Annotated in this window: 38 protein-coding genes and 1 tRNA gene; 24 read left to right on the top strand and 15 right to left on the bottom strand. The window is 54.6% G+C overall.

What is annotated here, in order from left to right; genetic code table 11:
* Positions 1-444: 444 nt before the first annotated feature.
* From KXR87_RS20580 to KXR87_RS20590, 3 genes are all read right to left on the bottom strand, one after another.
* Positions 445-521 (bottom strand) — tRNA-Pro (locus tag KXR87_RS20580).
* Between the two features lie 89 nt (positions 522-610).
* Entirely contained in the window at positions 611-2,293 is a 1,683-nt protein-coding gene (gene eptB / locus KXR87_RS20585; RefSeq protein ID WP_437434076.1) for a kdo(2)-lipid A phosphoethanolamine 7''-transferase, read from the bottom strand.
* 368 nt (positions 2,294-2,661) lie between these two features.
* On the bottom strand, positions 2,662-3,864 hold the full coding sequence (locus tag KXR87_RS20590; RefSeq protein ID WP_437434077.1) for an L-lactate MFS transporter: 1,203 nt from the start codon (positions 3,862-3,864) through the stop codon (positions 2,662-2,664).
* Here KXR87_RS20590 and KXR87_RS20595 point away from each other — a divergent pair.
* Positions 3,863-4,021 (top strand): hypothetical protein, encoded by a 159-nt coding sequence (locus KXR87_RS20595; protein ID WP_437434078.1) that lies wholly within the window; start codon positions 3,863-3,865, stop codon positions 4,019-4,021. The genes KXR87_RS20590 and KXR87_RS20595 overlap by 2 nt on opposite strands.
* Before the next feature lie 82 nt (positions 4,022-4,103).
* Here KXR87_RS20595 and KXR87_RS20600 read toward each other — a convergent pair whose 3' ends face one another.
* Positions 4,104-4,793 carry an autotransporter domain-containing protein gene (locus tag KXR87_RS20600; protein WP_437434079.1) on the bottom strand — a complete coding sequence of 230 codons (690 nt, stop codon included), beginning with the start codon at positions 4,791-4,793 and terminating at the stop codon, positions 4,104-4,106.
* Between the two features lie 158 nt (positions 4,794-4,951).
* Here KXR87_RS20600 and tag point away from each other — a divergent pair, with 158 nt between their 5' ends.
* Both tag and KXR87_RS20610 read left to right on the top strand, forming a co-directional pair.
* The gene (gene tag / locus KXR87_RS20605) at positions 4,952-5,533 is read left to right on the top strand and encodes a DNA-3-methyladenine glycosylase I (protein ID WP_437434080.1); all 582 of its coding nucleotides are present in this window, start codon (positions 4,952-4,954) and stop codon (positions 5,531-5,533) included.
* Complete coding sequence (locus KXR87_RS20610; RefSeq protein WP_437434081.1) at positions 5,511-5,957, top strand: N-acetyltransferase; 447 nt, start codon at positions 5,511-5,513, stop codon at positions 5,955-5,957. Before tag ends, KXR87_RS20610 begins: the two co-directional genes overlap by 23 nt.
* Here the strand turns inward: KXR87_RS20610 and KXR87_RS20615 are convergent.
* Entirely contained in the window at positions 5,920-8,268 is a 2,349-nt protein-coding gene (locus KXR87_RS20615) for a molybdopterin guanine dinucleotide-containing S/N-oxide reductase (RefSeq protein WP_437434082.1), read from the bottom strand. The two genes, KXR87_RS20610 and KXR87_RS20615, sit on opposite strands and share 38 nt — an antisense overlap.
* A gap of 195 nt (positions 8,269-8,463) precedes the next feature.
* On the opposite strand from KXR87_RS20615, the gene KXR87_RS20620 reads away from it, so the two are divergent.
* The 5 genes from KXR87_RS20620 (at position 8,464) to ghrB (ending at position 13,731) form a co-directional block, all read left to right on the top strand.
* Complete coding sequence (locus KXR87_RS20620) at positions 8,464-9,480, top strand: LacI family DNA-binding transcriptional regulator (RefSeq protein WP_437434083.1); 1,017 nt, start codon at positions 8,464-8,466, stop codon at positions 9,478-9,480.
* Between the two features lie 110 nt (positions 9,481-9,590).
* On the top strand, positions 9,591-10,340 hold the full coding sequence (locus KXR87_RS20625; protein ID WP_437434084.1) for a sugar phosphate isomerase/epimerase family protein: 750 nt from the start codon (positions 9,591-9,593) through the stop codon (positions 10,338-10,340).
* A gap of 4 nt (positions 10,341-10,344) precedes the next feature.
* The gene (locus KXR87_RS20630) at positions 10,345-11,283 is read left to right on the top strand and encodes a sugar kinase (RefSeq protein WP_437434085.1); all 939 of its coding nucleotides are present in this window, start codon (positions 10,345-10,347) and stop codon (positions 11,281-11,283) included.
* Between the two features lie 166 nt (positions 11,284-11,449).
* On the top strand, positions 11,450-12,736 hold the full coding sequence (locus tag KXR87_RS20635; protein WP_437434086.1) for an MFS transporter: 1,287 nt from the start codon (positions 11,450-11,452) through the stop codon (positions 12,734-12,736).
* Positions 12,737-12,756: 20 nt separating this feature from the next.
* Positions 12,757-13,731, top strand: a complete 975-nt coding sequence (gene ghrB, locus KXR87_RS20640; RefSeq protein ID WP_437434087.1) for a glyoxylate/hydroxypyruvate reductase GhrB — start codon at positions 12,757-12,759, stop codon at positions 13,729-13,731.
* A 57-nt stretch (positions 13,732-13,788) separates the two neighbouring features.
* Here ghrB and KXR87_RS20645 read toward each other — a convergent pair whose 3' ends face one another.
* Positions 13,789-14,499, bottom strand: coding sequence for a DUF3053 domain-containing protein (locus tag KXR87_RS20645; RefSeq protein WP_437434088.1), 711 nt, complete (start codon positions 14,497-14,499; stop codon positions 13,789-13,791).
* Positions 14,500-14,876: 377 nt separating this feature from the next.
* On the opposite strand from KXR87_RS20645, the gene KXR87_RS20650 reads away from it, so the two are divergent.
* On the top strand, positions 14,877-15,170 hold the full coding sequence (locus KXR87_RS20650; protein WP_437434089.1) for an HTH-type transcriptional regulator: 294 nt from the start codon (positions 14,877-14,879) through the stop codon (positions 15,168-15,170).
* Positions 15,171-15,213: 43 nt separating this feature from the next.
* Here the strand turns inward: KXR87_RS20650 and KXR87_RS20655 are convergent, their stop codons facing one another.
* The 4 genes from KXR87_RS20655 to KXR87_RS20670 all read right to left on the bottom strand — a co-directional run bounded on the left by KXR87_RS20655 (position 15,214) and on the right by KXR87_RS20670 (position 20,490).
* Positions 15,214-16,836, bottom strand: a complete 1,623-nt coding sequence (locus KXR87_RS20655) for an ABC-F family ATP-binding cassette domain-containing protein (protein ID WP_437434090.1) — start codon at positions 16,834-16,836, stop codon at positions 15,214-15,216.
* 256 nt (positions 16,837-17,092) lie between these two features.
* Complete coding sequence (gene glyS, locus KXR87_RS20660; RefSeq protein ID WP_437434091.1) at positions 17,093-19,162, bottom strand: glycine--tRNA ligase subunit beta; 2,070 nt, start codon at positions 19,160-19,162, stop codon at positions 17,093-17,095.
* Positions 19,163-19,171: 9 nt separating this feature from the next.
* Complete coding sequence (gene glyQ / locus KXR87_RS20665; RefSeq protein ID WP_004126458.1) at positions 19,172-20,083, bottom strand: glycine--tRNA ligase subunit alpha; 912 nt, start codon at positions 20,081-20,083, stop codon at positions 19,172-19,174.
* A 104-nt stretch (positions 20,084-20,187) separates the two neighbouring features.
* Positions 20,188-20,490 (bottom strand): YsaB family lipoprotein, encoded by a 303-nt coding sequence (locus tag KXR87_RS20670; RefSeq protein ID WP_437434092.1) that lies wholly within the window; start codon positions 20,488-20,490, stop codon positions 20,188-20,190.
* A gap of 175 nt (positions 20,491-20,665) precedes the next feature.
* On the opposite strand from KXR87_RS20670, the gene KXR87_RS20675 reads away from it, so the two are divergent.
* Positions 20,666-21,661: an acyltransferase gene (locus KXR87_RS20675; protein ID WP_437434093.1), complete on the top strand. Its 996-nt coding sequence runs from the start codon at positions 20,666-20,668 to the stop codon at positions 21,659-21,661.
* A gap of 243 nt (positions 21,662-21,904) precedes the next feature.
* Here the strand turns inward: KXR87_RS20675 and xylB are convergent, their stop codons facing one another.
* Together xylB and xylA are read right to left on the bottom strand one after the other, a co-directional pair.
* Positions 21,905-23,359 (bottom strand): xylulokinase, encoded by a 1,455-nt coding sequence (xylB, locus tag KXR87_RS20680; RefSeq protein WP_437434094.1) that lies wholly within the window; start codon positions 23,357-23,359, stop codon positions 21,905-21,907.
* Between the two features lie 62 nt (positions 23,360-23,421).
* Positions 23,422-24,744, bottom strand: a complete 1,323-nt coding sequence (gene xylA, locus KXR87_RS20685) for a xylose isomerase (protein ID WP_437434095.1) — start codon at positions 24,742-24,744, stop codon at positions 23,422-23,424.
* A 362-nt stretch (positions 24,745-25,106) separates the two neighbouring features.
* Between xylA and xylF the strand changes: the two genes are divergently transcribed.
* The 4 genes from xylF (at position 25,107) to xylR (ending at position 30,158) form a co-directional block, all read left to right on the top strand.
* Entirely contained in the window at positions 25,107-26,099 is a 993-nt protein-coding gene (gene xylF, locus KXR87_RS20690) for a D-xylose ABC transporter substrate-binding protein (RefSeq protein WP_437434096.1), read from the top strand.
* Positions 26,100-26,182: 83 nt separating this feature from the next.
* On the top strand, positions 26,183-27,724 hold the full coding sequence (locus KXR87_RS20695) for a xylose ABC transporter ATP-binding protein (RefSeq protein ID WP_437434097.1): 1,542 nt from the start codon (positions 26,183-26,185) through the stop codon (positions 27,722-27,724).
* Positions 27,702-28,883 (top strand): xylose ABC transporter permease XylH, encoded by a 1,182-nt coding sequence (xylH, locus tag KXR87_RS20700; RefSeq protein ID WP_437434098.1) that lies wholly within the window; start codon positions 27,702-27,704, stop codon positions 28,881-28,883. The genes KXR87_RS20695 and xylH overlap by 23 nt, the downstream gene beginning before the upstream one ends.
* Before the next feature lie 93 nt (positions 28,884-28,976).
* On the top strand, positions 28,977-30,158 hold the full coding sequence (gene xylR, locus KXR87_RS20705; protein ID WP_437434099.1) for a D-xylose utilization transcriptional activator XylR: 1,182 nt from the start codon (positions 28,977-28,979) through the stop codon (positions 30,156-30,158).
* 56 nt (positions 30,159-30,214) lie between these two features.
* Here the strand turns inward: xylR and KXR87_RS20710 are convergent, their stop codons facing one another.
* The gene (locus tag KXR87_RS20710; RefSeq protein WP_437434100.1) at positions 30,215-31,042 is read right to left on the bottom strand and encodes a protein bax; all 828 of its coding nucleotides are present in this window, start codon (positions 31,040-31,042) and stop codon (positions 30,215-30,217) included.
* A gap of 317 nt (positions 31,043-31,359) precedes the next feature.
* Between KXR87_RS20710 and KXR87_RS20715 the strand changes: the two genes are divergently transcribed.
* Together KXR87_RS20715 and avtA are read left to right on the top strand one after the other, a co-directional pair.
* Entirely contained in the window at positions 31,360-33,390 is a 2,031-nt protein-coding gene (locus tag KXR87_RS20715; protein WP_437434101.1) for an alpha-amylase, read from the top strand.
* Between the two features lie 178 nt (positions 33,391-33,568).
* On the top strand, positions 33,569-34,822 hold the full coding sequence (avtA, locus tag KXR87_RS20720) for a valine--pyruvate transaminase (RefSeq protein ID WP_437434102.1): 1,254 nt from the start codon (positions 33,569-33,571) through the stop codon (positions 34,820-34,822).
* 638 nt (positions 34,823-35,460) lie between these two features.
* On the opposite strand, the gene KXR87_RS20725 is transcribed toward avtA, so the two are convergent.
* A complete protein-coding gene (locus KXR87_RS20725) occupies positions 35,461-35,934 on the bottom strand; it encodes a 4Fe-4S dicluster domain-containing protein (RefSeq protein ID WP_437434103.1) in 474 nt (157 codons plus the stop codon).
* Positions 35,935-36,054: 120 nt separating this feature from the next.
* The gene (yiaJ, locus tag KXR87_RS20730) at positions 36,055-36,870 is read right to left on the bottom strand and encodes an IclR family transcriptional regulator YiaJ (RefSeq protein WP_437434104.1); all 816 of its coding nucleotides are present in this window, start codon (positions 36,868-36,870) and stop codon (positions 36,055-36,057) included.
* 368 nt (positions 36,871-37,238) lie between these two features.
* On the opposite strand from yiaJ, the gene yiaK reads away from it, so the two are divergent.
* The 8 genes from yiaK (at position 37,239) to araD (ending at position 44,934) form a co-directional block, all read left to right on the top strand.
* Positions 37,239-38,237, top strand: a complete 999-nt coding sequence (yiaK, locus tag KXR87_RS20735; RefSeq protein WP_437434105.1) for a 3-dehydro-L-gulonate 2-dehydrogenase — start codon at positions 37,239-37,241, stop codon at positions 38,235-38,237.
* Positions 38,238-38,248: 11 nt separating this feature from the next.
* Complete coding sequence (locus tag KXR87_RS20740; RefSeq protein WP_437434106.1) at positions 38,249-38,716, top strand: YhcH/YjgK/YiaL family protein; 468 nt, start codon at positions 38,249-38,251, stop codon at positions 38,714-38,716.
* Between the two features lie 34 nt (positions 38,717-38,750).
* A complete protein-coding gene (locus KXR87_RS20745; protein WP_437434107.1) occupies positions 38,751-39,686 on the top strand; it encodes a DUF4862 family protein in 936 nt (311 codons plus the stop codon).
* A gap of 53 nt (positions 39,687-39,739) precedes the next feature.
* Positions 39,740-41,059: an MFS transporter gene (locus KXR87_RS20750; RefSeq protein WP_437434108.1), complete on the top strand. Its 1,320-nt coding sequence runs from the start codon at positions 39,740-39,742 to the stop codon at positions 41,057-41,059.
* Between the two features lie 167 nt (positions 41,060-41,226).
* On the top strand, positions 41,227-42,732 hold the full coding sequence (locus tag KXR87_RS20755; RefSeq protein ID WP_437434109.1) for an FGGY-family carbohydrate kinase: 1,506 nt from the start codon (positions 41,227-41,229) through the stop codon (positions 42,730-42,732).
* Positions 42,729-43,382 carry a 3-keto-L-gulonate-6-phosphate decarboxylase UlaD gene (ulaD, locus tag KXR87_RS20760; protein ID WP_437434110.1) on the top strand — a complete coding sequence of 218 codons (654 nt, stop codon included), beginning with the start codon at positions 42,729-42,731 and terminating at the stop codon, positions 43,380-43,382. Before KXR87_RS20755 ends, ulaD begins: the two co-directional genes overlap by 4 nt.
* Before the next feature lie 2 nt (positions 43,383-43,384).
* Entirely contained in the window at positions 43,385-44,245 is an 861-nt protein-coding gene (locus KXR87_RS20765; protein ID WP_437434111.1) for an L-ribulose-5-phosphate 3-epimerase, read from the top strand.
* On the top strand, positions 44,239-44,934 hold the full coding sequence (araD, locus tag KXR87_RS20770; protein WP_437434112.1) for an L-ribulose-5-phosphate 4-epimerase: 696 nt from the start codon (positions 44,239-44,241) through the stop codon (positions 44,932-44,934). The genes KXR87_RS20765 and araD overlap by 7 nt, the downstream gene beginning before the upstream one ends.
* Positions 44,935-45,304: the final 370 nt, after the last annotated feature.

Consider the following 45,304-nt stretch of genomic DNA (forward strand, 5'->3'; position numbering starts at 1 on the left):
CGGAGGGGATAGCCTGCAGGGATGCAGGCTGGTCCCCGACCCGACAGCACGGCGGCATAAGACGAACGGACCGCGCTGCGGCGATTTTCCTCGCCGGGAGCCCGGGTTGCAAGGGAGGCGGCGGCGAGCCTCCCTTGCACGTTCACGGGGGAGGTGGCTTCAGAGAAAAATGAACTTACGGTGAACGGAACCATTCCACGTAGCCTGCATGGGCTGTTCCACTATCCGCAACAGTCTCTCCTTGAGCAATCGTGCGGAATGTTCCCCTCACCCTGACCCTCTTCCTCAGGGAGAGGAATACTTTGTGACCGCGCACAATTCTCCCTCAGCTCGACCCTCTCCCGCAGGGAGAGAAACAATAAACGTAAGGAGAGAACAAGCCGCCGGACCGCCACCAGGCCCCAGAACGCAAAAAGCCTGCTCAAAGAGCAGGCTTTTTTAATTTGGTCGGTGATAGAGGATTCGAACCTCCGACCCCTTCGTCCCGAACGAAGTGCGCTACCAGGCTGCGCCAATCACCGAATGCGGGGCGCATCTTACTGCCCCGCCCCGCGATCGTCAATCACTTAATGTAAAAAAGCCCGCTGACTGGTGAGAAAGCCATCAGACCCTATTTTGCTGTTTCTGAAGGCAAACGACACCAGTTGTTATTCTCATTAATACCGCCATCTGGCGAGGTATATCCGAGACAACCCATAATGGTATCGTACAGCTCAACATGCCGACGCGGCACCTTCATATCCGCTTCCTGTTTCAGGTGCGCGAACATTTTGGCTTTATCCGGGTCTTCAAGATACTTGTCAGACATCCAGACCATCATCGGTACACGGAACTGCTCAGGCGGAGCCATTTTACGCGGCGTACCATGCAAATGCTCCTTCTCGTTGATGGACTCACCGTGATCAGCCGCATAGAAAACAATCGCTTTTTTGTCGCGGACTTTATCAATTACGCTGTCGATAAAGTGGTCAACATAGGTCACGGAGTTATCAAAGGAGTTAATAAGCTCCTCTTTACTGCACTTATCATCAACGCTGACACACTCCGGCTTCCACTGCGCGAAGCTGCGTGGGTAACGCTGAGTGTAATTAAAGTGCGACCCTTTAGTGTGCATAATAATCAAATGCTTGCCGCCGATATTGTTATCAAGCGAGCGCTGCATTTCATTAATCAGCAGCATGTCATCCACGTTTTTGCCACGGTTACGCGGCTCGGCGCCAATCTGTTCGCGGTAGGCAATGTTGTCCGCCATGGTGTTGCTGTAGAACCACATTTCACTTTGCATCGCATACAGATCAGAAGAGAAACCCAGCTGCTTAAGCACGGCAAATATGTTCTGCTCTTTTAACGTGCGTTGAGGGTTGTCATCTGCCCCGCCCTCGCGCACAAACATACACCGCAGTGACAGCTTGGTGGCGGTGTCACAGGAGTAACCGCGGAAAGCGACCAGGTTTTTCTCCTGCGACAGCTTCGGCGTAGTATTACGCGAATAGCCGAGCATCCCCATATGATCCCAGCGCGTTGTCTCGCCAATCACGAACACCACGAAGGTATCATCAAGCCCTTTTGGGGCGACATAGGTGTATTTTTTAGCAGGGTTAATCAACGATTTATAATCTGAAGATTCATCCACCTGCGCCCAGGCGTACAGTCCAAGCGCTGAAAGCCAGTTGGACGGCAGGTATGAGTTTGCAACCACGCCACCATAACTTGGCATATCCACGCCCGATGTCCGCTCCTCGTGCTTTTGTTGCAAATCCAGCAGGCGAATAGGCCCCCAGACCATCAGTGCCGCAACCATGACCAGCGACAGGCTTCTGACCCGTTGACCCGGCGTGCGGAGCTGGCGCAGCAGCGTGTAGCGTGATTTATTGTTCCAGATAGAGAGCAGCGGTAAGACGCTGACGATGACCACCCACGCAATAAGCTGCCATCCCACCACTTCTTTAGACAGATCGATATCGGTCGTCATCACCGATGCGATAATGCCGTAGCCAATAACCACATTCAAAAACGTCATGTAGTAGCTGGCTGCCGCCGAAAAGATCACTACCAGCGACGCCAGTACGCGCCAGATGCGACGCCCAAATAATGAGAGCATCCGTAATAAAAAGAAGGTCACTAAAACAGTGCCAACCAGTTCAACTACTGCAGAGAGTCCTTTCCAGACAGTAAACGCTTGCGCATAACCGTCAAACCGACGGAAAAAAACTGCGCTATTCATAAATAGGCCGATATACAACGCCAGCAGAAAACTAAGCCTCTGCTGAGTCATTGATTTTATATAACTCATGCAAGCAACCCTGGAAAAAGGGGGGAATAACACCGCCGTGCTTACGCTACTTTTGACGTTCGCAGACAGATACAACGCGGGAAGTTAATTGAGGAACTTCTTATGCGTGGCTAAGTAGACCACAAGGGCGGTAAAAAGTGTCTATCGGTAATGCGATCAGGTCATTTATTTACAAAAATATATGACCGACAGCAGATTATTCGCCATTTAAATCTTTAACAGCATCTCCTCGCTGACTTTTCTTCTCTTCATCGCTTCCCACGGGGCGGTTGCTTGCAGCGAAAATAGTGTCCAAAGCAAGTGCCTGACGCCGCGGCAGGCATAAAAAAGCCGCCAGCAGGAGCGGCGGCTTTTTTGCGGTTCAGCGATTATGCATGTGCATGTTTGTAGACGGTGCGCTGCGGCTGACGAATGGTGGTAGAAAGCGCCAGCGAGAGGATCAGCAGGATGAATATCACGCAGAAGGTCACATAAAAGCCACCGAACAGGGAAGCGATAATGGAGCCGCAAATACTGCCAATCCCGAAGCCCAGATAGATCACGCCATAGTTTTTCGCCAGATTGTTCAGGCCGAAAAATTCGCTGACCAGGGACGGGAACACGGTGATGGTGCCGCCAAAATTAAAGGCTACACAGGCAATCGCGGCAAAAAAGGTTGCAGCATTAAGTGGTGCGAAGAGCAGCGCTGCCATCCCGACCAGGGAAATGACCTGCCCGATAGTGATAACGCGGATACGCGCGATTTTGTCAGACAGGATACCCAGCACCAGACGCCCCGTCAGGTTAGCAATAGAGATCACGGTAACCGCGTTCGCCGCCGTTGCCGCATCAAGACGGACCATGCCCTGCGCGATATCTTTCGCCACGCCAATCACGTAAAGGCCACTCATACAGGCGGTCAGGAACATCACCGCCAGCATCCAGTACTGCGGTTTACGCATGGATTGCGCCAGGGTGAAGTCGTTTTCTACGACACCGTTGACCGACCCCACTTTCTGCTGGGGTGCATCGGTCATCAGCGTTGCGCCGAAAACAATCATGACCAGTACCATCATGCCCCAGATCATAAAGGTTTTTTCCAGGCCGACGGTTGCCAGCAGGTGGCTGTCGATAAATTTGAACCCCAGACTGCCCAGACCATATGAGCCAATAGAGAAGGCGGAAATCAGGCCCTTACGTTCCGGGAACCACTTCACGCAGTTAGAGAGGGTAAGCAAATAACCTGCGCCATCTGCCAGCCCGACCAGGATGCCCGCGCTCAGCCAGAGCATCATCAGATTACTGGAGTGAGCCGTCAGGAAAAAACCGATGCCCAGTAACACGCCGGAAGCCATCGTCACGCGTTTAACCCCAAAACGCTCCTGTAATTTACCCGCAACGGAGGATGAAATCGCAAGGCCAAGACTTAACAAGCCAAAGGAAAACGCCACCTGGCTGACCGGCTCGTCGAGCTTCTCCGCCAGCGCGCTATTGAACAGGCTCCAGGTGTAAACCGATCCCAATGCAAATTGCGTAATGATGGTGCCGACAAGGGTTAGCCAGCGAGTACGGTGAGAAGAAGGTGTTTTCATGGCAGTTGTCCTGCAGAAGAAAGTAAAGGAATTCACTGCCAACAACGATAACGAAGCGCACGCCATGCCAGGGCTAAAAAGGCATGAAATGCGGCGGAGAAGGAATGAAATGCATCTGAGAGGGAATGAATGGCACGACGAATTATCATTGCCATGAATTTATAATGTAAGTTAGCACGCACTATCAGCCTGAGGGGCGGCAGCATTGTTTAATATTTGTAAAACTGCGCGCTAAAGGATTAAAAGCGTGCGCTGACGCCCATGCTGTAAAGGTAATTTTGCCCGAGCATCCAGTTTTCTGATTGAGACATCGAGGCATAAGCCGCCAGATGCTGATTAAGCAGCATATCTGCCCCTAATGTAACATCCATCCAGTTACCATACTGGTTGGCGGCGGAGAGACGATTCAGGCCGGACTGAATTTTCCAGACATTTTCCCCAAACTGCTGGTTATAGCTGATTTGTGCCCAGGGACGTAGATCGCCAATTTGCGTATCGACACGCCACCCCAGAGAGCTGACGCTGGCATGCCAGAGCGGATCGCTGTAGTGGTTATTCACTACGCTGTCGCCAAACTCATTGTACGTTGAGGTAGCAGAACCGTCGTAATGCCAGGTCGCGACCGGTCCTGTGACCACCCCTTTCATCAGAGGAATATTCCAGCCCACGCTCAGGGTGCTGGTCGCATCCATAGGGGTGCTGTCCGGTAAATTGAACGTCATACCGGGGCTGTTTTGGGAGGAGCGAATTCGCTCTTCGAGGATATCGTCGTAACGTGGCTGGTGATCGCTGTCCCAGGTATAACGTTCCGCCATATTATTGTGCAGGTCAGGGGCGATATATTCTTGCTGCCAGGCAAATACCGAATGGCTAAAAAGCAGGCAAGCAGGTGCCACTGCCAGGAAACGGCCACTGTACTTTCTTTTCATTAACGCGACTCCAGAAGAGAGCCGAATTCGGCATAGTTGTTATCGTTTTATGAATAGTGTGGACGGGTAAAATCCCTTAATTAACTATTGTCTTTTTAACAGGTACGTCAAGGTTCACACTCATATTAGTTTGATCAAAATCAGCAACGGAGAAGGATATGCAACGCTGCGGCTGGGTAACTCAGGATCCCCTTTATCTCGCTTACCACGACACCGAGTGGGGGGTGCCACAACGGGACGGGCAAAAACTCTTTGAGATGATCTGCCTGGAAGGGCAGCAGGCGGGATTATCATGGATAACGGTGCTCAAAAAACGTGAAAACTACCGCAAATGCTTCTATCAGTTTGACCCGCACCGTGTTGCGGCAATGGGAGCTGATGATGTGGAACGGCTGATGCTGGACGCGGGGATCATCCGCCATCGCGGAAAAATCGAGGCCATCATAGGTAACGCACGCGCCTACCTTACGATGGAGCAAAACGGTGAGCCTTTTCGCGAATTTGTCTGGTCATTTGTTAACAATGAGCCTCAATTGACCACCGCCACCTCGCTCAGTGAATTACCGACCTCCACCTCAATGTCGGATGCTCTCTCCAAAGCGTTAAAAAAACGCGGCTTTAAGTTTGTCGGCACCACTATTTGTTACTCCTTTATGCAGGCCTGCGGTCTGGTGAACGACCATATTGCAGGCTGTATCTGCCACCCCGGAGGAAAGCATGATCCGCAAATGGCAAAATAGCGATCTCACCCCTCTTCTCACGCTGTGGCTGGAGAGCACCACCTTTGCACATCCTTTTATTGCCGAAACGTACTGGCTGGATAGCGTAAAGCTGGTACGCGAGGTCTATCTGCCGGGCGCGCAGACGTGGGTCTGGGAGGAGGATAGCAGGCCTGAAGGGTTTATCAGCATCATGGAGACGCAGTTTGTCGGTGCGCTTTTCGTCCGACCGTCGGCGCTCAGGCGCGGCATTGGAAAAGCGCTGCTTGAACATGTCAAACAGCGCTTTAGTGCCTTAAGCCTTGAGGTCTATCAGAAAAACGAAAGGGCGGTGAATTTCTATCATGCCCAGGGCTTTCGCATAGAAGACAGCGCCTGGCAGGATGATACCCAGTCCCCGACGTGGATCATGAACTGGCAGGCGGATCAAACGCCGTCAGCGTAAGCACAGGCCCGGTGTACTTCTCTAACCAGGCCAGGGCTGTATTTCCCGCGCAGCCATTCCCCAGCTTCGAGCTGGGGAGATCTTTCGTCAGTACGTTAACCGCACCGTTTTTACAAATTCCACCTTCGGCACGATCAAGGTCTGGCCATGCCCCCTGGTGAATACAGATAACACCAGGTTTAATGCCTTCACTTACCACCGCCCCCGCCAGCACCTGCCCACGCCGGTTCCAGACACGCACCAGATCGCCATCGGCAATTCCGCGCGCCTTCGCATCGCTGGGGTGTAACGTCACCGGCTCACGCCCCGCCACGGCATACTGCTCACGCAAAGAGGAGTAGTTCAGCTGGCTGTGCAGGCGGTGTGCCGGGTGGGCCGAGAGCACCTGGAGTTGTCCATCCTCGGCGTTGCCATGCCACTCATCTGGCTCAAGCCACATCGGATGTGGCGGGCAGTCAGCGTAGCCAAACCCGGCGATGCGCGCGGAGTAAATTTCAATTTTCCCACTGTCGGTTTTCAGTGGATGTGCCTGCGGGTCGCGGCGGAAATCAGCAAAACGGACAAAGGTCGCGTTCTGCGCGTTCTCAGGCATTTCAATAATGGCATTGTCTTCCCAGAACTGCGCAAAGGGTGGCAAGGTCACGCCCTGCGCCGCGCCGCGCTGCTCCGCTATCTTGTAGAAGGTTTCAAGCCACTGCAGATCCGTTTTCCCTTCGGTGAAGCGTTCGCGTCCGCCCGGCTCCCACAGTTCGCTGAGAGAAGCAAAGACCTCAAAGTCATCACGCGCTTCCCCCTGGGGGGCAACCACCCGTTTCATTGGCACCATGTGCTGGTTGCTGTAATCCCCGGTCATGGTCATATCGTTGCGTTCAAACGAGGTGGTGGCAGGCAACACGATGTCGGCATGTTTCGCCGCCGCCGTCCAGAAGCATTCGGAAATTACAATCAGCTCCGGCTTCTGCCAGGCACGGATCAGACGGTTGGTATCCTGATGATGGGTAAAGTTGGCGCCACCCGCCCACCAGATAAATTTAATATCCGGGAAATGTCGATCCATTCCGTTGTGCTGATAAAAAGCACCGGGCTTTTCCAGCGCTTCAATGATGCGCGCCACCGGGATTTTTTCGACCGCCTCAATGCCCCCTTTCACTGCCCCTTGCATAGAGGCCAGCACCGCCGCGCGCCGCGTGGGGTTGCCGCCATTGGCAAAGTGATAAGAAAGCCCAAACCCGGTTCCTGGCAGGCCAATCTGCCCCAGCATGGCGGCGAGCGTCACCAGCATCCAGTGTTTTTGCTCACCGAACTGCTGACGCTGCATGCCCCAGCCGGACATCAACATCGTCTTGTTTTCGTGGAAAAGTTTTGCCAGTTCGCGGATTTTCGCCGCTGAAATGCCGCAAATATCGGCCGCCCATTCGGCTGTTTTAGCAACCCCATCACTTCTGCCGGTCAGGTACTGCGCAAAGAGGGGGTAACCTTCAGTACAGCGATGCAGGAAGTCATCATCCTGCCAGCCGTTTTCCACCAGCGTATGGGCAATGCCCAGCATCATCGCAACGTCAGTACCCATATGCGGAGCCAGCCATTCAACGCTGTCGCCAAGAAAGTCGACGGTTTCCGATCGCATGGGATCAATGCAGATCAGCCGCTTACCGCTTTTACGCAGTGCTTCAAAATAGGGAATACCCTGCTCGTCGCTGGCGTTCCAGGCAATTTTCAGGGTGTTGAGCGGGTTGGCGCTCCAGAGCACGACCACCTCGGCGTGTTCCAGCACCAGGGGCCAGCTGGTCTGCTGCTGATAAACCTCATTTCCCCCGACCACGTAAGGCATGATCGCCTGCGCCGCCCCGGTGGAGTAATCCCCCAGATGGCCGGTGTAACCTCCTGCAAGGCTCATATAACGCTGCAGTAACGTAGCGGCTTTGTGCAACACGCCATTGGATCGCCAGCCGTAAGAACCGGCAAAAATCGACGCCGGGCCATGCTGCTCGCGGATGCGTTTATGCTGCTGATGAATCAGCCTGAGCGCGTCGTCCCAGGAGACACGGACAAACTCATCTTCCCCACGAATACCCTGCGGGCTCGCCGGGGAGGCCAGAAAACCTTTACGCACCATCGGGAAACGCACGCGGGTTTTGCTGTGAACCTGGTCACGCACCGCAGTTTGTAGTGAATTTGGATGGTCAGTCGGTAATGCGCCGCGTGAGGAAAATACCGTTTCGCCGTCAGTGTCGACCAGCATTGGCCCCCAGTGGGCAGCCGTCAGAATTGTTTGAACTACAGAGTTTGCCAAAGCGCGCTCCTGGTGCATGCAGGTGATGACCGCGTATATGCCGCAGTCTTATGAAGGATGAAAGTCGTGCTCTATCATCCACAGGCACGGGCAATTGGCAAAGAATTAAACGTCATGACGGTAACGCACATGGCGATAAGCGGGATTTCCTCCTTGCCTGCACCAATTTTCGCGCTATGGTGTGGTCACATTCTTCAGGCGAGGGAAGCATTCATGGCAAAAACGACGCGCCCGACCATCAGCGATGTCGCAAAAGCGGCGAAAACGGGCAAAACCAGTATTTCACGCTATCTGAACGGCGAAAAACACCTGCTGTCAGAGGCGCTGCTGGCGCGTATTGAAGCCGCGATTGCTGAACTCGACTATCGTCCAAGCCTGATGGCCCGCGGGCTAAAGCATGGGCGCACCCGCCTGATTGGTTTAATCATCGCCGACATCACGAATCCGTACTCAGTGCACGTACTGAGCGGCATCGAAGCCGCCTGTCGTGAAATGGGCTTCACGCCGCTGGTCTGTAATACCAACAATGAAATCAACCAGGAGCTGCACTACCTCGATTTGCTGCGAAGCTACCAGGTGGAAGGCATTGTGGTCAACGCCGTTGGCATGCGTGAAGAGGGGCTGAACCGCCTGCAACAATCCTCCCTGCCGATGGTGCTGATTGACCGTAAAATCCCCGATTTCGCCTGTGATGTGGTCGGACTGGATAACACCCAGGCGGCCACCACCGCCACCGAGCACCTGGTTGAACAGGGTTTTGAGGCGCTGCTGTTTCTGAGCGAGCCGCTGGGCACCGTCAATACCCGTCGCGAGCGGTTGTCTGCCTTTCGCGCTACGCTTGCCCGCTACCCCGGTGTGGTGGCCGAAAACGCCGAAGTGCCGCTACACGAAGCAGAACAGATGGATAACACCCTGCGCCAGTTTCACACCCGCTATCGCGGGATGCGCAAAGCGGTTATCTCTGCCAATGGTGCACTGACTCTGCAGGTCGCCCGTTCACTGAAACGTATTGGCCTGCACTGGGGCAGTGACATCGGTCTGCTTGGGTTCGATGAGCTGGAGTGGGCGGAGCTGGCAGGTGTTGGGATCACCACCTTAAAGCAGCCGACCTGGCAGATTGGCTATGCCGCCGTTGAACAGGTCGTGCAACGTATTGAGGGTAAAAGCGATACCGTGCGTGAGCGGGTATTTTCAGGCGAACTCATCGTCCGTGGCTCCACGGCACGATAATTAACCTTCGTGATGACGATCATAAATTCAACATAGTGACCTTTTCTTTGGAACCGGTTCCATCTAGCGTTAAAGGCAGATGCAGTCTTTAACTTTGAGGAAGCCGGAAGATGAAAAGAAAAATCATCGTGGTCACCGCCGCCTACGGCAACGAACAGATTCGCGCGCTCGGTGGGCAGCTTGCTGTTCTGCCGATCATCGCCGAAGCGGGCGCTGACGGCGTGGAAATTCGTCGTGAACTGCTGAGTCCGAAAGAGCTCAGCCACCTGGCCTCACTCTCCTTTGCTATCGAAGCCCATAACCTGCTGGCCTGTTACTCCGCACCCGAGCCATTGTGCCTGCAAGATGGCTCGCTGAACCCACGCCTCCCTGACCTGCTGGAAGAAGCCCGCACCCTGAAGGCGCAGTGGCTGAAAGTCTCGCTGGGCCACTACCAGCAAAAAGCAGCGCTCGAGCAGCTGTGCGACTGGCTGGAAGAGAGCGGTATGGCGCTGGTGGTGGAAAACGATCAGACCGAATGCGGACAGCTTGCCCCGATGCAGCGTTTTAAAGCCGCCTGCAGCGTACTCAAACTCCCGGTCACGCTGACGTTCGACACCGGTAACTGGCTATGGGTCGGCGATTCACCGGAAGAGGCTGCGCGCCAGCTTGCTCCTGCCGTGAGCTATATTCATGTTAAGGCCGCGGTGCCACATCAGGAAAAGTTTCGCGCAGTGGCCCCCGACAAGGCCGATGACCGCTGGCTCGCATTGCTGGATCAGCTGCCGCCCGATGCCCCACGCGGCATTGAGTTTCCGCTCGAAGGAGGCGACCTGACCGCCGTCACCCGCCACTACGTTAACCTGTTGCGTGAGGAGTAACGCCATGCACAACCCGCTTGATGTCATTACCATTGGCGAAGCCATGGCCATGTTCGTTGCCACCGACACCGGCGACCTGGCCGATGCCGAACACTTTGTGAAGCGCGTGGCGGGCGCAGAGCTGAATGTCGCTACCGGGCTGGCCCGCCTGGGCATGAACGTGAGCTGGGTAAGCCGCGTGGGTGATGACAGCTTTGGTCGTTTCGTCCTGAATTCGTTGAAAAAAGAGAAGATTGATGCCAGCGGCGTCACCGTGGATTGCCGCTTCGCAACCGGCTATCAGCTGAAATCGAAAGCCGAAAATGGAACCGATCCCATCGTGGAGTATTTCCGCAAAGGGTCTGCTGCAAGTCATCTCTCCACCGACGATTTTGATGCTGCCGTCTTCCTGCGGGCGCGTCATTTGCATCTGAGTGGCGTGGCGGCGGCACTCTCTTCCACCTCTTATGTCCTGCTGGAACATGCGGCAGCAACCATGAAAGCGCAGGGCAAAACGATTTCCTTTGATCCGAATCTGCGTCCGGTGCTGTGGAAAAGTGAAGCCGAGATGGTGGAGAAATTAAATCGCCTCGCCTTCCAGGCCGACTGGGTGCTGCCAGGGCTGAAAGAGGGGGTCATCCTCACCGGACAGCAAACGCCGGAGGGTATTGCTGATTTCTATCTTGAACGCGGCGTAAAAGCGGTGGTGATAAAAACCGGTCCGGACGGCGCCTGGTATAAAACCGCCAGCGGTGAACAGGGAGTGGTCGCACCGGTGAAGGTGGACAACGTGGTGGACACCGTAGGCGCGGGAGATGGGTTTGCCGTTGGCGTCATCAGCGCGCTGCTTGAAGGCAAAACGCTGCATCAGGCCGTAGAGCGCGGTAACAAAATTGGCGCTCTGGCCATCCAGGTACTGGGTGACAGCGAAGGGCTGCCCACGCGGGAACAACTGGGGGAATGACGCGTTTACACCCTCACCCTAACCCTCTCCCTCAAGGGAGAGGGAATGTTTTCCCCCTCGCCCCTCTGGGGAGAGGGCCGGGGTGAGGGGGACACCTACTCACCAAAAAACACTGCCACCCGACCCTACATCCGGCGGCACAAACCTCAACCATAGAGGCTCTCTTATGAAAAGCTCGACAAATGCAGCAAAACGCTGGCTTTACATTATGCCGATTGTTTTCATCACCTACAGTCTGGCCTACCTTGATCGCGCAAACTTCAGTTTCGCTTCCGCTGCCGGTATTAACGACGACCTGGGGATCACGAAAGGGGTCTCCTCGCTGTTAGGCGCCCTGTTCTTCCTCGGCTATTTCTTCTTCCAGATCCCCGGCGCGATTTATGCAGAGCGTCGCAGCGTCCGTAAGCTTATCTTCGTCTGCCTGATCCTCTGGGGAGGGTGCGCCTCTCTCACCGGGATGGTTAACAATATTCCTATGCTTGCCGCCATTCGTTTTATTCTTGGGGTGGTGGAAGCGGCGGTCATGCCAGCAATGCTGATTTACATCAGCAGCTGGTTTACCAAATCGGAACGCTCACGTGCCAACACCTTCCTGATCCTGGGTAACCCGGTCACCGTACTGTGGATGTCGGTGGTTTCCGGCTATCTGATTCAGGCGCTTGGCTGGCGTGAAATGTTCATTATCGAGGGGGTTCCGGCCATCATCTGGGCCTTCGCCTGGTGGATGCTGGTTCGTGATAAACCGGCGCAGGTAGGCTGGTTATCTGCCGATGAAAAGTCTGCGCTGCAGGCACAACTGGATCAGGAACAACAGGGTATTAAAGCAGTACGTAACTACGGTGAAGCCTTCCGCTCCCGTAACGTTATCCTGCTGTGTATGCAGTATTTTGCCTGGAGTATTGGTGTATACGGCTTCGTACTGTGGCTGCCGTCCATTCTGCGCAACGGTGGAACGAATCTCGGTATGGTGGAAGTGGGCTGGCTCTCCTCCGTCCCCTATCTGGCCGCGACCATTGCCATGATCCTTGCCTCATGGGCTTCTGACAAACTGCAAAACCGTAAGCTGTTTGTCTGGCCACTGTTGCTGATTGGCGGGCTGGCCTTTATCGGCTCCTGGGCCGTGGGCGCTGACCACTTCTGGGTTTCCTATACCCTGCTGGTGGTGGCAGGTGCTGCAATGTACGCCCCCTACGGCCCCTTCTTTGCCATCATCCCCGAGATGCTGCCGCGTAACGTGGCGGGCGGCGCAATGGCACTCATCAATAGTATGGGGGCGCTCGGTTCGTTCTTTGGCTCCTGGTTTGTCGGCTACCTCAATGGCGCCACCGGTAGCCCGTCTGCGTCGTACATTTTTATGGGGGTGGCGCTTTTTGCCTCTGTATGGCTTACTTTAATTGTTAAGCCCACTTCAGTTAGCGATAAAACGATTTCAACGGGCGCACGACACGCCTGAATCATCACGAGGGAGAATTCATGAAGCCGTCCATTATCCTGTACAAAGCATTGCCTGAAGATTTACAACGCCGTCTGGAAGAACATTTCACCCTCACGCAGGTACCGAACCTGCGTCCTGAAACCGTGGAACAGTACGCCGATGCGTTTGCGAATGCCGAGGGTTTGCTGGGTTCCAGTGAGAAGGTGGGAAGTGCGCTGCTGGAGAAGATGCCGAAGCTGCGTGCCGCCTCCACTATCTCTGTTGGCTATGACGCCTTCGATATGGACGCGCTGAATGCGAAAAAGATTGTGTTAATGCATACCCCGACCGTGCTGACCGAAACCGTGGCCGATACCATTATGGCGCTGGTGCTCAGCTCCGCTCGTCGGGTGGTGGAAGTGGCCGAGCGCGTGAAAAAGGGCGAATGGACCAAAGGCATTGGGCCGGATTGGTTTGGGGTCGATGTGCATCACAAAACGGTCGGTATTGTGGGCATGGGGCGTATTGGTCTGGCGGTGGCCCAGCGCGCCCACCTGGGTTTTGGCATGCCGGTTCTTTATCACGCACGCCGCCAGCATGAAGAGGCGGAAACCCGCTTTCAGGCGCGTTACTGCGATCTTGATACCCTGTTAAAAGAGTCTGATTTTGTGGTGCTGGTTCTGCCTTACACCGAAGAGACACACCACCTGATTAATGCAGAGAAGTTTGCCCTCATGAAATCGTCCGCCATCTTCGTCAACGCCGGGCGTGGTCCGGTGGTCGACGAAAATGCCCTGATCGAGGCACTGAAAGAGGGTGAAATTCATGCCGCCGGGCTGGATGTGTTTGAGAAAGAGCCCTTACCTGCTGACTCTCCGCTGCTCACGCTGCCAAATGTAGTCGCACTGCCGCACATTGGCTCCGCCACGCATGAAACGCGTTACGGTATGGCAGCCTGCGCCGTCGATAATCTCATTGATGCCCTTAGCGGCAACATTGAGAAGAACTGCGTGAATCCTGACGTAGCAAAATAATTACGCAGGCATAAAAAAAGAGGCGACAGGGTCGCCTCTTTTTTATTGTCGCAGCGCTTACTGCGTGGCGCTCACGGTGGCCGTCCATGCCTGGGTGAACGCCTGGTGCTGAGCAGCAAGCGGCCCAATCAGCGTGTTATACTGGCTCGCCTGCTGTGAGGTCGGGAACTGAATACCGTTTGCAACAAAGCTGACCTGCGTACCCTGTTGCGCAATGAAATCACCAACCTGCACAAGCTGCTGCGTGAAGATTTGCGCCGCCGGGATCAGCGGTTGCAGCGCGTTAGCCGGGTTGGTGACCACCTTCGAATATATTTTATCAAAGACAGGTTTGAGATCGTCTGCCTGTTTCAGCGCAGAGTGCGCGGCATCTGCCTGCATTTTTGCATTTTGCAGCTGCTGGCTCAGCACACCCAGAGAGCCATTGGCCTGACGCAGCGGTTCACGCTGAGTGACATAATCCTGCGGCACACGGATCGCGTTAACGCTATCCACAACCGGACGCAAACCTGAATCCATCGCCTGGTTCACCTGTTGGGAGTAACCATACAGGATTGCATAATCGGACACGAACGGACCAAATTGTTTTTTCTGGTCAGCCGTCAGCGCGGGAAGACGTTCGCTGCTGCGCATTGCGCTATTTTGCAGGAAATCGATAAACGCTTTGCGCTGATCGCCTTCTTTATCAAAGCACCCACTCAGTCCAACTACCATCAGTAACGCCGCAAGTGGCGCAAACCAGCGAGAACAGGACGTTCCTGTCGCCATTTTAAACTCCTTTAACCCATATAAAACAAAGACGGCACCCGCGTGCCCAACGCTGACAAGGATAGTCCAGGACGGCCTCAGAGGATACCCTTTTCCTTCTATTCTTATTGACGAAACCACTACAACATCGACGCGCAGAATATAGTCCTGGCTTATGCGACTTTTTGCTAACTATTTACAAAAAAATACGGACTTAACACAGATTGTTCTTAATCAAGTAATTAAGATGCAGCGAAACGTTTGAATATGCATTCTGAAGACATCAAAAGGTCCTTAGCCTGCAATATATCTCTGTTAAGACCCTCCACACGCTGTTTTACCGACTATTCTTACTCATGCTGTATCTCTATCCGCTGTGTGATTTTGAGGAGTTCTCAATGGAGAATAAAGATCCGATGTTTGAGCTGCTAAGCAGTCTGGAACAGATTGTTTTTAAAAAAGATGTAACGCAAGCGGTAACCCTTACCCAGAAGGCGAATACATTCAATGAATTGGAACAACTACGCCGTGGTACTGGGTTGAAGTTAGACGACTTTGCTCGTGCAATGGGAGTGACGGTAACGATGGTCCAGGAATGGGAATCGAAACGCGTACGTCCCTCAGCAACCGAGATGAAACTGATGCGCCTGATCCACTCGAACCCGACGCTCAGTAAGCAGTTGATGGAATAAAAGTAGTACGTCAGGGCCCCCGCGATGCCGGGGGTTTATGTTTTCAGTACCACGCCTCAAAGATAATTTCATCCCCTCGCCATTGCAGACAGTGTGTCAGTCTTAGCCCCTGAAGAAACGACTCATCATGTGAAACCACCATCAACGCCCCCGGAAAGGTCGCCAGCGCGCTTTCAATCGCCAGCGTCGAGGCGAGATCGAGATGGTTAGTCGGCTCATCCAGCAACAATAACTGCACAGCGTCGCGTCGCCAGAGTACGCAGGCCAGCGCGGCCTTCAATCGCTCACCGCCACTTAATGCCGCCAGGGGTAACGTGACTTTATCTGCCCCCAACTGCAACTGCGCCAGGCGCGTGCGCAACGCCCCTTCGGTAAGAGGCGTCTCTTCAGCACCCAGGTTTTCAAGTAAAGAGAGCGACAGATCCAGCCCCGTCAGATGCTGGTCAAGATAAGCCGTGGTCACGGGTACATGGCAGAAGCCTGAGAGGGGCGCTATTTCACCAGTGAGAACCTTCAGTAGCGTCGACTTACCGCAGCCGTTTGGCCCACGCAGCGCCACCCGTACCGGCCCTTCCATCCGCACGCTTAACGGGGCGAGCGGTGTAAACGGCAGAACAACCTCGTCCAGTACCAGCACCTGTTTCCCGTCGGCAACATGGGTGCCCGGCAGGGTAAAGAGCACCGGGGCCGCGTCCTCAACCCGCTCGCGGGCCAGGTTTACCGCAGCGCTGAGGGCATCGTTCTGCTCACGGTGTTGACGACGAACCGTGCCAGTACGCTCCTTTGCAGCACCTTTATATTTCACCCGTTCAAACGAGGCGATGTTCAGATTATCAACATTACGCAAGGTCTGCGCAGAGCGCCGCTGGCTGGCGTCATGCTCTTTTTGCAGACGAAGGCGGGTACGACGACGTTCGGTAGTGGCATGCTCCAGCGCCGCCTGAGCGGCCTGTTGCTCCGCACTGCGCTGGCGCTGATAGTCGGCATAGTTCCCGCCATAGCTGCGCAGCCCTGAAGGGGTAAGCTCAAGAATACGTGGCATCAGAGCCAACAGTTCACGATCGTGCGTGGCCACCAGAGTGCCGCCACGTCTGCGACTGAGCAGGCTACAGAGCCACTCACGTCCCTGGCGGTCGAGATGGTTTGTCGGTTCGTCCAACAGCAGATAATCCGGATCTTGCAGAAAGGCGGCACACAGTAACGCCCGTATTCGCTCGCCGCCGCTGAGCGTCAGGGCGGGGAGCCGGGCAGAGAAAGCGGGTAAGCCCGCCTCGATAAAAGCAGCCTCAAGACGCTCCTGCAGGTCCCAGAATCCGTCCATTTGCTCAAGGTCGCCGGGATGGTAATCGCCCTGCTCAATCCGTTCGCGGGCGGCAAAGAGAGCCTCATAGCCCAGCAGGCCGGCAAGGGTCGTCTCTGGCGTCACCCTCTGCTGCTGCGCAACATAGGCCAGTGAACCACTTCGCTCAATATGCCCATAAGCAGGCTTATCCAGGCCGGCGAGTAGCCGTAGCAGGCAGGTTTTGCCGCTACCGTTACGGCCAACAAGACCACATAGCTCAGCCTCAAGCGTGAGCGTTAACGGACCAAAAAGGGTGTCTCCTGTCGCAAACTGACAGGTAAGTTGGTGCAATATAAATGAGGGGGATTGGGCGCAATGAGCCATAAGCACTCCTGATTGAAATCAATACCTCCCTGCCCGCACTGAGTGCGTTGCAAGGCGTGAAATTCATCAGTCGTGTTTGTTCATTTTTGATGTGCGCTCCAGAATGACGAGGGCTTCGTCGAGGCAAAGGATAGCCGCAGAATGGTCAGGATGACAAGGTTAAATTTTAGACTCTTATTCGAGATCGCTTTGAAGAATGGAGATTCAGATAATAAAAAACCCGCCGGGCGGCAGGTTTTTTTAATTAACGTAACCGTTACTGCAACAGCGAAATATCCGCGACCTGCAGGAACAATTCACGCAGTTTGGCGAGCAGCGTCAGACGATTGAGACGCACCTCTTTCTCTTCCGCGTTAACCATGACGTTTTCGAAGAACTCATCCACTGGCTCACGCAGCGCCGCCAGTTCAATCAGGGCTTCCTGATAGCGACCTTCCGCGAAATAAGGCTGCAGTTTATCGCGCAACACAACGAGGTTGCCCGCCAGTTTGATTTCTGCCGCTTCTTTCAGAACGGAAGCATGCACGATGTCGTTCAGCGTTTCGTCGGATTTCGCCAGAATGTTGGAGACACGCTTGTTGGCTGCCGCCAGCGCAGAGGCCTCTTCCAGGGAGCGGAAATGGGACACTGCTTTCATGCGTGCATCGAAGTCTGCCGGACGGGTCGGACGACGCGCCAGCACCGCCTGAATGGTGTCCACGGTGTAGCCTTCGTCCTGATACCAGGCGCGGAAGCGGCCGAGCATAAAGTCGATAACATCATCCACGACTTTCGCATTGGTCAGCTTGTCGCCGTACAGACGCACCGCCTCTTCGGTCAGCGTTTGCAGATCCAGATTCAGGTTCTTCTCAACGATGATACGCAGCACGCCCAGTGCAGCACGACGCAGCGCAAACGGGTCTTTGTCGCCTTTCGGATGCTGACCGATACCGAAGATACCCGCCAGGGTGTCCATCTTATCGGCAATCGCGACCGCGCAGGCTACCGGATTAGACGGCAGGTCATCACCGGCAAAACGCGGCTGGTACTGTTCGTTCAGCGCGACGGCAACGTCTTCCGCTTCACCGTCATGACGCGCATAGTGCATGCCCATCACGCCCTGGGTGTCGGTGAACTCGAAGACCATGTTGGTCATCAGGTCGCACTTGGACAGCAGCCCCGCGCGGGTGGCGTGGTTAACATCCGCGCCCGTCTGACCGGCAATCCAGCCCGCCAGGGCCTGAATACGGTCAGTTTTGTCACGCAGCGTACCCAGTTGCTGCTGGAACAGCACGGTTTGCAGACGCGGCAGATTATCTTCCAGACGTTTTTTACGGTCAGTATTGAAGAAGAACTCGGCATCCGCCAGACGCGGGCGCACTACCTTTTCGTTACCGGAGATGATCTGCTGCGGATCTTTGGATTCGATATTCGCCACGAAGATAAAGTTTGGCAGCAGCTTGCCCGCGTTGTCATAAACCGGGAAGTACTTCTGATCGCCCTTCATGGTGTAGACCAGCGCTTCAGCAGGCACCGCGAGGAACTTCTCTTCGAATTTCGCCGTCAGCACTACCGGCCATTCCACCAGCGAGGTGACCTCTTCCAGCAGGCTTTCGCTCAGATCAGCATTACCGCCAATCTTACGTGCAGCCGCTTCGGCATCCGCTTTGATGGTCGCTTTACGCGCGTCGTAGTCGGCGATGACTTTACCGCGCTCGAGCAGAATTTGCGGATACTGATCGGCATGGTCGATGGTGAATTCCGGCTCGCCCATAAAGCGGTGCCCGCGAATCACGCGATCGGACTGAATGCCCAGAATGGTTGCCGGAATGAGTTTGTCGCCCAGCAGCAGGGTCACGGTATGCACCGGACGCACGAAGTGGACGTCGCTTGCACCCCAGCGCATCAGTTTCGGGATCGGCAGTTTCGCCAGAGAGGTGGCAACCATGTTCGGCAGCAGCGCTTCTGCGCTTTCGCCTTTGACATGAGCGCGATACAGCAGCCATTCACCTTTATCGGTGGTCAGACGCTCGGCCTGGTCAACGGTGATACCGCAACCGCGTGCCCAGCCCTCTGCCGCTTTGCTCGGTTTACCCTCAGCATCGAACGCCGCAGAAACTGCCGGGCCGCGTTTTTCGACTTCGCGATCCGGCTGGGATGCCGCCAGGTTCGCCACTTTCAGCGCCAGACGGCGCGGTGCCGCAAACCACTCGACGTTACCATGCACAAGGCCTGCGTTATCAAGCTCGGCCGTCACGTTCGCAGCAAAGGACTCCGCCAGGCTGCGCAGGGCTTTTGGTGGCAGCTCTTCGGTGCCGATTTCCACCAGGAAAGTATTCTCAGACATGGCCGCCTCTTATTTATTCTTGTTGCACATCGGGAAGCCGAGGGCTTCACGGGAAGCATAATAAGCTTCAGCTACCGCTTTGGTCAGGGTGCGAATGCGCAGGATGTAGCGCTGACGCTCGGTAACGGAGATGGCTTTACGCGCATCCAGCAGGTTGAAGCTATGTGCGGCTTTCAGAATACGCTCGTAGGCAGGCAGCGGCAGCGGATTTTCCAGCGCCAGCAGCTGCTGGGCTTCTTTCTCGTACTGTTCAAAGCAGGAGAACAGGAAGTCCACATCAGCGTATTCGAAGTTGTAGGTGGACTGCTCCACTTCGTTCTGATGAAACACGTCGCCGTAGGTGGTTTTACCCAGCGGGCCGTCGCTCCAGACCAGGTCATAAACGCTGTCTACGCCCTGAATGTACATCGCCAGACGTTCCAGACCGTAGGTGATTTCACCGGTAACGGGTTTACACTCCAGGCCACCAACCTGCTGGAAGTAAGTGAACTGCGTCACTTCCATGCCGTTCAGCCACACTTCCCAGCCCAGTCCCCAGGCACCCAGCGTCGGGTTTTCCCAGTTATCTTCCACGAAGCGAATATCGTGAATGGTCGGGTCCATACCCAGCTCTTTCAGCGACCCCAGGTACAGCTCCTGGATGTTATCCGGTGATGGTTTGATGACCACCTGGAACTGATAGTAGTGCTGTAAACGGTTCGGGTTTTCGCCGTAGCGGCCATCGGTCGGGCGTCGAGAAGGCTGCACGTAGGCGGTCGCCATCGGCTCCGGCCCTAACGCGCGCAGACAGGTCATGGGATGAGAGGTGCCGGCGCCAACTTCCATGTCCAGTGGTTGAACAATGGTGCAGCCCTGGCGAGCCCAGTAATCCTGTAAGGTCAGGATCAGGCCCTGAAAGGTCCTGGTATCAAACTTTTGCATATTATTTCGTGCTGGATACGTGTGGATTTAAGGAAGGGCTCAGTATACCCGCTGAGTGCAAGATATACAGTATGAAACAGGTTTGTTTAGGGAAAATTGAAAAACTAGCGCATAGAAAGGTGCAAAAACTGCCCTTCTGCATCGAAAGCGCAGACAAAGCGCTCCTTCAGAGGGGTAAACCCGCGCATTTCATAGCTACTCTGGAACTGTTCAAACCCGATAACGGCGATTTTTTGCCTGTCGGTGTTGTAGCGGTAGGCCGCACTATTCCTGCACTGTTGCTCCATTGCCAGCGAATGTGACGGGCTGACTTTGGTTTTTTGCGCCTTTTGTTCAGGTGCGGTCTGCTGAGCGCTGCATCCGGCGATAAGTAATGTCAGCGCTGTTGCTATCTCTTTCATCATCATTTTCTTACCGTCAGCCGGGCATGCTGTTATTTTTATCAGGAACACCTTCGAACCCTAAATCTTGCAAACCCAGCCGCCGGGTAACAAGCGCAGGCGGGAAAACTCAGAATTATCCAGTGAGAAAGTGGAATAAATCGTTAGTCTGAGGGTATTTGACGGGAAAATTGAGGAACTGATGTCGCCGAAAATTAACTGGATTGAAAATCTGCGAGGGATCGCCTGTTTGATGGTTGTGATGATCCATACCACAAGCTGGTATATCACCAATGCGGCAAGCGTCAGCACCTTCGACTGGGGAGTCGCCAATCTCCTGAACTCCGCGTCACGTGTCAGCGTGCCGCTCTTTTTTATGATTTCAGGCTATCTTTTCTTCGGCGAGCGCAGCGCGCAACCGCGTCATTTTTTACGCATCGGCCTCTGTTTACTGTTCTACAGTACCCTCGCCTTTGCGTATATTTTCTTTTTCACTTCGATTAACAGCGATTTAGCGCTGAAAAACCTGCTGCAAAAGCCGGTGTTCTACCACCTTTGGTTCTTCTTCGCGATTATCGTCATCTACCTGGTATCACCGTTAATTCAGGTAAAAACCGTCAGCGGAAAAATGCTGCTGGCGCTCATGGTGGTGATTGGCGTCATCGCAAATCCGAATACGGTGGCACAAAAAATGGGGGGCTTCGAGTGGCTCCCGATCAATCTCTATATCAATGGCGATACTTTTTACTATGTGGTGTATGGCCTGCTGGGTCGCGCCCTGGGGATGATGGACACCCACAAAAAACCACTCAGCGCGGTAAGCGCCGTTGTCTTCGTGCTGGCGGTCTGGGCCATCTCGCATGGCACACTGAACGAACTGAAATGGCGCGGTAACTTCGCCGATACCTGGTATCTGTACTGCGGCCCGTTGGTCTTCATTTGTGCTATAACGCTGTTAACACTGGTGAAAAACACTCTTAACACCCGGGTTTTACCTGGGCTGCGCATGATTTCGCAACACTCACTGGGGATCTACGGTTTTCACGCCCTGATTATCCATGCGCTGCGTACGCGTGGCGTGGAAATCCAGCGCTGGCCGGTACTCGATATTATCTGGATATTTAGTATCACGCTGGTGGTGAGTCTGGGGCTGTCGATGCTGTTACAGCGTGTTGATACGCGGCGTTATATTAGTTGAGAGAAGACACCCGGCCGCGGCATCCTCAACCAATGGGCTGAGGGATCCGCATAAAAATGCGAGTACGGGCAATCCCTCCGCCCGCTTCCCTGCGGGCGGCCCCGGTCAGCCGCCAACGTCTCATCGGTTTTCAGCCAGACCCTGTCATCGCTGTAACTGTTTTATTCCCATTGCGCGGTGTTATCGCTGTAAAACGTAATATTACCGCGGATTCCTCAGCCCAATGGGCGAGGGAACCTGGATTCAGGACATTAACGGTAAAAGCTGCTGATAAATGCGGCGGAAGGTTTCGCGACGCGGCTGGTAAGAAGCGTGGCGGGCTGCATCCGGGATATGTTGTTGCTCAATAGTCAGTTGCGGTAAAAGACGGGCAGGCGGCACGTCAGGATGAAGCGCAATTTGCGCCAGCCGGGCAGCCCCAAGCGCCGGCCCGACATCCCCGCCCGTGCGGTAGTCCAGTTGCTGACCGCTGATATCCGCGAGCATCTGCCGCCAGTAGCCGCTACGTGCCCCACCGCCTATCAACGTCACACGCTGTGGCGTCACTCCACAGGCGTGTACTACGTCCATGCCATCCGCCAGCGCATAACCCACGCCTTCCAGCACCGACTTTGCCAGCTCATTCGGCCCATGCTGATGGGTCAGACCAAAAAAGACGCCTTTGGCTTGCGGATTATTATGTGGTGTACGCTCACCGGACAAATAAGGCAAAAACCAGAGATCGCCCGCTCGCTCGTCCGCGTGTTCCGCCGCCGCAATAAACGCCTGCACCGAAGGCTGACCGGTCAGTTTTGCCGCCCAGTCCAGGCAAGAGGCAGCACTTAACATGACAGACATCAAATGCCAGCGCCCAGGCAGCGCGTGGCAGAAGCTATGTACGGCGCTTTCGGGCTTGCTGAGGAATCCTTCACTTACCGCAAAATAAACGCCTGAGGTGCCGAGCGACAGCATTGCCTGCCCCGCATCCGCCATGCCGACACCCACGGCGCCGGCGGCGTTATCACCTCCACCCGCGACAACAGGAACAGGCGACATCCCCCACCGTTCGGCAATATCAGGTAACAGGGTGCCCGTCACATCGCACCCCTCGAACAGCGCAGGCATGTGGTCGCGGGTAAGCCCGCAGGCGGCGAGCATCTCATCGCTCCAGTCGCGTTTTGCCACATCCAGCCACATGGTTCCGGCGGCATCAGACATGTCGCTGGCGTAGGTCCCGGTCATTTGCAGCCGCAGGTAATCCTTCGGCAGGAGGACTTTTGCCACCCGTGCAAACCGTTCGGGCTCGTGGCGCTTCACCCAGAGCAGCTTCGGTGCGGTGAAGCCCGGCATCATCAGGTTACCGGTAATGGCGCGGGAATTTTCCACCGCAGATTCCAGCAACCTGCACTCTTCTGCACAGCGTCCGTCATTCCACAAAATAGCCGGGCGCAGTACCTGATCGTCTTTATCCAGTAGTGTCGCACCGTGCATCTGCCCGGCCAGGCCAATAGCCTTTACCTGCTGCAAAGTGTGCTGTTCGCTTAAGCCGCGGATGGCGCGGTCCGTCGCCTGCCACCAGTGACCGGGATCCTGCTCAGACCAGAGCGGGTGCGGACGCGACACCGTGAGCTTTTCCGTTTGCGACCCCAGGACGGTGCCCTGCTCATCGAGCAAAATCGCCTTCACCCCGGATGTGCCAAGATCGATCCCGATATACATAGCGGTAACTCCTTTGAAAACCATGCCCGATCGCTGACCGGGCCGTTGAGTGCCTCAGGCGATTATTTGTCGAACAGGTAATGATTAACCAGATTCTCCAGCAATTCCTGATGCCCGCTCTGATGAACTGGCGCCAGGTTCTGCTGTTCAGCGTACTTCGCCAGCTCCGCAAGCGTTAGCTGCCCCTGAAGAATTTGCTGGCCCAGTTCACCATTCCACCCTGCGTAACGTTTTGCCACACGCTTATCGAGCTCGCCCTCCTGGGTCATTCGCGCTGCGACTTTTAACGCCAGCGCCATAGTGTCCATCGCCCCGATGTGGCCATAGAAGAGGTCATATTTATCGGTGCTCTGGCGGCGTACTTTGGCATCGAAATTGAGACCACCGGTGGTGAACCCGCCCGCTTTGATGATTTCATACATCACCAGCGCATTCTCCTCAACGCTAATCGGGAACTGGTCGGTATCCCAACCCAGCTGCGGGTCGCCACGGTTGGCATCCACTGAACCAAAGATTCCCAGCGCAATGGCAGAGGCGATTTCATGATGGAAAGAGTGCCCCGCCAGGGTCGCATGGTTGGCTTCGATATTAACTTTGATCTCTTTTTCCAGACCAAACTGTTTCAGGAAGCCATACACCGTTGCCACGTCATAATCGTACTGGTGCTTGGTCGGCTCCTGCGGCTTCGGCTCGATCAGCAGCGTGCCACGGAAGCCAATTTTATGTTTATGCTCGACCACCATCTGCATAAAGCGGCCAATCTGCTCGCGCTCCTGCCGCAAATCCGTGTTAAGCAGTGTTTCATACCCTTCACGCCCTCCCCACAGCACGTAGTTTTCACCGCCGAGTTTATGCGTGGCATTCATGGCATTGGCGACCTGGGTAGCGGCCCAACTGAATACGTCAGGATCCGGGTTAGTGGCGGCACCGGCGCCGTAGCGCGGGTTGGTGAAGCAGTTGGCGGTACCCCACAACAGCTTGACTCCACTCTGCTGCTGTTTTTCTGCCAGCACGTCCACCATTTGCGCGAAGTTATTGATGTATTCCTTCAGCGATGCGCCTTCCGGTGAGACGTCAACATCGTGGAAGCAGTAGTAGGGCACATTCAGCTTGTGGAAGAATTCAAATGCAACGTCAGCTTTGCGTTTCGCCAGCTCAAGCGCGTCTCCCGGCTTCTGCCAGGGCCTGTCGAAGGAGCCCACGCCAAACATGTCTGCGCCATTCCAGCAGAAGGTGTGCCAGTAACAGGCGGCAAAGCGCAGGTGATCTTCCATTCGTTTACCCAGCACCAACTCGTCCGGGTTGTAATGGCGAAACGCTAATGGATTGGTGGTAGTCGGGCCTTCAAAACGAACACGTTCGAGCTGGTCAAAATAAGCTTGCATATTGAGCTCCATAATCAGGTGTGCGGCAAAGTTTCACTCTCGAAGTAATACTGAGTTGTCTCATTGCCTTGCTCAATTACGTTATTTCACACTGCCATTAAGAGAATACGCAAATGTGCGCTGTCTCGCAAAAACTGGGCTATTATTTTTGCGGTGCCCTTCCTGTTTTTTTCGCAAAACCGATTCCGCTTATTTTAAAATCAGATCGCGGTCAAACTTCCACAAATAAACCAAAAATCATAACGCCTGGATAAAAATCAGGAATTGCCAGCTCCTGCTTCCGTGTTAAAAATTTGCAACGATCGACGCAGTGCATGTTTCTTTTATCTCAGCTTTGTCACCCTACAAAAGGTATTACTATTATGAAGATAAAGAACCTTTGCCTTACTCTCTGTGCTTCATTGCTGCTCGCCAGCATGGCGGGTCACGCGAAAGAAGTAAAAATTGGTATGGCTATCGATGACTTACGTCTCGAACGCTGGCAAAAAGACCGTGATATTTTCGTGAAGAAGGCCGAGTCGCTGGGTGCCACCGTGTTCGTGCAGTCAGCCAACGGAAATGAAGAAACGCAGATGTCGCAAATTGAAAATATGATAAACCGCGGCGTAGATGTTCTGGTCATTATTCCATACAACGGTCAGGTATTAAGTAATGTCGTAAAAGAAGCCAAACAGGAAGGGATTAAAGTGCTGGCTTACGACCGCATGATTAATAATGCCGATATCGATTTTTACATCTCTTTTGACAATGAAAAAGTGGGTGAGTTACAAGCACAAAGTCTTGTCAGCAAAGTGCCGCAAGGGAATTACTTCTTAATGGGTGGCTCACCGGTTGATAATAATGCCAAGTTATTCCGTGCCGGTCAGATGAAAGTGTTAAAACCCTATGTTGACAGTGGAAAAATTAAAATCGTTGGCGATCAGTGGGTAGATGGCTGGTTGCCAGAAAATGCGCTGAAAATTATGGAAAATGCGCTGACGGCCAACAATAACAAAATTGATGCCGTTGTTGCCTCCAATGACGCCACCGCTGGCGGCGCGATTCAGGCATTAAGTGCCCAGGGGCTCGCCGGAAAAGTCGTGATTTCAGGTCAGGATGCTGACCTTGCGGGTATCAAACGGCTTATCAACGGTAGCCAGACGATGACGGTCTATAAGCCCATCACGCAGCTGGCAAACACCGCCGCAGAAATTGCCGTTGAGTTGGGCAATGGCAAAACCCCCAAATCCGATACCACCCTTAACAACGGTCTGAAGGAGGTCCCCTCCCGCTTACTGACGCCTATCGAAGTCACCAAAGACAACATCGACGCCACGGTTATCAAAGACGGCTTCCATCAGAAAGACCAGCTATAAGCCTCACGGCATGCCTCCAGCAAGGAGGCATGCCGGGTTCTCTCTTCAGGCACTGTGAATACCCCGAATGACGTGGAGCAGTTATGCCTTATTTACTTGAAATGAAGAACATCACCAAGGCCTTTGGCGCGGTCAAAGCCGTGGATAACGTCAGCCTGCAACTTAACGCAGGGGAAGTGGTGTCATTGTGCGGCGAAAATGGCTCCGGCAAATCCACACTGATGAAGGTACTTTGCGGCATCTACCCGTGGGGCACCTATGAGGGTGACATCGTTTTTGCAGGCGAAACGCTGCAAGCCGGCCATATCCGTGATACCGAACGCAAAGGCATTGCCATCATCCACCAGGAACTGGCGCTGGTGAAGCATCTGACGGTGCTTGAAAACATCTTCCTCGGCACCGAAATCACACGTCATGGCGTAATGGATTACGACACCATGACCCTGCGTTGCGAAAAGCTGCTCGCCCAGGTGAGCCTGAACATCTCACCGGATACCCGGGTGGGCGATCTTGGCCTTGGCCAGCAGCAGCTGGTGGAGATAGCGAAAGCGCTGAATAAGCAGGTGCGGTTATTGATTCTCGACGAACCGACCGCCTCGCTCACCGAGCAGGAAACTGCCGTACTGCTGGAGATTATTCGTGATCTGCAGCATCACGGTATCGCCTGCATTTATATTTCTCACAAGCTCAATGAAGTCAAAGCAATATCAAATGTGATTTGTGTTATCCGCGACGGGCAGCACATCGGTACGCGCGATGCTGCGGGGATGAGCGAAGATGACATCATCACCATGATGGTAGGCCGCGAACTCACAGCACTCTATCCCAATGAACCTCACGACACGGGGGATGAGATCCTCCGTGTTGAGCACCTCACCGCCTGGCACCCGGTGAATCGTCACATCAAGCGGGTCAATGACGTCTCCTTTTCCCTTAAGCGCGGGGAGATTCTGGGCATTGCCGGGCTGGTCGGGGCGGGGCGCACCGAAGCCGTTCAGTGCCTGTTTGGCGTCTGGCCTGGACGCTGGGAAGGGAAAATCTTTCTCGATGGCAGGCAGGTAGAAATCAACAACTGTCAGCAGGCGATTGCCAATGGCATCGCAATGGTACCGGAAGATCGCAAAAAAGACGGTATCGTGCCGGTGATGGCGGTCGGCAAAAACATCACGCTCGCGGCATTACACCAGTTTACCGGCAAGCTCAGTAGTCTGGACGACGCCGCCGAACAGCATTGCATTTTGCAGTCGCTGCAACGCCTCAAGGTCAAAACCTCCTCGCCAGACCTGGCAATTGGTCGCCTGAGCGGAGGGAATCAACAGAAGGCCATTCTGGCCCGCTGCCTGCTGCTCAACCCGCGCATTCTCATCCTGGATGAGCCGACGCGCGGCATTGATATCGGGGCAAAGTACGAAATTTATAAACTTATTAATCAACTGGTACAGCAGGGTATCGCCGTTATCGTCATCTCATCCGAATTACCTGAAGTGCTGGGGCTGAGCGATCGGGTGCTGGTGATGCATGAAGGCAAGTTAAAAGCCTCCCTTATTAATCATCAACTGACCCAGGAGCAGGTCATGGAAGCGGCGCTGAGGAGCGAACATCATGTCGAAAAGCAACCCGTCTGAAATGAAATTATCCGCCCCGCTACCTGGGGCATTTTCCGGACTCAAATCCCTGAACTTACAGGTGTTTGTCATGATTGCCGCCATCGCCGTGATCATGCTCTTTTTCACCTGGATGACCGACGGTGCGTACTTAAGCGCACGCAACGTCTCCAACCTGCTGCGCCAGACCGCCATTACCGGCATCCTGGCGGTAGGCATGGTATTTGTGATTATTTCGGCTGAAATAGACCTTTCCGTCGGTTCAATGATGGGCCTGTTAGGCGGCGCAGCGGCCATTTTTGACGTCTGGCTGGGCTGGCCGTTACCGTTGACCATTGTGGTGACGCTGGTACTCGGGCTGCTGTTAGGGGCATGGAACGGCTGGTGGGTCGCCTATCGTAAAGTACCTTCTTTCATCGTCACCCTGGCGGGCATGCTCGCTTTTCGCGGCGTGCTGATTGGTATCACGAATGGCACCACCGTCTCTCCTACCAGTAGCGCTATGTCGCAAATTGGTCAAAGTTATCTGCCTGATGGTGTTGGCTTTGGCGTGGGCGCTTTCGCGCTGGTCGCCTTCATTTTGTGGCAGTGGCGTGGCCGGCTACGTCGGCAGTCGCTGGGGCTGGCGACACCAGCTTCCACGTCAGTCGTCGGTCGCCAGGCACTGATTGCCGTGCTGGCACTCGGCGCAATCTGGCTACTGAATGATTATCGTGGTGTTCCAACCCCGGTGCTGTTGCTCGTGTTCCTGCTGATGGCGGGAATGTTCATGGCTACACGCACCGCCTTTGGTCGACGCATTTACGCTATTGGTGGCAACCTCGAAGCAGCTCGTCTTTCAGGGATTAATGTGGAACGCACCAAGCTGGCGGTCTTTGCTATTAATGGCCTGATGGTGGCGATTGCCGGTTTGATCCTGAGCTCACGCCTCGGTGCAGGCTCCCCCTCGGCAGGTAATATCGCCGAGCTGGACGCCATCGCCGCGTGTGTGATTGGGGGAACCAGCCTCGCGGGCGGTATCGGTAGCGTGGCGGGGGCGGTGATGGGGGCCTTCATTATGGCCTCGCTGGATAATGGCATGAGTATGATGGACGTGCCGACGTTCTGGCAGTACATCGTCAAAGGGGCGATTTTACTGCTGGCGGTATGGATGGATTCCGCCACCAAACGTCGGGCATGATCGCAATAATGGTCACACTGCCGGAAAATTTTCCTCCGGCAGTGTACTGAATATGATAAGCAGAGTTGATGATTCATTAGCGACGGAACCGACATGTTTGAAAAGCGCCACCGCATTACGTTGTTATTCAATGCCAACAAAGCCTATGACCGCCAGGTCGTTGAAGGCGTTGGCGAATATTTGCAGGCGTCACAATCAGAATGGGATATTTTTATCGAAGAAGATTTCCGTACCCGTATCGAGAATATCAAGGAGTGGCTCGGTGATGGGGTGATCGCTGACTATGATGACCCTGAAATCGAACGACTGCTGGCCGATGTGGACGTGCCTATCGTCGGCGTGGGTGGCTCCTACCATACCCCGGAGCACTACCCTCCCGTTCACTATATTGCTACGGACAATTACGCACTGGTTGAACATGCGTTTTTGCACCTGAAAGAGAAAGGAGTACACCGTTTTGCCTTCTACGGTCTGCCGCCGTCCAGCGGAAAGGGCTGGGCCGCAGAGCGCGAGCATGCGTTTTGCCAGCTCGTCGCCCAGGAGAAGTATCGCGGTGTGGTTTATCAAGGGCTGACTACGGCACCGGAGAACTGGCAGCATGCGCAGAACCGGCTGGCCGACTGGCTGCAAACACTCCCGCCACAAACGGGCATTATTGCCGTTACCGATGCCCGCGCACGCCATGTTTTACAGGTCTGCGACCACCTCCATATTCCGGTACCAGAAAAGCTCTGCGTGATTGGCATCGATAATGAAGAGCTGACACGCTATCTCTCCCGCGTGGCCCTTTCGTCAGTGGCGCAAGGGACCCGTCAGATGGGTTACCAGGCCGCCAAGCTGCTGCATCGCCTGCTTGATAATGAAACGATGCCATTACAGCGCCTGTTGGTGCCGCCGGTCCGTGTGGTTGCCCGACGTTCGACGGATTACCGTTCACTGAACGATCCGGCGGTTATCCAGGCCATGCATTACATCCGTAACCACGCCTGTAAGGGCATTAAGGTGGATCAGGTGCTGGATGCGGTGGGAATTTCGCGTTCGAATCTGGAAAAGCGCTTTAAAGAGGAAGTGGGCGAAACAATTCATGCGGTAATTCATGCGGAAAAGCTGGAGAAAGCGCGCAGCCTGCTGGTTTCCACTTCACTTTCAATCAATGAGATTTCCCAGATGTGTGGCTATCCATCGCTACAGTATTTCTATTCGGTGTTTCGCAAAGCGTATGACAGTACACCGAAGGAGTACCGCGAACGCTACGGGGAAGTGTTGCTGCCTTAGCGTGGCGTCAGAGTGGCAAAAATAAAACGCCTTCCAACTGGAAGGCGTTTGTGCAATTACATATGGGCGGCGATTAAACGCTGATTATCCTGATACATGGCAAACAGGTAATTGTTATAGCTTGCGCCCTTCGTTGAATAGCCTTTGAGCTTGTGAATCATAGTGCTGGCCGTTACTTCCTGATCCGCTTTACGCAGCTGCGCACGGGACTTACGGAACGACGAGTAAGCCGGATGGGTATTGAGGTTCACCACATACGCATTCACGGAGGCTTCAACAGACTCGAAGTGCGAATAGCCTTTCACTTTTCCAGGACCGTTAGTGCAGCGCCCTTTTCCGCATTTCATGCCGAACAGGTTATTGTTATTACGCGCCAGCTTAGAGGTACCCCAACCGCTTTCTGCGGCGGCCATGGTCGCCACCATGCTGTCCGGAATAATGTCCACGCGTTCCATTAACGCATTCCACGGAATACGGCGGGTATTGCCAGACCAGCTAATTTTATAGCGTTTGGCGATATCCTTAAGACGCGAACGATCGGACGTCGACCATTGCTGGCTGTATTGACGTTCCATTAGCCAGTTACGATCGGCAGTGATGGCCGCATTTTGACGAGTAATGTAGGGCATTACGGTCCGGAGAAACGCTTTCTTTCTTGGTGCTCCGGAAGGGTATTTTCGCAAATCAGGAAGTGAACTGCTATTTACACTATTGCGAGAATACTCTTGTTTACTGCTTACCTGTTTTTTACCGGTCGTCTTTGAGATTTGGGCCTTGTGACTCACTGTTTTGCTGTGCGTTTGGGCAAGCGCCTCACCTGAAAATACGATGGTGAGAAACATGAGTATCGTAGCCCCAAGTCGTCGCAAGGGAGTCGATATCATTAAGTCTCCTGGTCGGATATAAACATTCCAACACCTTATTTTTTTCACAATTTTGAGAGCGGAATCTCAAATCATACCAAAAATAACCACTCAGAGCACGTACAGAAATAAGCCAATTCCGAAAGCCTGTCATCACGAATCAACCAGAAAGCGAAAAAAATGCGTTAAAAATGTGGCGATTATCGCAAATCTTGGGCAAATTTTGCGCGCGATCACTCACCCTTCGTCCTCCTCCCTGCGATAACGCGCGCAGGAGGAGTTTGCAGGCCTGTGCTAATGGCAAGATGAGTAAAACAGACGTTACGGGAAGGATTGAGATGAGATACAGCCCCCTTTTTGCCCTGCTTTTACCGGCCATCGCCAGTGCGAACTGGTCTGCGACCGGATTTAATGCGTTTAAGGATGACGGCACCGGCGTATGGCGCAGCGAAGCCAGGCTGCAAAAAGGATCCTATCCGTTGACTCTGCAAGCCGATCAGCAGTGCTGGCAGCCCTCAGGGGAGATCAAACTCAATCAGATGCTCTCACTCAAGCCCTGTGCCGCAGAGGCACCGCGCTGGCGCATTTTCCGTGAAGGCGAGTACCGCATTCAGATTGATACCCGTTCGGGTACACCGACACTGATGTTGTCAGTAAAAAGCGAAGCAGCAGAGAAAGTCGTGGATGTGAGGCGTCAGTGTCCGGTCTGGGACGGTCAACCGCTGACGCTGGACGTCAGCCAGACCTTTCCTGAAGGCAGCGTGGTTCGCGATTTCTACAGCCAGAAAACGACCACCGTCCATCATGGCAAAATCACTCTGGCTCCCGCAGAAAATAGCGGGGGGCTGTTACTGCTTGAACGCGCCGAAACAGACGCACCGGCGCCCTTTAGCTGGCAAAACGCCACGCTCTACTTTGTGCTGACCGACCGTTTCGTTAACGGCGATCCGTCGAACGATAACAGCTACGGTCGACACAAAGACGGAATGGAAGAGATTGGCACCTTTCACGGCGGCGATCTGAAGGGACTCACCAGCCGGCTTGACTACCTGCAACAACTTGGGGTTAACGCTTTGTGGATAAGCTCGCCGCTGGAGCAAATTCACGGTTGGGTAGGCGGCGGAACAAAAGGCGATTTCCCCCATTATGCTTATCACGGCTATTACACACAGGACTGGACGAGACTGGATGCCAATATGGGTACCGGGGAAGAGTTACGCCAGTTAGTTGATGAAGCGCACAAGCGCGGCATTCGCATCCTGTTTGACGTCGTCATGAACCACACCGGTTACGCCACCCTCGCGGATATGCAGGAGTTTCAGTTCGGCGCCTTGTATGTACAGGGCGAAGAGCGCAAAAAAATCCTCGGCGAACGCTGGACCGACTGGCGTCCTGGAGCGGGGCAAAGCTGGCACAGTTTTAACGATTACATTAACTTCAGCGATAAAACCGCATGGCAAAACTGGTGGGGTAAAAACTGGATCCGTACCGACATTGGCAATTACGACAATCCTGGGTTTGACGATTTAACCATGTCGCTGGCCTTTCTGCCGGATCTTAAAACAGAGTCCACCTCGCCGTCCGGCCTGCCGGTTTTCTATCAGCATAAACCCGATACCGCAGCCCGCGAAAAGCCAGGCTATACGCCACGCGATTACCTGACGCACTGGCTGAGCCAATGGGTACGCGATTACGGCATTGACGGTTTTCGCGTCGACACCGCCAAACATGTTGAGCTTGCGGCCTGGCAACAGCTGAAGACCCAGGCAAGCGAGGCACTGGTGGAATGGAAAAAAGCCAACCCACAGAAAAAAATCGACGATGCGCCGTTCTGGATGACCGGAGAATCCTGGGGGCACGGCGTGATGCGCAGTGATTACTACAACCACGGTTTCGATGCGATGATCAATTTTGATTATCAGGAGCAGGCGGCCAGCGCGGTCAAATGCCTTGCCGACATGGATCTGGTCTGGCAGCAAATGGCGGAAAAACTGCAAAGCTTTAACGTCCTGAGCTACCTCTCTTCCCATGATACCCGCCTCTTCCGCGATGGGGGCCAGGAGGCGGCAGAGTTATTAATGCTGGCACCGGGCGCGATACAGATTTTTTACGGCGACGAGACAAACCGGCCTTTTGGCCCCACCGGCTCAGACCCGCTTCAGGGGACACGTTCAGACATGAACTGGCAGGATATCGACACCACCGAGGCACAACGGCTGCGCCACTGGCAAACCCTGGGGCAGTTCCGTGCCCGCCATCCGGCACTGGGAGGTGGAAAACAGACCACGCTCAGCCTGCAACAGGGGTATGGCTTTACTCGCACACTGGCCGGGGACAAGGTAATGGTGGTCTGGGCGGGCAATCGCTAAGACCGACCTGGCTCCCTCTGCCATGAGGGAGCCAGGTGACCAAAGCAAAATAAAAATCCATACAATCAAAAATAAGTGAAATAAAATCTCACACAACCCCCTCTCCTCCGATTTGCACAGCAGGGTATGTAGCGCTATGGTGAGCCATTTTTAAAATCAGACCGACAGAACCCTTGCTATGACATTCTCACTTTTCGGCGACAAATTTACCCGCCATGCAGGCATCACGCGCCTGATGGAAGACCTCAACGACGGTCTGCGCACCCCCGGAGCCATCATGCTTGGCGGGGGAAACCCGGCACAAATCCCGGCCATGACCGATTACTTCCACAACCTGCTCGCACAGATGCTGGAAAATGGCAAAGCCACTGATGCGCTTTGCAATTATGACGGCCCTCAGGGTAAGTCTGAGCTACTGACTTTGCTCGCTGCGATGCTGCGAAAAGAGTTTGGCTGGGATATTGAACCGCAGAACATCGCACTGACAAACGGCAGCCAGAGCGCATTTTTCTACTTGTTTAACCTTTTTGCAGGCCGACGCGCCGATGGAAGTACCAGAAAGGTTCTGTTCCCGCTGGCACCTGAGTACATTGGTTATGCCGATTCCGGCCTCGAAGACGATCTTTTTGTCTCTGCCCGCCCCAACATTGAACTGCTACCGGAAGGCCAGTTTAAGTACCACGTCGACTTCGAACATCTGCACATCGGTGAAGAGACAGGGATGATTTGCGTGTCGCGCCCGACGAACCCGACCGGCAATGTGATCACCGATGACGAGCTGATGAAACTCGATGCGCTGGCGAATCAGCACGGCATTCCGCTGGTTATTGATAATGCTTACGGTGTGCCCTTCCCTGGCATCATCTTTAGTGAAGCACGCCCGTTATGGAATCCGAATATCATTCTTTGCATGAGCCTGTCGAAGCTGGGCCTGCCGGGTAGTCGCTGCGGCATTATCATTGCGAATGACAAAGTGATTTCTGCCATCCGCAACATGAACGGCATTATCAGTCTTGCCCCGGGGGGCATCGGCCCTGCCATGATGAGTGAAATGATTAAGCGCAACGATCTGCTGCATTTGTCAGAAACTGTCATCAAGCCTTTCTATCACCAGCGTGTTCAGGAGACTGTCGCCCTCATCCGCCGCTATCTTCCTGAAGAGCGCTGCCTGATCCATAAGCCAGAAGGGGCAATCTTCCTCTGGCTGTGGTTTAAAGATTTGCCGATTACCACCGAGCTTCTCTACCAGCGGCTGAAGAAACGCGGCGTGCTGATGGTCCCGGGCCATTACTTCTTCCCGGGGCTGGACAAGCCCTGGCCTCATACTCACCAGTGCATGCGCATGAACTATGTACCGGACCCCGATAAGATCGAAGCGGGTATAAAAGTGCTTGCTGAAGAAATTGAAACCGCCTGGCGTGAACATGCCTGACGAAAAGGCCCTCCCCGGAGGGCCTTTTAAAATGACCAAATAACGTTTCTTTTGATAAGGTTTTTTGAGTAGTTTTCTGTTTTAATTAGCATATATCCCCTTGTACACTCCAAAGCTAATTCAGGAAATTAAGAAATATATTTTATAGTTAAATGTAGCTACACAAAAAATTTGAAGATAAGCAGCGATTAATCTCCAGATTAATTATTTATATTGTTGTTTTAATTAAAAAAATTATTAACTTAGAATATTTAAACCAGGATTAATCATATTTTACTGCTTTTTTAATATTTATTTCACTCCTTTCCTACCATAACGGAAAATCGGTATTACACTCATTCACTCGCAGACGACGTTTTATTTTAACGGTGCTTATCATAGCGGCGCCTGCAGGAATGGACTGCCCGCCAATAGCGGGGCGGACGACAGATGTGGACGTGTCTGTCACGCATCACGTATCCAACACCAGTGGGATCCCCAGCCAGCCGGGATAATCACCGGTTGAGTTGGCGGCATAAGAAACCAAAAAATCAGTCACTCCTTTTGTGCCCCCTTGCGGGGGCATTTCTTCAGCGCATTTTCATGGCGCTGGCACTCAGTACACATGGCCATGAGAAGCGGAGCTACCGGCCTACTGGTTACGCTCGCGGTATGTTGAGACGGGTTTGTCGCAGTGTGACAGGATCTATACATTGCAGCGCCAGGGTCGGGCAGGCTTCCACACACGCGGGTCCCGCTTCGCGGTGCAGACAGAGGTCGCATTTCAGCGCCTGCACCTGTGACTGCCGGAGGGTGACCTCCATCGCGCCAAACGGGCAGGCAAGCATACAGCTTTTACAGCCAATACAGCGAGATTGTTCGACGTAAACCGCCCCGTTCACCCGTCCGATCGCCCCCACCGGGCAGACACTGGCACAAGGGGCATCTTCACAATGATGGCAGGTCACGGCGGTCGTAAATGATCCGCTCTTTACCACCCGGATGCGGGCGCTGAACGTTGCCGGCGAGAGGGCGGCGCAGTCCTGGTTTTCCTGATGCGACACCACGCAGGCGACTTCGCAGGTTCGGCAGCCTATGCATTTGGCCGGATCCGCCATAATAAAACGGTTCATTTTTCACTCCGCCAGACGATGATTGCCGCCAGCGTGCCAGAAAATCAAACGCCCTCGCTTTGATCCTGGCAGGGGTTGTAGCCAGTTAGGTCATCTGCCTGAGCCTATCTGGCTTTATGCCTATACGCGCAACGTAAATCCCAGCTCGTTGGAGATAGCCTCTGCGGTTTCACGCAGCGGCTTAAGCAGGTTTTTCTCACCTATCTGTTTCAGACGTGAGGTAGAGAGAGAAATAGAGATGGCATAGGGCACCCGGTGGTGAATATCAAACACCGGTACGGCAATACACGAGACGCCAAGCTCATTCTCTTCACGGTCCATCGCCATGCTGCTTTCACGGATCTGCGCCAGTTCGTCGTACATCGCTGGCAGTCCGGTGATGGTATTGCGCGTTAGCGGCTGGATCTGCTCCTGATGCGTCTCCCAGTACGCTTTTACATACTCAGGCTGACCAAAGGCCATGTAAATCTTGCCCATCGCTGAGCAGTAGAGCGGCATATGCTGACCAATGTAGGCGCGGGTACGTAACATGCCGGTGGTCGGCTCCAGCTTGTAAATCAGAATGGCATGATCGTCTTCGCGGCTGGAAAAGTTGATGGTTTCACCGGTGGCGAGGTTCAGGGCTTCCAGATGCGGTGCCGCCACATGGATGATATTCAGCGATGTCAGGGCCTTCTGCCCGACAGCAATGAATTTGGTTGTTAAACGGTAGCTCCCGGCTGCAGGCGCAGGGGTGACGTAGCCACAGGATTGCAGCCCTTGCAGCAATCGGTGCACGGTACTTTTATTCAGCCCGGCAAGTTCTGACAGATGCGCCAGCGGACAGCCGTTCGGGTAATTGCTCAATATCTCAATCAACATCAGGCCGCGAAACAAGCTCTGACTTCCTGCCGGCCGCTCTTTTTCCTGCGTGGTGTCACTCTCTTTTGTGTTCATCGCTTCCGCTCCCCATTTGTGGCGACCTGATGGTAGCGCAAAGTGTGTTTCACTTCACGATCTGAACAGAAATTTTGTAATTCATTGATTTTATTGTCTTTCAAAAATACAGGCGCCAATTGCATTGTGAAAATTTGATCGTTATATTTGAAATCAAGTTTCGCATAGTGAAATTTAAAGCGTTTTCATTGTTCAGTCCGACACCAGGGAAAACGCGTTTACCGTCTCACTGCACCTCCTGTTTTCCAGGAGGGGATAAAAAAATTACCCAAAAACGCACCGCGCCTGTCGGCGCGTTTTTGCAACTCCGCACAATTTAGTGGAATGACATTCCACTATGTAAAACTATAATGTTAGGGAGAGAGCGTATGCTGTTGAGTTTTTCGGATCTTAAAAATGAATTTACCCGCGTCCTGCTGGCACGGGGCGTGGCGGCGAAAACCGCTGACGCCTGTGCAGAAATGTTTGCCCGCACTACCGAGTCAGGGGTCTATTCACATGGCGTAAACCGTTTCCCGCGCTTTATCCAGCAGCTGGAAAATGGCGACATCATCCCCGATGCGCAGCCTGAACGTATTACCTCGCTGGGCGCTATCGAACAGTGGGATGCGCAGCGCTCCATCGGCAACCTGACTGCCAAAAAAATGATGGATCGCGCCATTGAACTGGCATCCGACCACGGAATTGGCCTGGTCGCCGTGCGTAACGCCAACCACTGGATGCGTGGCGGTAGCTACGGCTGGCAGGCGGCGGAAAAAGGCTATATCGGTATCTGCTGGACCAACTCCATTGCCGTGATGCCACCCTGGGGGGCGAAAGAGTGCCGTATCGGGACTAACCCACTTATCGTCGCCATTCCGTCCACGCCCATCACCATGGTGGACATGTCCATGTCGATGTTCTCCTACGGCATGCTGGAAGTGAATCGTCTGGCAGGCCGCCAGTTACCGGTGGACGGTGGCTTTGACGACGAAGGTAATCTCACCAAAGACCCGGCGCCGATTGAGAAAAACCGCCGCATCCTGCCGATGGGCTACTGGAAAGGTTCCGGCCTCTCTATTGTGCTGGATATGATCGCCACGCTGCTTTCTGACGGCTCATCCGTTGCCGCCGTGACCGAGGACAACAGCGACGAGTTTAATATTTCGCAGGTCTTTATTGCCATAGAAGTGGACAAACTGATCGACGGTGCCACACGCGATGCCAAGCTGCAGCGCATCATGGATTACATCACTACTGCTGAACGTGCCGACGAAAACGTACCTGTTCGTCTGCCGGGTCATGAGTTTACCCGCCTGCTGGAAGAGAACCGTCGCAACGGGATCACTGTAGACGACAGCGTCTGGGCAAAAATTAAGGCGCTGTAAGGAGTAGCATCATGATTTATGGTCATATTTCTCAACCCAACGCCTGCCGGTATCCGGCAGCGATTGAAAAAGCGCTGGATTTTCTGCGCACCACAGACTTCAGCAAACTGGAGCCTGGCGTGGTTGAAATCGAAGGTCGCACGATTTACGCGCAGATCCTCGATTTAACTACCCGCCCGCATGATGAACTGCGCCCGGAAGTGCACCGCCGCTATCTGGATATACAGTTTTTATATTCCGGTGAAGAACAGATTGGTGTCGCCATTGATACCGGAAATAATGTGGTGAGCGAAGAATTACTGGATCAGCGGGATATTATTTTCTATCAAGACAGTGAAAATGAATCTTTAATAGAAATGATACCGGGAAGCTACGCCATATTTTTCCCGCAGGATGTGCACCGCCCGGCATGTAATAAAAATCGGCAAACCGCCATCAGAAAAATAGTGGTTAAGGTGGCAGTCTCTGCACTAAATTAATCCGATTGCTGTACCGTTACCGATGGAGTGAATAATGGAAAATAATAACGCCGGTTATATTGTCGGCGCATACCCTTGTGCGCCTTCATTTCACCAAAAGAGCGAAAAAGAAGAGACGGAATTCTGGCGTCTGCTCGCGGACACACCCCATATTCGCGGGCTGGAACAACCGTGCCACGAGCACTTTCACCCCTATGGCGATGAGTGGTTGTTCCAGCACACGCCGCAGGAGTGGGAAGTGGTCGTCACCGCCATCCCGGAGACCATGCGTCGGCGTGGCGGCGGCAATGGCGCGTTCGGTCTGGCCTCCAGTGATGAAGAACAGCGCAGGGCATGCGTCGAATTCCATCGTCATTTACTGAACAAAATCAACGCGGTAAACAGGCGTTTTGCGGGCAAGGTTATCAGCCTTGAACTGCAGGCGGCTCCGCTGGCTGGCAATGCGAACGTGGCGCAGGCGACCGATGCGTTTGCCCGTTCCATCAAAGAGATTGCTGGCTGGGACTGGTCATGCTCACTCGTACTGGAACATTGTGATTCCATGAACCAACCTGCGCCACGCAAGGGTTTTCTGCCACTGGAAAACGTGCTGGAGACGCTCGCGGGTTACAACATTGATATCTGCATCAACTGGGCGCGCTCAGCGATTGAAGGGCGTAACACCACCCTGCCACTGACCCACACTCAGGCAGTGAAAGCCGCAGGAAAACTGGGGGCGCTAATGTTCTCCGGCACCGCTACCGACGGCCCCTACGGCGAATGGACTGACCTGCACACACCATTTGCCCCTTTCTGCCCGGAAAGCCTGCTCACGGTAGAAAGTGCTAAAGAATTATTTAATGTGGCTGACTCAGCAAAACTACAGTTTGCCGGTATTAAGTTGCTGGAAATTGATGCTAATGCTGATGCGAATCATCGCATAGCCATATTACGCGATGGCATTAACGCGTTAAACAAAGCCAGACAATAAATATAAAGCGTCACTTTAATCGCAAGGCCAGTTACTTTTAACGAGAGATTAATATGAACACTTCCTCTTACACTACATCTGCGGATATTCCGCGCCAGCGCTGGTTAAGAATTATTCCTCCTATTCTTATCGCCTGCATTATTTCTTATATGGACCGCGTGAATATCGCCTTTGCCATGCCTGGCGGTATGGATCAGGAGTTAGGTATTACTGCGACCATGGCAGGTCTGGCGGGTGGTATTTTCTTCCTCGGTTACCTTTTCTTGCAGGTGCCGGGCGGCAAAATTGCCGTCCACGGCAGCGGTAAAAAATTCATCGGCTGGTCGCTCGTCGCCTGGGCTGTGATCTCCGTCCTCACCGGGCTTGTCACTAACCACTACCAGCTTCTGGCGCTGCGCTTCCTGCTCGGTGTCGCAGAAGGGGGCATGTTACCCGTGGTGCTCACCATGATCAGTAACTGGTTCCCGGATGCTGAACGTGGCCGTGCGAACGCGATTGTTATCATGTTCGTGCCGATTGCCGGCATCATCACCGCCCCGCTGTCCGGCTGGATCATCACCGCTCTCGACTGGCGCTGGCTGTTCATCATCGAAGGCCTGCTCTCCCTCGTCGTACTGGTGTTGTGGATGCTGACCATCTATGACCGTCCGCAGGAGGCCCGCTGGATTTCTGACGCAGAGAAGAATTACCTCGTAGAAACCCTCGCCGCCGAACAGCGTGCCATCGCGGGTAAAACCGTGGTGAATGCCTCGCTCGGCGCCGTGCTCTCTGACCGCACCATGTGGCAGCTCATCGCCCTGAACTTCTTCTACCAGACCGGAATTTATGGCTACACCCTGTGGCTGCCGACCATCCTGAAAGAACTGACTCACACCAGTATGGGCCAGGTCGGGATGCTCGCTATTCTGCCGTATGTCGGTGCGATTGCCGGGATGTTCCTCTTCTCTTCCCTGTCTGACCGCACAGGAAAACGCAAGCTGTTCGTCTCTCTGCCGCTGATTGGCTTTGCGACCTGCATGTTCCTCTCCGTGGTGCTCAAAGAGAGCGTCTGGCTCTCCTATACCGCACTGGTCGGTTGCGGCTTCTTCCTGCAATCCGCTGCGGGTGTGTTCTGGACCATTCCTGCTCGTCTGTTCAGTGCCGAAATGGCCGGCGGCGCACGCGGGGTGATTAACGCCCTGGGTAACCTTGGCGGCTTTTGCGGTCCTTATGCGGTGGGCGTGCTGATTACCCTCTACAGCAAAGATGCGGGCGTTTACTGCCTGGCGATTTCTCTTGCGATTGCCGCGCTGATGGCGCTGCTGCTGCCGTCCAGGTGTGATGCCGCTGCGTCGTCTGCGGGTGCCGTAAATGTCACCAAACGAGCGGCCTGATGCCCTCACCCCGACCCTCTCCCACCAGGAGAGGGGGCAAACAAGGTGTGGCCTGATGTTCTCACCCCGACCCTCTTCCACCGGGAGAGGGGGGCAAACAAGGTGTGGCCTGATGTCTTCACCCCTGCCCCCTCCTTTATGGGAGAGGGCAACACCAGGAAAAAAAGATGAGTGAAAAAGAGACCTTCTGGCTGGGTATCGATTGTGGCGGTACTTATCTGAAAGCAGGCCTGTACAATAGCCAGGGCAAAGAATTCGCTATTGAACGCCAGCCCGTTCGCACCCTTAGCCCGCAGCCCGGCTGGGCGGAACGTGACATGACGGCACTGTGGCAGCACTGTGCGGCGACCATTGCCCGGCTTCTGCAACGCAGCGGCGTGCGTGGCGAGCAAATTAAAGGCGTGGGTATTTCTGCTCAAGGCAAGGGACTGTTTTTGCTGGACAAAAACGACAAACCCTTGGGTACCGCCATCCTCTCTTCTGACCGCCGGGCGATGGAGATCGTCAAACGCTGGCAGCAGGACGGCATCCCACAAAAACTCTACCCGTTAACGCGTCAGACCTTATGGACCGGGCACCCCGCCTCGCTGCTGCGCTGGGTGAAAGAGAATGAGCCGCAGCGTTACGCACAGATTGGCTGCGTGATGATGGGCCACGACTATCTGCGCTGGTGCCTAACCGGCGTGAAGGGGTGCGAAGAGAGCAACATCTCTGAGTCCAACCTCTACCATATGACCACCGGGCAGTACGATCCCTGCCTGACACAGTGGCTGGGCATCAGCGAAACAGACGCTGCGCTGCCGCCCATTGTGGGTTCATCCCAAATCAGCGGTGAAATCACCTCTCAGGCAGCCGCCATGACCGGTCTTGCGGCGGGAACTCCCGTCGTGGGCGGTCTGTTTGATGTGGTTTCTACCGCGCTCTGCGCCGGACTGGATGACGAGCACACCCTCAACGCCGTCATGGGAACCTGGGCGGTCACCAGCGGCATCGCTGACGGACTGCGTGATAACGAACCTCACCCCTTTGTCTACGGTCGCTACGTCAACGACGGGCAATACATCGTGCACGAGGCCAGCCCCACCTCTTCCGGCAACCTCGAATGGCTGACCGCGCAGTGGGGCGACATCAGCTTTGACGACATCAATCAGCTTGTCGACGACCTGCCGAAAGGCACCAGCGAGGTCTTCTTCCTGCCGTTCCTGTATGGCAGCAACGCCGGGCTGGAGATGACCAGCGGCTTTTATGGCATGCAGGCGCTGCATACCCGCGCACACTTGCTACAGGCGGTCTACGAAGGGGTGGTGTTCAGCCACATGACGCACCTCAGCCGCATGCGTGAGCGATTTACCGATGTGCGTGCCCTGCGCGTCACCGGCGGTCCGGCACATTCGCGCGTCTGGATGCAGATGCTGGCAGACGTTAGCGGTCTGCCTGTTGAACTGCCGCAGGTGGAGGAGACCGGCTGCTTTGGCGCGGCCATTGCCGCTCTCGTCGGCACCGGTGTTTACGCCAGCTTCACCGATGCCCAGCAGACCCTCAATTATGAAATGCACACCCTGACACCGGACATAAATGCCCACGCGGCCTACCAGCGCAAATATCACCGCTACCAGATTTTAATTGAAGCACTTCAGGGCTATCAGGCCCGTATTAAGGAGCACTCTTTATGAGCCGACCATTATTGCAGCTGGCGCTCGATCACACCGACCTTGCCGCTGCACAGCGCGACGTGACCTTGTTACAGGACCATGTAGACATTGTGGAAGCAGGCACCATTCTCTGCCTCAGCGAAGGGCTGAATGCTGTGCGCGCCCTGCGCGCCCAGTGCCCGGAAAAAATCATTGTCGCCGACTGGAAAGTGGCCGACGCGGGTGAAACCCTGGCTCATCAGGCGCTGGGTGCGGGTGCCAACTGGATGACCATTATCTGTGCTGCCCCGCTTGCCACCATTGAAAAAGGCCATGCTGTTGCCGCTGCACGCGGCGGTGAAATTCAGATTGAGCTCTTTGGTAACTGGACCTTTGACGATGCCCGCGCCTGGTACAGCACCGGTGTGCGGCAGGCAATCTATCATCGTGGCCGTGATGCCCAGGCCAGCGGCCAGCAGTGGAGTGACGCGGACCTGACCCGGATGAAAGCACTGTCGGATATCGGCCTTGAGCTGTCCGTCACCGGCGGTATTACCCCCGCCGACCTGCCGCTGTTTAAAGAGATCAACGTGAAAGCTTTTATTGCCGGACGCGCCCTGTCGGGTGCCACGAATCCGCAGCAGGTGGCTGAAGCGTTCCACACGCGCATTCGCGACATCTGGGGAGCCTGATCATGCGTAACCACCCATTAGGTATTTATGAAAAAGCGTTACCGAAAGCGCTCTCCTGGCCGGAACGTCTGGTTCTGGCTAAAAGCTGCGGATTCGACTTCGTGGAAATGTCCGTCGACGAAACCGACGAACGCCTCGCACGACTTGAATGGACCACCGCCCAGCGCGCCTCGTTAGTGGAAGCGATGCTGGAGACCAATGTGTCGATTCCGTCGATGTGCCTTTCCGCACACCGCCGTTTCCCGTTCGGCAGCCGCGATGAAGCCGTGCGCGAACGTGCGCGAGACATCATGACCAAAGCTATCAAGCTGGCGCGGGATTTGGGTATTCGCACCATCCAGCTTGCCGGATATGACGTGTATTACGAAGAGCATGATGCGGGCACCCAGCAGCGCTTTACCGAAGGGCTGGCGTGGGCGGTGGAACAGGCCGCAGGCGCGCAGGTGATGCTGGCGGTGGAGATCATGGACACCGCGTTTATGAACTCCATCACCAAGTGGAAAAAGTGGGACGAGATGCTCGCCTCGCCGTGGTTCACCGTCTATCCGGACGTGGGTAACCTCAGTGCCTGGGGCAACGACGTTCCGGCAGAGCTGGCGCTCGGCATCGACCGTATCGCGGCCATCCATCTGAAAGACACTCAGCCAGTCACCGACACCAGTCCCGGCCAGTTCCGTGATGTGCCGTTCGGCGAAGGGTGCGTGGATTTCGTCAACGTCTTCAGCACGTTACAGGATCTTAATTATCGCGGCGCATTTCTGATTGAAATGTGGACCGAAAAAGCCAAAGAGCCGGTACTGGAGATAATCCAGGCCCGTCGCTGGATTGAAGCCCGTATGCAGGAAGGAGGATTCGCATGTTAGAACAACTGAAAGCCGAGGTACTGGCGGCAAACCTGGCGCTGCCCGCTCACGGTCTGGTCACCTTCACCTGGGGTAACGTTAGTGCGGTCGATGAGACCCGCAAACTGATGGTGATTAAACCGTCAGGCGTGGAGTACAACGTGATGAAAGCCGAGGATATGGTGGTGGTGGATATTGCCAGCGGCAAGGTGGTGGAGGGTAACAAGAAGCCCTCTTCCGATACGCCGACGCACCTGGCGCTCTATCGCCGTTTCCCGGAGATTGGCGGTATTGTCCACACCCACTCTCGTCACGCCACTATCTGGTCGCAGGCGGGTCTGGATTTGCCCGCCTGGGGCACAACGCATGCGGATTACTTCTATGGCACCATCCCGTGCACGCGGTTGATGACCGCTGAGGAGATCAACGGTGAGTATGAGTACGAAACCGGAGAAGTGATCATTAAGACTTTTGAAGCGCGCGACCTGAACCCGATGCAGGTGCCTGCGGTGCTGGTGCACTCCCACGGCCCGTTTGCCTGGGGGAAAGATGCCCATGACGCGGTACACAACGCAGTGGTGCTGGAAGAGTGTGCCTTTATGGGCCTGTTCTCTCGCCAGTTGGTGCCGCAGTTGCCCGCCATGCAGTCAGAGTTACTGGATAAACACTACCTGCGTAAGCACGGGGCGAACGCGTATTACGGGCAGTAGTCCTCTGCGGTCTGATGCCCTCACCCCGCCCTCTCCCACAGGGAGAGGGAGAACACCAGCCCACCCCAGCGAGCTCTCCTCGCCCCTTCGGGGGGCAGGGTGAGGGGGAAAATTCCGCACGGGTGCCAAAGGGGGCTGTTACAGATAGTGGAACAGTCCCATGCAGGCTACGTGGAATGGTTCCGTTCACCGTAAGTTCATTTTTCTCTGAAGCCACCGCACCCGTGAACGTGCAAGGGAGGCTCGCCGCCGCCTCCCTTGCAACCCGGGCTCCCGGCGAGGAAAATCGCCGCAGCGCGGTCCGTTCGTCTTATGCCGCCGTGCTGTCGGGTCGGGGACCAGCCTGCATCCCTGCAGGCTATCCCCTCCG

It is taken from the genome of Yokenella regensburgei, from assembly GCF_051486985.1.
GTDB lineage: Bacteria > Pseudomonadota > Gammaproteobacteria > Enterobacterales > Enterobacteriaceae > CBFFRJ01.

Coding starts and splice junctions, on each gene's coding strand:
- eptB (WP_437434076.1), bottom strand. CDS start 2,293: ATGAGTTATATAAAATCAATGACTCAGCAGAGGCTTAGTTTTCTGCTG.
- KXR87_RS20595 (WP_437434078.1), top strand. CDS start 3,863: ATGGCAGTTGTCCTGCAGAAGAAAGTAAAGGAATTCACTGCCAACAAC.
- KXR87_RS20590 (WP_437434077.1), bottom strand. CDS start 3,864: ATGAAAACACCTTCTTCTCACCGTACTCGCTGGCTAACCCTTGTCGGC.
- KXR87_RS20600 (WP_437434079.1), bottom strand. CDS start 4,793: ATGAAAAGAAAGTACAGTGGCCGTTTCCTGGCAGTGGCACCTGCTTGC.
- tag (WP_437434080.1), top strand. CDS start 4,952: ATGCAACGCTGCGGCTGGGTAACTCAGGATCCCCTTTATCTCGCTTAC.
- KXR87_RS20610 (WP_437434081.1), top strand. CDS start 5,511: ATGATCCGCAAATGGCAAAATAGCGATCTCACCCCTCTTCTCACGCTG.
- KXR87_RS20615 (WP_437434082.1), bottom strand. CDS start 8,268: ATGCACCAGGAGCGCGCTTTGGCAAACTCTGTAGTTCAAACAATTCTG.
- KXR87_RS20620 (WP_437434083.1), top strand. CDS start 8,464: ATGGCAAAAACGACGCGCCCGACCATCAGCGATGTCGCAAAAGCGGCG.
- KXR87_RS20625 (WP_437434084.1), top strand. CDS start 9,591: ATGAAAAGAAAAATCATCGTGGTCACCGCCGCCTACGGCAACGAACAG.
- KXR87_RS20630 (WP_437434085.1), top strand. CDS start 10,345: ATGCACAACCCGCTTGATGTCATTACCATTGGCGAAGCCATGGCCATG.
- KXR87_RS20635 (WP_437434086.1), top strand. CDS start 11,450: ATGAAAAGCTCGACAAATGCAGCAAAACGCTGGCTTTACATTATGCCG.
- ghrB (WP_437434087.1), top strand. CDS start 12,757: ATGAAGCCGTCCATTATCCTGTACAAAGCATTGCCTGAAGATTTACAA.
- KXR87_RS20645 (WP_437434088.1), bottom strand. CDS start 14,499: ATGGCGACAGGAACGTCCTGTTCTCGCTGGTTTGCGCCACTTGCGGCG.
- KXR87_RS20650 (WP_437434089.1), top strand. CDS start 14,877: ATGGAGAATAAAGATCCGATGTTTGAGCTGCTAAGCAGTCTGGAACAG.
- KXR87_RS20655 (WP_437434090.1), bottom strand. CDS start 16,836: ATGGCTCATTGCGCCCAATCCCCCTCATTTATATTGCACCAACTTACC.
- glyS (WP_437434091.1), bottom strand. CDS start 19,162: ATGTCTGAGAATACTTTCCTGGTGGAAATCGGCACCGAAGAGCTGCCA.
- glyQ (WP_004126458.1), bottom strand. CDS start 20,083: ATGCAAAAGTTTGATACCAGGACCTTTCAGGGCCTGATCCTGACCTTA.
- KXR87_RS20670 (WP_437434092.1), bottom strand. CDS start 20,490: ATGATGATGAAAGAGATAGCAACAGCGCTGACATTACTTATCGCCGGA.
- KXR87_RS20675 (WP_437434093.1), top strand. CDS start 20,666: ATGTCGCCGAAAATTAACTGGATTGAAAATCTGCGAGGGATCGCCTGT.
- xylB (WP_437434094.1), bottom strand. CDS start 23,359: ATGTATATCGGGATCGATCTTGGCACATCCGGGGTGAAGGCGATTTTG.
- xylA (WP_437434095.1), bottom strand. CDS start 24,744: ATGCAAGCTTATTTTGACCAGCTCGAACGTGTTCGTTTTGAAGGCCCG.
- xylF (WP_437434096.1), top strand. CDS start 25,107: ATGAAGATAAAGAACCTTTGCCTTACTCTCTGTGCTTCATTGCTGCTC.
- KXR87_RS20695 (WP_437434097.1), top strand. CDS start 26,183: ATGCCTTATTTACTTGAAATGAAGAACATCACCAAGGCCTTTGGCGCG.
- xylH (WP_437434098.1), top strand. CDS start 27,702: ATGTCGAAAAGCAACCCGTCTGAAATGAAATTATCCGCCCCGCTACCT.
- xylR (WP_437434099.1), top strand. CDS start 28,977: ATGTTTGAAAAGCGCCACCGCATTACGTTGTTATTCAATGCCAACAAA.
- KXR87_RS20710 (WP_437434100.1), bottom strand. CDS start 31,042: ATGATATCGACTCCCTTGCGACGACTTGGGGCTACGATACTCATGTTT.
- KXR87_RS20715 (WP_437434101.1), top strand. CDS start 31,360: ATGAGATACAGCCCCCTTTTTGCCCTGCTTTTACCGGCCATCGCCAGT.
- avtA (WP_437434102.1), top strand. CDS start 33,569: ATGACATTCTCACTTTTCGGCGACAAATTTACCCGCCATGCAGGCATC.
- KXR87_RS20725 (WP_437434103.1), bottom strand. CDS start 35,934: ATGAACCGTTTTATTATGGCGGATCCGGCCAAATGCATAGGCTGCCGA.
- yiaJ (WP_437434104.1), bottom strand. CDS start 36,870: ATGAACACAAAAGAGAGTGACACCACGCAGGAAAAAGAGCGGCCGGCA.
- yiaK (WP_437434105.1), top strand. CDS start 37,239: ATGCTGTTGAGTTTTTCGGATCTTAAAAATGAATTTACCCGCGTCCTG.
- KXR87_RS20740 (WP_437434106.1), top strand. CDS start 38,249: ATGATTTATGGTCATATTTCTCAACCCAACGCCTGCCGGTATCCGGCA.
- KXR87_RS20745 (WP_437434107.1), top strand. CDS start 38,751: ATGGAAAATAATAACGCCGGTTATATTGTCGGCGCATACCCTTGTGCG.
- KXR87_RS20750 (WP_437434108.1), top strand. CDS start 39,740: ATGAACACTTCCTCTTACACTACATCTGCGGATATTCCGCGCCAGCGC.
- KXR87_RS20755 (WP_437434109.1), top strand. CDS start 41,227: ATGAGTGAAAAAGAGACCTTCTGGCTGGGTATCGATTGTGGCGGTACT.
- ulaD (WP_437434110.1), top strand. CDS start 42,729: ATGAGCCGACCATTATTGCAGCTGGCGCTCGATCACACCGACCTTGCC.
- KXR87_RS20765 (WP_437434111.1), top strand. CDS start 43,385: ATGCGTAACCACCCATTAGGTATTTATGAAAAAGCGTTACCGAAAGCG.
- araD (WP_437434112.1), top strand. CDS start 44,239: ATGTTAGAACAACTGAAAGCCGAGGTACTGGCGGCAAACCTGGCGCTG.